At 34.1% G+C, this 57,671-nt stretch carries 57 protein-coding genes, 2 riboswitches and 1 other annotated feature (1 of these 60 only partly in view); of the genes, 35 read left to right on the top strand and 22 right to left on the bottom strand.

Going from position 1 to position 57,671, the window contains the following annotated elements; genetic code table 11:
• The first annotated feature begins 10 nt into the window (after positions 1 to 10).
• Positions 11 to 1,399 (top strand): argininosuccinate lyase, encoded by a 1,389-nt coding sequence (gene argH / locus J5Y03_RS02345; RefSeq protein WP_209402034.1) that lies wholly within the window; start codon positions 11 to 13, stop codon positions 1,397 to 1,399.
• Positions 1,400 to 1,455: 56 nt separating this feature from the next.
• Here the strand turns inward: argH and J5Y03_RS02340 are convergent, their stop codons facing one another.
• The 6 genes from J5Y03_RS02340 to J5Y03_RS02315 form a co-directional block, all read right to left on the bottom strand.
• Complete coding sequence (locus J5Y03_RS02340; protein ID WP_209402032.1) at positions 1,456 to 2,277, bottom strand: MBL fold metallo-hydrolase; 822 nt, start codon at positions 2,275 to 2,277, stop codon at positions 1,456 to 1,458.
• 528 nt (positions 2,278 to 2,805) lie between these two features.
• Positions 2,806 to 4,473, bottom strand: coding sequence for a glycerol-3-phosphate dehydrogenase/oxidase (locus J5Y03_RS02335; protein WP_209402030.1), 1,668 nt, complete (start codon positions 4,471 to 4,473; stop codon positions 2,806 to 2,808).
• A 132-nt stretch (positions 4,474 to 4,605) separates the two neighbouring features.
• Positions 4,606 to 6,096, bottom strand: a complete 1,491-nt coding sequence (gene glpK, locus J5Y03_RS02330) for a glycerol kinase GlpK (RefSeq protein WP_209402028.1) — start codon at positions 6,094 to 6,096, stop codon at positions 4,606 to 4,608.
• Positions 6,097 to 6,108: 12 nt separating this feature from the next.
• The gene (locus J5Y03_RS02325) at positions 6,109 to 6,930 is read right to left on the bottom strand and encodes an MIP/aquaporin family protein (RefSeq protein WP_209402026.1); all 822 of its coding nucleotides are present in this window, start codon (positions 6,928 to 6,930) and stop codon (positions 6,109 to 6,111) included.
• A 227-nt stretch (positions 6,931 to 7,157) separates the two neighbouring features.
• Positions 7,158 to 7,718 (bottom strand): glycerol-3-phosphate responsive antiterminator, encoded by a 561-nt coding sequence (locus J5Y03_RS02320; protein ID WP_209402024.1) that lies wholly within the window; start codon positions 7,716 to 7,718, stop codon positions 7,158 to 7,160.
• 24 nt (positions 7,719 to 7,742) lie between these two features.
• Positions 7,743 to 8,813 (bottom strand): nitric oxide synthase oxygenase, encoded by a 1,071-nt coding sequence (locus tag J5Y03_RS02315; RefSeq protein ID WP_209402023.1) that lies wholly within the window; start codon positions 8,811 to 8,813, stop codon positions 7,743 to 7,745.
• Between the two features lie 328 nt (positions 8,814 to 9,141).
• Here J5Y03_RS02315 and J5Y03_RS02310 point away from each other — a divergent pair, with 328 nt between their 5' ends.
• Positions 9,142 to 10,227 (top strand): M42 family metallopeptidase, encoded by a 1,086-nt coding sequence (locus tag J5Y03_RS02310; protein ID WP_209402021.1) that lies wholly within the window; start codon positions 9,142 to 9,144, stop codon positions 10,225 to 10,227.
• A gap of 365 nt (positions 10,228 to 10,592) precedes the next feature.
• Here the strand turns inward: J5Y03_RS02310 and J5Y03_RS02305 are convergent, their stop codons facing one another.
• From J5Y03_RS02305 to sspI, 3 genes are all read right to left on the bottom strand, one after another.
• Positions 10,593 to 11,105, bottom strand: coding sequence for a hypothetical protein (locus J5Y03_RS02305; protein WP_209402019.1), 513 nt, complete (start codon positions 11,103 to 11,105; stop codon positions 10,593 to 10,595).
• Between the two features lie 34 nt (positions 11,106 to 11,139).
• Entirely contained in the window at positions 11,140 to 11,463 is a 324-nt protein-coding gene (locus tag J5Y03_RS02300; protein ID WP_209402017.1) for a hypothetical protein, read from the bottom strand.
• Positions 11,464 to 11,948: 485 nt separating this feature from the next.
• On the bottom strand, positions 11,949 to 12,158 hold the full coding sequence (sspI, locus tag J5Y03_RS02295; RefSeq protein WP_209402015.1) for a small acid-soluble spore protein SspI: 210 nt from the start codon (positions 12,156 to 12,158) through the stop codon (positions 11,949 to 11,951).
• A gap of 115 nt (positions 12,159 to 12,273) precedes the next feature.
• On the opposite strand from sspI, the gene J5Y03_RS02290 reads away from it, so the two are divergent.
• From J5Y03_RS02290 to J5Y03_RS02275, 4 genes are all read left to right on the top strand, one after another.
• Entirely contained in the window at positions 12,274 to 13,026 is a 753-nt protein-coding gene (locus J5Y03_RS02290; RefSeq protein WP_209402013.1) for a TrmH family RNA methyltransferase, read from the top strand.
• 111 nt (positions 13,027 to 13,137) lie between these two features.
• Positions 13,138 to 13,400: a binding site (T-box leader), on the top strand.
• A gap of 75 nt (positions 13,401 to 13,475) precedes the next feature.
• Complete coding sequence (gene pheS / locus J5Y03_RS02285; protein WP_209402011.1) at positions 13,476 to 14,510, top strand: phenylalanine--tRNA ligase subunit alpha; 1,035 nt, start codon at positions 13,476 to 13,478, stop codon at positions 14,508 to 14,510.
• A gap of 19 nt (positions 14,511 to 14,529) precedes the next feature.
• Positions 14,530 to 16,944, top strand: coding sequence for a phenylalanine--tRNA ligase subunit beta (pheT, locus tag J5Y03_RS02280; RefSeq protein WP_209402009.1), 2,415 nt, complete (start codon positions 14,530 to 14,532; stop codon positions 16,942 to 16,944).
• 79 nt (positions 16,945 to 17,023) lie between these two features.
• On the top strand, positions 17,024 to 17,758 hold the full coding sequence (locus tag J5Y03_RS02275; protein WP_209402007.1) for an SDR family oxidoreductase: 735 nt from the start codon (positions 17,024 to 17,026) through the stop codon (positions 17,756 to 17,758).
• A 269-nt stretch (positions 17,759 to 18,027) separates the two neighbouring features.
• On the opposite strand, the gene J5Y03_RS02270 is transcribed toward J5Y03_RS02275, so the two are convergent.
• Positions 18,028 to 18,486 carry a hypothetical protein gene (locus J5Y03_RS02270; RefSeq protein WP_209402005.1) on the bottom strand — a complete coding sequence of 153 codons (459 nt, stop codon included), beginning with the start codon at positions 18,484 to 18,486 and terminating at the stop codon, positions 18,028 to 18,030.
• 365 nt (positions 18,487 to 18,851) lie between these two features.
• Here J5Y03_RS02270 and J5Y03_RS02265 point away from each other — a divergent pair, with 365 nt between their 5' ends.
• Positions 18,852 to 19,328 (top strand): DinB family protein, encoded by a 477-nt coding sequence (locus tag J5Y03_RS02265; RefSeq protein ID WP_209402003.1) that lies wholly within the window; start codon positions 18,852 to 18,854, stop codon positions 19,326 to 19,328.
• Between the two features lie 120 nt (positions 19,329 to 19,448).
• Here J5Y03_RS02265 and J5Y03_RS02260 read toward each other — a convergent pair whose 3' ends face one another.
• Positions 19,449 to 21,005 carry an ABC-F family ATP-binding cassette domain-containing protein gene (locus J5Y03_RS02260; protein ID WP_209402001.1) on the bottom strand — a complete coding sequence of 519 codons (1,557 nt, stop codon included), beginning with the start codon at positions 21,003 to 21,005 and terminating at the stop codon, positions 19,449 to 19,451.
• Between the two features lie 519 nt (positions 21,006 to 21,524).
• Between J5Y03_RS02260 and J5Y03_RS02255 the strand changes: the two genes are divergently transcribed.
• A complete protein-coding gene (locus J5Y03_RS02255) occupies positions 21,525 to 22,139 on the top strand; it encodes a PH domain-containing protein (RefSeq protein WP_209401999.1) in 615 nt (204 codons plus the stop codon).
• A gap of 30 nt (positions 22,140 to 22,169) precedes the next feature.
• On the opposite strand, the gene J5Y03_RS02250 is transcribed toward J5Y03_RS02255, so the two are convergent.
• The gene (locus J5Y03_RS02250; protein ID WP_209401997.1) at positions 22,170 to 22,610 is read right to left on the bottom strand and encodes a PH domain-containing protein; all 441 of its coding nucleotides are present in this window, start codon (positions 22,608 to 22,610) and stop codon (positions 22,170 to 22,172) included.
• A gap of 376 nt (positions 22,611 to 22,986) precedes the next feature.
• On the opposite strand from J5Y03_RS02250, the gene J5Y03_RS02245 reads away from it, so the two are divergent.
• Positions 22,987 to 23,259 (top strand): hypothetical protein, encoded by a 273-nt coding sequence (locus J5Y03_RS02245; RefSeq protein ID WP_209401995.1) that lies wholly within the window; start codon positions 22,987 to 22,989, stop codon positions 23,257 to 23,259.
• A gap of 53 nt (positions 23,260 to 23,312) precedes the next feature.
• A complete protein-coding gene (locus tag J5Y03_RS02240; RefSeq protein ID WP_245208689.1) occupies positions 23,313 to 23,531 on the top strand; it encodes a DUF5316 family protein in 219 nt (72 codons plus the stop codon).
• On the opposite strand, the gene rnhC is transcribed toward J5Y03_RS02240, so the two are convergent.
• A complete protein-coding gene (gene rnhC / locus J5Y03_RS02235) occupies positions 23,528 to 24,466 on the bottom strand; it encodes a ribonuclease HIII (protein WP_209401991.1) in 939 nt (312 codons plus the stop codon). The two genes, J5Y03_RS02240 and rnhC, sit on opposite strands and share 4 nt — an antisense overlap.
• A 192-nt stretch (positions 24,467 to 24,658) precedes the next feature.
• On the opposite strand from rnhC, the gene zapA reads away from it, so the two are divergent.
• From zapA to J5Y03_RS02205, 6 genes are all read left to right on the top strand, one after another.
• On the top strand, positions 24,659 to 24,940 hold the full coding sequence (gene zapA, locus J5Y03_RS02230; RefSeq protein WP_209401989.1) for a cell division protein ZapA: 282 nt from the start codon (positions 24,659 to 24,661) through the stop codon (positions 24,938 to 24,940).
• Positions 24,933 to 25,460 carry a CvpA family protein gene (locus J5Y03_RS02225; protein ID WP_209401987.1) on the top strand — a complete coding sequence of 176 codons (528 nt, stop codon included), beginning with the start codon at positions 24,933 to 24,935 and terminating at the stop codon, positions 25,458 to 25,460. The genes zapA and J5Y03_RS02225 overlap by 8 nt, the downstream gene beginning before the upstream one ends.
• An 82-nt stretch (positions 25,461 to 25,542) precedes the next feature.
• Positions 25,543 to 27,273 (top strand): DNA polymerase/3'-5' exonuclease PolX, encoded by a 1,731-nt coding sequence (gene polX, locus J5Y03_RS02220; protein ID WP_209402212.1) that lies wholly within the window; start codon positions 25,543 to 25,545, stop codon positions 27,271 to 27,273.
• Positions 27,274 to 27,285: 12 nt separating this feature from the next.
• Positions 27,286 to 29,643 carry an endonuclease MutS2 gene (locus J5Y03_RS02215; RefSeq protein ID WP_209401985.1) on the top strand — a complete coding sequence of 786 codons (2,358 nt, stop codon included), beginning with the start codon at positions 27,286 to 27,288 and terminating at the stop codon, positions 29,641 to 29,643.
• 170 nt (positions 29,644 to 29,813) lie between these two features.
• Positions 29,814 to 30,272 (top strand): GNAT family N-acetyltransferase, encoded by a 459-nt coding sequence (locus tag J5Y03_RS02210; RefSeq protein WP_209401983.1) that lies wholly within the window; start codon positions 29,814 to 29,816, stop codon positions 30,270 to 30,272.
• A gap of 66 nt (positions 30,273 to 30,338) precedes the next feature.
• Positions 30,339 to 30,998, top strand: a complete 660-nt coding sequence (locus J5Y03_RS02205; RefSeq protein WP_209401981.1) for an HAD family hydrolase — start codon at positions 30,339 to 30,341, stop codon at positions 30,996 to 30,998.
• A gap of 200 nt (positions 30,999 to 31,198) precedes the next feature.
• Here the strand turns inward: J5Y03_RS02205 and J5Y03_RS02200 are convergent, their stop codons facing one another.
• Positions 31,199 to 31,687, bottom strand: coding sequence for a GyrI-like domain-containing protein (locus J5Y03_RS02200; RefSeq protein WP_209401979.1), 489 nt, complete (start codon positions 31,685 to 31,687; stop codon positions 31,199 to 31,201).
• 252 nt (positions 31,688 to 31,939) lie between these two features.
• Positions 31,940 to 32,428: a QueT transporter family protein gene (locus J5Y03_RS02195; RefSeq protein ID WP_209401977.1), complete on the bottom strand. Its 489-nt coding sequence runs from the start codon at positions 32,426 to 32,428 to the stop codon at positions 31,940 to 31,942.
• Between the two features lie 7 nt (positions 32,429 to 32,435).
• A riboswitch (PreQ1 riboswitch) is annotated at positions 32,436 to 32,480 on the bottom strand.
• Between the two features lie 174 nt (positions 32,481 to 32,654).
• Between J5Y03_RS02195 and J5Y03_RS02190 the strand changes: the two genes are divergently transcribed.
• The 5 genes from J5Y03_RS02190 to J5Y03_RS02170 all read left to right on the top strand — a co-directional run bounded on the left by J5Y03_RS02190 (position 32,655) and on the right by J5Y03_RS02170 (position 38,204).
• The gene (locus J5Y03_RS02190) at positions 32,655 to 33,089 is read left to right on the top strand and encodes a MarR family winged helix-turn-helix transcriptional regulator (RefSeq protein ID WP_209401974.1); all 435 of its coding nucleotides are present in this window, start codon (positions 32,655 to 32,657) and stop codon (positions 33,087 to 33,089) included.
• Positions 33,086 to 34,279 (top strand): MFS transporter, encoded by a 1,194-nt coding sequence (locus J5Y03_RS02185; protein WP_209401972.1) that lies wholly within the window; start codon positions 33,086 to 33,088, stop codon positions 34,277 to 34,279. The genes J5Y03_RS02190 and J5Y03_RS02185 overlap by 4 nt, the downstream gene beginning before the upstream one ends.
• A 371-nt stretch (positions 34,280 to 34,650) precedes the next feature.
• Positions 34,651 to 36,942 carry a helicase C-terminal domain-containing protein gene (locus J5Y03_RS02180; RefSeq protein ID WP_209401970.1) on the top strand — a complete coding sequence of 764 codons (2,292 nt, stop codon included), beginning with the start codon at positions 34,651 to 34,653 and terminating at the stop codon, positions 36,940 to 36,942.
• 44 nt (positions 36,943 to 36,986) lie between these two features.
• Complete coding sequence (locus J5Y03_RS02175; RefSeq protein WP_209401968.1) at positions 36,987 to 37,595, top strand: DJ-1/PfpI family protein; 609 nt, start codon at positions 36,987 to 36,989, stop codon at positions 37,593 to 37,595.
• A 159-nt stretch (positions 37,596 to 37,754) separates the two neighbouring features.
• On the top strand, positions 37,755 to 38,204 hold the full coding sequence (locus J5Y03_RS02170; protein WP_209401966.1) for an SRPBCC family protein: 450 nt from the start codon (positions 37,755 to 37,757) through the stop codon (positions 38,202 to 38,204).
• A 105-nt stretch (positions 38,205 to 38,309) separates the two neighbouring features.
• Here J5Y03_RS02170 and J5Y03_RS02165 read toward each other — a convergent pair whose 3' ends face one another.
• Complete coding sequence (locus tag J5Y03_RS02165) at positions 38,310 to 38,549, bottom strand: YkuS family protein (protein ID WP_209401963.1); 240 nt, start codon at positions 38,547 to 38,549, stop codon at positions 38,310 to 38,312.
• 465 nt (positions 38,550 to 39,014) lie between these two features.
• Here J5Y03_RS02165 and J5Y03_RS02160 point away from each other — a divergent pair, with 465 nt between their 5' ends.
• Complete coding sequence (locus J5Y03_RS02160; RefSeq protein ID WP_209401961.1) at positions 39,015 to 39,896, top strand: ABC transporter ATP-binding protein; 882 nt, start codon at positions 39,015 to 39,017, stop codon at positions 39,894 to 39,896.
• Position 39,897: 1 nt separating this feature from the next.
• A complete protein-coding gene (locus J5Y03_RS02155; RefSeq protein WP_209401959.1) occupies positions 39,898 to 41,133 on the top strand; it encodes an ABC transporter permease in 1,236 nt (411 codons plus the stop codon).
• A gap of 46 nt (positions 41,134 to 41,179) precedes the next feature.
• Here the strand turns inward: J5Y03_RS02155 and dat are convergent, their stop codons facing one another.
• Positions 41,180 to 42,076, bottom strand: a complete 897-nt coding sequence (dat, locus tag J5Y03_RS02150; protein ID WP_209401957.1) for a D-amino-acid transaminase — start codon at positions 42,074 to 42,076, stop codon at positions 41,180 to 41,182.
• 109 nt (positions 42,077 to 42,185) lie between these two features.
• Between dat and J5Y03_RS02145 the strand changes: the two genes are divergently transcribed.
• Complete coding sequence (locus tag J5Y03_RS02145) at positions 42,186 to 43,004, top strand: sugar nucleotide-binding protein (protein ID WP_209401955.1); 819 nt, start codon at positions 42,186 to 42,188, stop codon at positions 43,002 to 43,004.
• Positions 43,005 to 43,340: 336 nt separating this feature from the next.
• The gene (locus tag J5Y03_RS02140; protein ID WP_245208688.1) at positions 43,341 to 45,047 is read left to right on the top strand and encodes an AMP-binding protein; all 1,707 of its coding nucleotides are present in this window, start codon (positions 43,341 to 43,343) and stop codon (positions 45,045 to 45,047) included.
• A 180-nt stretch (positions 45,048 to 45,227) separates the two neighbouring features.
• Here J5Y03_RS02140 and J5Y03_RS02135 read toward each other — a convergent pair whose 3' ends face one another.
• The 3 genes from J5Y03_RS02135 to J5Y03_RS02125 all read right to left on the bottom strand — a co-directional run bounded on the left by J5Y03_RS02135 (position 45,228) and on the right by J5Y03_RS02125 (position 47,565).
• Positions 45,228 to 45,419, bottom strand: coding sequence for a DUF6573 family protein (locus tag J5Y03_RS02135; protein WP_322099538.1), 192 nt, complete (start codon positions 45,417 to 45,419; stop codon positions 45,228 to 45,230).
• 98 nt (positions 45,420 to 45,517) lie between these two features.
• Entirely contained in the window at positions 45,518 to 46,816 is a 1,299-nt protein-coding gene (locus J5Y03_RS02130) for an O-acetylhomoserine aminocarboxypropyltransferase/cysteine synthase family protein (protein ID WP_209401949.1), read from the bottom strand.
• Between the two features lie 119 nt (positions 46,817 to 46,935).
• Positions 46,936 to 47,048: riboswitch (SAM riboswitch) on the bottom strand.
• 253 nt (positions 47,049 to 47,301) lie between these two features.
• Entirely contained in the window at positions 47,302 to 47,565 is a 264-nt protein-coding gene (locus J5Y03_RS02125) for a hypothetical protein (protein ID WP_209401947.1), read from the bottom strand.
• Between the two features lie 309 nt (positions 47,566 to 47,874).
• Between J5Y03_RS02125 and J5Y03_RS02120 the strand changes: the two genes are divergently transcribed.
• The 6 genes from J5Y03_RS02120 to J5Y03_RS02095 all read left to right on the top strand — a co-directional run bounded on the left by J5Y03_RS02120 (position 47,875) and on the right by J5Y03_RS02095 (position 52,714).
• Positions 47,875 to 48,486 (top strand): TetR/AcrR family transcriptional regulator, encoded by a 612-nt coding sequence (locus J5Y03_RS02120; protein ID WP_456071397.1) that lies wholly within the window; start codon positions 47,875 to 47,877, stop codon positions 48,484 to 48,486.
• A gap of 14 nt (positions 48,487 to 48,500) precedes the next feature.
• Positions 48,501 to 49,271 carry an enoyl-CoA hydratase gene (locus tag J5Y03_RS02115; protein WP_209401943.1) on the top strand — a complete coding sequence of 257 codons (771 nt, stop codon included), beginning with the start codon at positions 48,501 to 48,503 and terminating at the stop codon, positions 49,269 to 49,271.
• A gap of 75 nt (positions 49,272 to 49,346) precedes the next feature.
• A complete protein-coding gene (locus J5Y03_RS02110; RefSeq protein WP_209401941.1) occupies positions 49,347 to 50,120 on the top strand; it encodes an electron transfer flavoprotein subunit beta/FixA family protein in 774 nt (257 codons plus the stop codon).
• Positions 50,121 to 50,175: 55 nt separating this feature from the next.
• Positions 50,176 to 51,153, top strand: a complete 978-nt coding sequence (locus J5Y03_RS02105) for an electron transfer flavoprotein subunit alpha/FixB family protein (RefSeq protein ID WP_209401939.1) — start codon at positions 50,176 to 50,178, stop codon at positions 51,151 to 51,153.
• Positions 51,154 to 51,321: 168 nt separating this feature from the next.
• Entirely contained in the window at positions 51,322 to 51,693 is a 372-nt protein-coding gene (locus tag J5Y03_RS02100) for a MaoC/PaaZ C-terminal domain-containing protein (RefSeq protein ID WP_209401937.1), read from the top strand.
• A gap of 292 nt (positions 51,694 to 51,985) precedes the next feature.
• Positions 51,986 to 52,714, top strand: a complete 729-nt coding sequence (locus J5Y03_RS02095; protein WP_209401935.1) for an AarF/UbiB family protein — start codon at positions 51,986 to 51,988, stop codon at positions 52,712 to 52,714.
• Positions 52,715 to 52,844: 130 nt separating this feature from the next.
• Here the strand turns inward: J5Y03_RS02095 and J5Y03_RS02090 are convergent, their stop codons facing one another.
• A complete protein-coding gene (locus J5Y03_RS02090) occupies positions 52,845 to 54,197 on the bottom strand; it encodes an aminotransferase-like domain-containing protein (RefSeq protein ID WP_209401933.1) in 1,353 nt (450 codons plus the stop codon).
• A gap of 118 nt (positions 54,198 to 54,315) precedes the next feature.
• Here J5Y03_RS02090 and J5Y03_RS02085 point away from each other — a divergent pair, with 118 nt between their 5' ends.
• Positions 54,316 to 55,254 carry a DMT family transporter gene (locus J5Y03_RS02085; protein ID WP_209401931.1) on the top strand — a complete coding sequence of 313 codons (939 nt, stop codon included), beginning with the start codon at positions 54,316 to 54,318 and terminating at the stop codon, positions 55,252 to 55,254.
• A gap of 245 nt (positions 55,255 to 55,499) precedes the next feature.
• Here J5Y03_RS02085 and J5Y03_RS02080 read toward each other — a convergent pair whose 3' ends face one another.
• Positions 55,500 to 55,961, bottom strand: coding sequence for a GNAT family N-acetyltransferase (locus J5Y03_RS02080; protein WP_209401929.1), 462 nt, complete (start codon positions 55,959 to 55,961; stop codon positions 55,500 to 55,502).
• A gap of 168 nt (positions 55,962 to 56,129) precedes the next feature.
• Between J5Y03_RS02080 and trxA the strand changes: the two genes are divergently transcribed.
• From trxA to J5Y03_RS02065, 3 genes are all read left to right on the top strand, one after another.
• Positions 56,130 to 56,447 carry a thioredoxin gene (gene trxA, locus J5Y03_RS02075; protein WP_209401927.1) on the top strand — a complete coding sequence of 106 codons (318 nt, stop codon included), beginning with the start codon at positions 56,130 to 56,132 and terminating at the stop codon, positions 56,445 to 56,447.
• A 267-nt stretch (positions 56,448 to 56,714) separates the two neighbouring features.
• Complete coding sequence (locus J5Y03_RS02070; RefSeq protein WP_209401925.1) at positions 56,715 to 57,155, top strand: MarR family winged helix-turn-helix transcriptional regulator; 441 nt, start codon at positions 56,715 to 56,717, stop codon at positions 57,153 to 57,155.
• Between the two features lie 104 nt (positions 57,156 to 57,259).
• Positions 57,260 to 57,671, top strand: partial view of an MDR family MFS transporter gene (locus tag J5Y03_RS02065; protein WP_209401923.1) — the 5' portion only. 1,217 nt of this gene lie beyond the right edge of the window; only the first 412 of its 1,629 coding nucleotides appear in the window; its start codon is at positions 57,260 to 57,262; its stop codon lies off the right edge, out of view.

Raw genomic sequence — 57,671 nt, 5'->3', positions numbered from 1 at the left:
GGTTTCATCAATGACAAAATTATGGGGTGGCCGCTTCACAAAGGAAACGAATAAGCTTGTTGAAGAATTTACATCATCCATTTCCTTCGATCAAAAATTAGCCATCGAAGATATTGAAGGAAGTCTAGCACACGTGCAAATGCTAGGAGAGTGTAACATCATTCCAGAGCAGGACGCTGAAAAAATTAAAGAGGGTCTACTTTCAATTAAAGAAATGGTTGAAAAAGGCGAAGTAGAGTTCCAAATTGAACATGAAGATATTCATATGAACATAGAAAAGATGTTAATTGAAAAAATTGGACCAGTCGGCGGAAAGTTGCATACTGCGCGTAGTAGAAACGATCAGGTAGCAACCGATATGCATCTTTATTTACGAAATAAAACAAATGAAATGATCGGGCTCATTGAAAATGTTCAAAAATCCATACTTCTTCAAGCTAAAGAAAATATCGATACACTAATTCCAGGGTATACGCATCTACAACGTGCGCAGCCAGTGTTGTTTGCTCATCATTTAATGGCGTATTTTTGGATGTTCGAGCGTGATAAAGAAAGACTACAAGATAGTCTAAAACGTGTGAATTGGCTTCCACTAGGTGCTGGAGCACTTGCAGGAACAACATTTTCGATTAATAGAGAAAGAGTAGCTCAGCAACTAGGATTTAAAACGGTTTATCCAAATAGTATGGATGCTGTAAGTGATAGAGATTTTATCCTTGAGTTTCTTTCAATTGGTGCGATTATTATGACTCATATTTCTAGGCTGTCTGAAGAGATGGTCATATGGTCAAGCCAAGAGTTTCAATTCATTGAATTAGATGATTCTTTTTGTACTGGTTCAAGTATTATGCCACAAAAAAAGAATCCTGATGTACCAGAACTCCTACGAGCAAAAACAGGCCGTACTTATGGAAATTTAATCGGACTTCTAACAGTGTTAAAAGGCTTACCACTTGCTTATAACAAGGATATGCAAGAAGATAAGGAAGGTATGTTCGATACAGTGGAAACGTTAGAAGGATCTCTTATGCTTTTAGCGCCAATCATTGAAACAATGACGGTTAATAAAGATATTATGCGTAAAGCACTTGATCAAGACTTCTCGAACGCAACTGATATTGCAGATTACTTAGCCACAAAAGGTCTACCATTCCGTGATGCTCATGAGGTTATAGGGAAAATTGTACTTTATGCCATTCAACAGAATAAATATTTACTAGATTTGAGCTTAGAAGAATACCAACAGTTTAGTAGTCTATTCGAGAAAGATATTTTCGTTATTTTATCTCCTGAACAAGTTGTATCGGCAAGAAATAGCTATGGAGGAACATCTCCAATTCAAGTAAAAGAGCAAATAAAATTAGCAGAAGATACACTAGTTACATCAACACTTAATTGAATGTAAAAAAGCAGAAAACTTTAGTTTTCTGCTTTTTTACATTGTAAATTTTATCATTAAACATGAGTAAACTCTTGTTTAATTAATTGTATATTTGTTTGATGACAATCTCTTGTGAAATCAGAAGGAAATAATATTTCTTTTTCTAATTTGTTGATCTCATCATCATCATTTTGTAATACAGCTTCTTTTAGACGTAGAAGAAAACTTTTCGCAACATTAATTCGTTGTTCGATTTCTTTAGGATCCGTTGAAACTTTTCCATGACCAGGAACTAATAAGGAAATCTGGTAAGAATTTAGTATATTCGTTGCTTTATTCAATGTTGAAAAATAGTCTTTCACACTATAATAAGCAAATGGCAATTCAAAGTTCGATAAATAGTCTCCTGCAATCCAAATCCCTAACTCCTCCACAACTGCAAATAATCCATCCTTTGTATGACCTAGAGATGTATAAAATGTTAAAGTTGTATTTCCTTCTTTTATTTGTTGTCCATCCTCATAAATAACAATATCAAGCTCAGGGAAAGTGAAAGGAATATCACGTTCGATAAAGAAATCACGATCAAATTGATTAGCTGTCTCGATTTTTTTATCCTTTTGAGGATGATTCTTTAAATCAATACTTCCGATGCATATAGCATCTGGAAAAGCACTGTAACCAACGATATGATCAAAATCTCCGTGTGTAATGAAGAGATAGACTTTTTTATTTTGTTTTCTTTTCTCTACATATTCTTGAATTTCTTGAATCTCATGTGGTAAGTATGTTGGATCTACAACTAACAGACAATCATCTGTTTCGATAACTGTAGAGTTCGTTTGATAAAGTGGGCTTTGAAAGACTGTTACATGTTTGTTTTGAAATATGATCATATTACTCCTCCTTAAAAAAATTTGAAACTAGTAATTTATTATTATGTTATTTTCGTATACATTGTTGTTATTTTAGAAAGCGTTAGTTGATTACAACTCCAGGTTGCTCCCTTTCCGTGGGGCGTGAGCTGAGCCTCCTCGGCAAGCCTGCGGGGTCTCAGCCTTCCCGCTATTCCCACAGGAGTCTCGCACCTTCCGTTGTAATCAACTTCTATTTTTAAAATAAAAAATCTCAAAAGCAACAATCTTTTAGAAAAAGAGCCATTATTAAAATGGTTAGTAATTATGAGTTGCTGCAAGGACAGTGGAGGAATGAACCATAATTAGAATTCAATAACTATTTTATCATATTTACCCCTCATTATTTGAATTATCAAAAACATTACATATTTGTATGTGAGTTAGCAATAAAATTTTTTTAAGAGAACAATCAGATTTTAGGCTCAATCATTTTAAAGAGAGCATAAAAACTAAAAGGGAAGGGAGCTTCAACTCCTTTCCCTCAAATAGTTATTATATTAATTTTGCTCATTTATCTTGTTGATCAACAGGAACCACAGCGTCAGTTAACGCATTTTCTAATTCAATTGTATATTTACCTTGTTCCTCTTCGCTCCAATTTAATTTCACAGCCATGTAATTGATTACTGCTTCTTTCCATTTATATACCCATTCAATGTTGAAGAAAACAGCTCCCATTCGGCGAACGAAGAAATCAACTGGTTTTGCTACCATTTCGAACTCAATTGCGTAGACAAGGGGAAGAAGTACATCAAGTGGCAAGTTATAGTTTTCTGATTCATCCTTATATTCATTTGCAAGTTCAAAAAGTACATCAACGTTTGAACCATAGAACTTCGCGAAGTGTTCTGCCTGCTCTGCAGTTAAACCGAATTTTGTGGCATCCTGTACTTTTTTTGCAATGAATGCTGGAAATTGTTTAGAACCGCCAACATGGCCCCCAGAAATTGGCATATGCTTTGTTTTGGTAGTAGGGTATGAACCGTGACCTTCTTTTTGAAGTACAGCTGTCACATGGTCTAGCACCATCTCAGCCATTTTACGATATCCTGTCAATTTTCCGCCAGCAATTGTGATTAAACCAGATTCAGATGTCCAAATCTCATCTTTACGAGAAATTTCAGATGCGCTTTTTCCTTCTTCATAAATTAATGGACGAACGCCAGCCCAGCTTGATTCAATATCCGCTTCTGTTATTTTTACAGTAGGGAACATATAATTAATCGCATTAATAATATATGTGCGATCTTCTGAAGTCATTTTTGGTACAGCTGCATCTTTATCATAGAATGTATCTGTTGTACCTACATAAGTTTTTCCACCACGTGGAATAGCAAATACCATTCGGCCATCTGGTGTATCAAAATAAATGGCTTGCCCAAGTGGGAAACGTTTTTGGTCAATTACAAGGTGAACACCTTTTGATAGTTGTAATACTTTTCCTTTTTTTGAATTATCTTTTTCACGTAGTGTATCAACCCATGGACCAGCAGCGTTAACAATTTTTTTACCGTACACCTCATATTCTTTTCCGTCTAGTAAATCCACTACACGTACACCGCATACTTTTCCGTCTTTATATATGAAATTGTCTACTTTCGCATAGTTGACTGCTTTTGCACCGTGTTTAATTGCTTCCTTCATCACTTCAATTGTTAAACGGGCATCATCTGTACGATATTCAACGTAATAACCGCCGCCTTTTAGGCCATCTTGTTTTACAAGTGGTTCTTTCTTCATCGTTTCTTCACGGCTAAACATTTTTCTGCGTTCACTTTTCTTAACACCTGCTAAGAAGTCATAAACGCGAAGACCAATTGATGTAGTAAATGCACCGAAGGTTCCGCCCGTATGGAAGGGTAATAACATCCATTCTGGAGTTGTTACATGAGGGCCGTTTTCGTATACAATTGCACGTTCTTTCCCAACCTCTGCTACCATTTTCACTTCAAATTGTTTTAAATAGCGTAAACCACCATGTACAAGCTTCGTTGAACGACTTGAAGTACCTGCTGCAAAGTCTTGCATTTCAAATACCACTGTTGATAGTCCGCGTGTTGTTCCATCCAATGCAATTCCTGCGCCTGTAATACCGCCGCCAATTACGATTACATCTAACTCCTGTTTAGTTACTTTGTTTAATACTTCTTTACGATGTTTGCCTGAAAATTTCATGGTAATTTCCTCCTCTAAATACGAAAAAAGAGACCACAATCAGCACTATAGAAATCAATTCTACAGTGTGTTATGGTCTCTCCAAATCTCCTACCGAATATTAACTTGTTTTTATTTTAACACTAAATCAAATTATTTAAAAGCTTTTGTTGCTTCAATTGCTTTTTTCCAACCAGAATATAGTGCTTCACTTTCATTTGTTTCCATTGCAGGTGTGAATTTTTTATCCATATTCCACTGGGTTGCAATTTCTTCTTGATCTTTCCAGTAACCAACTGCAAGACCCGCTAAATAGGCTGCACCTAATGCTGTTGTTTCGTTCACTTCTGGTCGTTCTACAGATACGCCTAAAATATCTCCTTGGAACTGCATTAGGAAGTTATTTTTAACAGCACCACCATCTACACGTAATGTTTTTAACTCAATGCCTGAATCAGCTTCCATTGCGCATAATACATCTTTTGTTTGATATGCTAACGATTCAAGAGTTGCACGTACAAAATGCTCTTTTGACGTACCACGAGTTAAACCAAATATAGCACCGCGTACTTCGCTATCCCAATATGGTGTACCAAGTCCAACAAATGCAGGTACAACATACACTCCCTCAGTTGATTCGACGCGAGTTGCATATGCTTCGCTTTCGCTAGCATCATTAAACATACGTAAACCATCACGAAGCCATTGGATTGCAGAACCAGCTACGAAAATACTACCTTCTAATGCATACTGTACTTTTCCGTTTAAGCCCCACGCAATTGTTGTTAATAATCCATTTTCAGATGCTACAGCTTTTTCACCAGTGTTCATTAACATGAAGCAGCCTGTACCATACGTATTTTTTGCCATACCTTCACTAAAGCAAGCTTGGCCAAATAAAGCAGCTTGTTGGTCACCAGCAATACCTGCAATCGGTACACTTTGACCAAAGAAATGATAGTCAACTGTATGACCGTATACTTCAGAAGATGGACGTACTTCTGGAAGCATGCTTACTGGTACTGTTAGCATGTTAAGAAGTTCTTCATCCCACTTTAATTCATGAATATTGTACATTAATGTACGAGATGCATTAGAGTAGTCTGTTACGTGAACCTGACCACCTGATAACTTCCATACAAGCCATGTATCAATTGTTCCGAATAGTAATTCTCCACGTTCTGCTTTTTCTCTTGCGCCTTCTACGTTATCTAAAATCCATTTTACTTTTGTTCCAGAGAAGTATGCGTCAATTAAAAGACCAGTTTTTTCACGAACCATGTCGTTTAGGCCTTTTTCTTTTAACTCATCACAAATTTCTGCTGTTTGACGAGATTGCCATACGATTGCATTGTATACAGGTTTTCCTGTTTCTTTTTCCCATACAACTGTTGTTTCACGTTGGTTTGTAATCCCGATACTCGCAATTTGGTCTGGTTTTACATTTGCTTCACTTAAACAGCTTGCGATAACCGCTAGAATTGAGCCCCAAATTTCATTTGCATTATGTTCTACCCAACCTGGCTTTGGAAAGTGTTGTGTAAATTCTTTTTGCGCCACATGAACAATTTTACCGTCTTTATTAAAAAGAATTGCACGTGAACTAGTTGTTCCTTGATCTAATGAAAGAATGAATTTTTCCATTTTAGTTTCCCCTTAAGCTACTTTTCTACTATTTGTATTTTTTGAGCCTTGTTTGCTAGTGAAATAAGAGATTGCTAGAATAATAATTGCTGAAATGACGATATAAATAATTGCTGAATTTTGTTTTTTTTCAAAAACAATTTGATAGAAAACCCCTGCTAATGATCCACCTAAAATTGGACCTACAACTGGAATCCATGCATATTTCCAGTTCGAACCGCCTTTTCCAGGAATCGGTAAAAGGAAGTGTGCAATACGAGGTCCTAAGTCACGTGCTGGGTTAATTGCGTAACCAGTTGTACCTCCTAATGATAATCCAATACTTATAATTAAGAATCCTACAACGAAAGGATTTAAACCGTTTGCAAATTTATTTGAACCAATTGCTAGAATCCCGAATACTAAAACAAAAGTTCCAATCATTTCACTTAAAAGGTTTGCAAAAGTGTTTGGAATTGCTGGACCTGTTGCAAACACACCTAACTTTGTACCAGGATCTTCTGTTTCTTTCCAGTGAGGTAAGTAGTGTAAATAGACGATAACAGCACCAATAATAGCACCAATCATTTGGGCAGCAATATATTCAGGTACTTTGCTCCATGGGAATGAACCTTTAAAAGCTAGTCCAATTGTAACCGCTGGATTTAAATGTGCTCCGCTAATAGATCCTACAGCGTATGCAGCCATAGCAACTGCTAATCCCCATCCAAATGTAATGACAATCCAACCTGAATCCTTTGCAAATGATTTTTTTAAACTTACTCCTGCACAAACACCGCCACCAAGAACAATCAAGAAAGCAGTCCCGATTAATTCTCCTAAAAATGCTGACATAAAATCCCTCCACAATCAATTTAAGTCTTTCAATGTGATAGAGATAAAATGAATGGCCATTCGTTTTTACAAAAGAAAAAGACCCACACCCAATACGCTTCTATAAAAACATAGAAACAATGAAATGTGGATCTCTACTTTCTCCGTCACGTTTATTAACTTGCTCTTATGATAAACTGGGTATGAAAACGTTGTCAACGATTTTTTTACATTTTTTCATACTTTTGTCACAAATTTAGAAAATATTTCCATAATTCTTTTTTTGATGTTGTAATCGCAGTAACACCAGCTTCTAATGCCTTTTCTACATCTTGAATGGTTCGAATAAAACCACCAGCTAAAATTGGTATACCCGTCCGTTCCTTTACTTCAGTAATAATATCTGTTAAAGCACCAGGAAGCACTTCAATATAATCTGGTTTCGTTTTTTCAATGAGTGTTAAACTTTTTTCCATTGCACTAGAATCAATTAAAAAGATACGTTGAATTGCAACAACACCTTTTTGTTTCGCCTTTAATATCACGTTTGCTTTTGTTGATAATAACCCGTATGGTTTAAACTCTTGGCATAAATATTCCGTTGCATATGCATCAGTTTGCAATCCATGAATCAGATCAACATGTAGAAATACTTTTTTACCATGTTGGTTTGCAAGGTTAACGACACTTTTCAATTGACCAATATGAATATCTAAAATCACAATATACTCATAAGAACTATGTAATAACTTTTCTAAATCCTTTATTTGCCTAACAGCTGGCAAAATCTTTTGCTCATGAAATTCCATTCAAAAAATACCTTTCTATTTATATTATTTACGGAAAAAATTTGGTACCATTATTTGATTATTATAAGGACGATGGTAAATATGGGTTGCTGCAGGTGACATTGGAGGAATAAGCCATACCCAATTTCCAGTAATCATTCTTCCACATTTTACTTCTTGTTGTTCAAATTGGCGAAATTGTTCTGCAGCTGTATGATGATCAACAATACTCACTCCAAGTTTTTTATAAGAATGTAATACGGCAATATTAAGCTCTACAAGTGCTCGATCTTTCCAAAGAGAGCTATTTTTTGATGAATCAATCTCAATTATTTTTGCAATATTTGGCAATAAATTATAGCGCTCTGTATCAGCTAAATTTCGGGCACCAATTTCTGTACCCATATACCAACCATTAAAAGGTGCAGCTGTATAGGAGATTCCACCAATTTCTAAACGCATATCCGAAATCATAGGAACAGCATACCATTTTGCCTCGAGTGATGAAAAATCATATTCTGGATGTTCGATTGGTACTTCCATTACTAAATCCGATGGAATGTCAAACCATTTCGGCTCATTTCCATTTAACGAAAAAACTAACGGTAATACATCATAATCAGTGCGTTTTCCTCTCCAACCAAGACTTTCACAATAAGAAGTAAAAAGAAGTGAATGTGAATCACCAATTGTTCCATTATCCGTTTCGTATCCAGCATAGCGAATTAACTGATGATTATGTATTCGTAATTGATTCTTATCATTTTTATATTGTTTAAAAATAGTAATGGTTGGTTTAATTTTACCTTGGTTTGTAGCAAACTCAATATGAGTTAAAAGAGCATTCAAGACTTCTTCATCAGTATCTGCTTCTCTAGCATCAAGAATTTGTAAACTATTCCAAAATAATCTCCCAATGCATTTATTGCTGTTTCGCCATGCCATTCGAGCTCCATGAACTAATTCTTCAAAAGTATGCTCGTACGTACCAGTTGAAAGAATTTCTGCTTCGATTTGTTGTAATCTACTATTTATTTCAGTTGGTTTCTCTAGTTCTTCATAGCATTGTTCGATAAAAGCTTTAGCTTCTTCAAAAAGACTTTTTGTTTTAATCATAAAAATTACTCCTTAAACTGTCTGGAAATGTAAAAATAGTATAGCATGCATACATTAAAGATAGATAAACTATAAACAGTAGAGTTAACCTCTACGAAATTTCAATTGATGAATGAAAGTTGGGTAAAAGAAAAGTGCCTAATTTTATGTTCCTTTATTATAATAACATTAATTTTGTTAATCATTTTTATTAGTAATTATTTAATTTCTTTTAAAGTAGAAATATTGTGTAAATAATTTTATAATTAATGAAATGATACATAATTGGAATTTGATTTTTTGAATCAATAGATGTTGTGAAAATAAATCAAAAGGGAGAGTATGGATAATGTCAAATTTAGATCCAAAACTACAAATGCTAAAAGAATTAACTGATGCAAAAGGTGTTGCAGGTTTTGAAGATGAACCAAGAGAGATAATGAAAAAATATATTGAACCATATGCAGAAGAGATAACAAGTGACCATCTTGGGAGTCTTATTGCTAAAAAAACTGGAGATGCAAATGGACCTAAAATTATGATAGCAGGTCATTTAGATGAGGTCGGTTTTATGGTAACGCAGATTGACGAAAAAGGTTACCTACGCTTTCAGCCAATAGGTGGTTGGTGGTCACAAGTTATGCTTGCACAACGGGTTACAATTTGTACGAAAGATGGGGATGTAGTAGGAGTTATTGGCTCAAAACCTCCTCATATTTTAAGTGCTGAAGCTAGAAGAAAAGTTGTTGATATTAAAGATATGTTTATTGATATTGGGGCTACTAGCAAAGATGAAGCATTAGAATTTGGCGTACGTCCAGGAGATCAAATCGTCCCTTATTTTGAATTCCAAGTAATGAAGAATGAAAAATTTTTATTAGCAAAAGCGTGGGACAATCGTATTGGTTGCGCGATTGCAATTGATGTTTTAGAAAAATTTCAGACAGAGAACCATCCAAATGTTGTCTATGGAGTTGGAAATGTACAAGAAGAAGTAGGACTTCGTGGTGCAAAAACGTCAACTAATACAATTCAACCAGATATAGGTTTTGCAGTAGATGTTGGTTTAGCTGGTGATATGCCTGGAGTATCTGAGCGTGATGCACAAGGTAAGCTTGGCAAAGGACCTCAAATTGTCCTTTATGATGCATCAATGGTGTCACATAAGGATTTACGTGATTTAGTCATTAAAACGGCGGAAGAGTGCGGAATTCCATATCAATTTGAAGTTATTCCAGGTGGTGGAACAGACGCAGGTTCAATGCATGTTTCATTGGAAGGTGTACCGTCATTAGCTATTTCAATTCCTGCTAGATACATTCATTCTCATTCTAGTATCATCCATCGTGATGATTATGAGAATACAGTGAAATTATTAGTAGAAATTATAAAACGATTAGATCGTAATACAGTTGATCAATTAACATATTCATAATAATGAATCCCTCAAAGTTACTTTGGGGGATTTTTTGATTTGGCATTACTAATAGATTAACGGGCAGTAAGACCCCCACCTCAAGATTCAAAGAGAAACGAGGTAGATAGGTGGGGGAAACTGCCCGTAAAAAAAGCCCGATTGGGCTAACCAAAAGTGGGGAATAAAAAACCCCACATATGGAAGTTTCACTTTATTTGTAAGGCCTAATTTTATCAAACTATGTAGAACTTTTCCATGAAATGAATAGTATATCTTGTAGAAAGGGTAGACGAACTGGGTTAAGTAACTATATGAATTAGAGAAGTTTGATAAGCCTAATTATAAAAACTAAATGTTTAGGATGAGCATCTCTTTTGATATTTTTATTCAAACCAAGGTTCTGATTGCTCGCATTCACAATCTATAATCTTAACTTTTACATTTCTTTCATGTAAATCGAACATTTCAAGCTTTTGTCTTAGCATTAGTTCAACTAAATTCAGTTTATCGAGTATTGAATCCTTTAAAGATTTTTTAATTATTTTTGAACATAAAAAATTCCATTTTATAGCTTGTTTTAGCTCAAGATAAACATCCCAGCTTTCTTTTAAACAGCATTTTATTTCACTTTTACATTGAAAAAAAATGGGATGATCTGTTAATGTCATAAAATTTGATAACGATACAACTTGTAAACTAATTAATAATCGGATGTTTTTTGAAAAGTGTTCGATAAACGAATCGATTTTAGAATGATCCAAGTTATGGATCATCTTTATATTGTTTAATAAATTTGTTTGGAAAAACTCCTCTTGTGCAAGAAAAAGTGGTGTAAGATTTGTACAAATACGGTGGTTTTGACAAAAAAGTTCATCAATAGTTAATTTCAAATCCAAATCTTTCCCACCTTTCATGTTAGTCTAGATTAATCTATTCTTCCTCTTCCTCTTCTTCCCTTTCCCTATGCTCTTTACAACAATTGCATTTTTCATCGAGGTCAATAATTTCTTCTAACGTAAGGAGAATGATTATTTCTTTTTTTATAACAGTTTTTATAAGTGAGTTGACTGAATCATTTACTTCAAATAAATCTTTTAATCTTCGAGATAGGCATATTCCTTTTTCTAGCTTATTTGCTTCTTCTTGTATAACTTTTGCAAGAGCAAGTTCTTCCGCAGCAATTGAAGTTAATAGCAAATTTATTGCATCACAACGATCAATTTTAGGCACTGATAAACTTGGTAAATTCATCATCTTTCCAACCCCTCAATATTCATGGCTTCTATAAATTATGTGTATATGCTTGGGTTAGTGATTAGTAAAAATTGAACTTATACTGATAAAAATAGAAAGTAGAATGTATATTACAAGTTAAAGAAGACAATAAGTAAAAAATTTTTGTTGTTTTCGCATACATTGTTGCTATTTTAGAATGTGTTAGTTGATTACAACTCCAGGATGCTCCCTTTCCGTGGGGCGAGAGCTGAGCCTCCTCGTCGCATACGCTCCTGCGGGGTCTCAGCCTTCCCGCTATTCCCACAGGAGTCTCGCACCTTCCTTTGTAATCAACTTCTGTCTTTAAAGTTTCAAATCTCAAAAGCAACAATCTTTTAGAAAAGAGCCAAATTTTTTAAATAAATTCCATTAGAAAATGCGTGCTAATTAGCACGCATTTTTAATAAAGTATTTTTTACATGATATATCCCATATTAACAGGTTGTAATACCTTTCAATGATGGTTATTTTTTAACTCCATTTTCTAACACATCTAGAAGTTCGTGTTTTTGTTGTTCGGATGCGTTGTTCCAAAAAACTTCTAATAACACACCTAAACCTGGAAGAATTTTTTCTTCACCGCTTTGGATTGCATCGACAATAGTTGCTTCAAGCTGGTTAGTACTATTTCCTGTAATATTATGTATTACTGCTCCTCGAATATTAAAATTCATACTATACCCCTTTCAAATGAATTATTTTTTAGTAGTATTTGTTTTGGGTACTGAAATTATGTATGATAGTTCTATTGAAAAATATTTAAAGTAGAAATGTGCGAGGAAAAATAGTATGAAGAGAATTGATTCGATCCAAAATCCTTCAATTAAAGCATGGAAAAAGCTCCTAACTAAAAAAGGGAGAGAAAATGCAAAAAAATATATCATTGAAGGCCTGCATTTAGTTGAAGAAGCAATTAAAAATGATGCACCAATTTTACATTTATTAATTTGTGAGGAAATTGATATACCGGCTACTTTTACAACTGGCTCATATGAAGTGACGTATATTTCAAAAGAAGTCAGTAAGGCATTAAGTGAAACTGAAACAACACAAGGTGTTTTTGCAATTGTAGAGTTTGACTTTATGAGAGTTGACATAAAATCGATTAAAAAAGTGATTCTCCTTGATGAAATTCAAGATCCTGGTAATGCTGGAACAATTATAAGAACAGCAGATGCGGCTGGGTTTGATGCGGTTATTCTAGGAAAAGGTTGCTGTGATTTGTATAATGGAAAAACAATTCGTTCTACTCAAGGATCACTTTTCCATATCCCGATCATTAGGGGAGATTTGCATGAATGGATTACTAACTTAAAACAAGAAAATATTAAAGTATTTGGAACAGCTTTAGAAGGAGCAAAGCCTTATAAGGAAAGCTCGAAAGTTGAACGCTTTGCTATTTTACTTGGAAATGAAGGCAATGGTGTTAATAAAGAACTATTAGCCATTACAGACGAAAATGTGTATATTCCTATTGTTGGAAAAGCAGAGTCACTTAACGTAGGTGTTGCGGCTGGAGTATTAATGTACGGATTAAGCTAATTGGCCATACTTGGTCTTACATCAAAATTCTTCATATAAAATATGTGAAAATTTTGATGAGGAGTTGCATATCATAACTAAAATCACTATAATAAGTGAGTAAATAAATAGTCAAATGCTATGAAAGAGAAGAGTAGATTACATCACGCTATTAAGGAAGAAAGTGCCATAGACTGCGAGCACTTTTATAGACAGTGTAGTTGAATTCACCTCTGGAGCAAGCGCCGGGACCACACAATTGTGTGTAAAGGCGACTCGGTAGAAGCCGTTATTTGAATGAAGTGAACAGTACATAGTTCATTTAATTATCTTTTCTATAATTAAGTGAAACTGTTAATTAGGGTGGTACCGCGAATGATAACCTCGTCCCTTTATTGGGAACGAGGTTTTTTGTATTTCAAAATTTATAAAAAAGTGCAAAACACTGACTGAAAATAGGAGGAAAGCAAATGCAAGAGCGTTTAGTAGCTTTACAAGCGGAAGCAATCAAACAAATTGAAGAAGCAAATGATTTAAAAGCATTAAATGAAGTACGTATTGCGTATTTAGGTAAAAAAGGACCAATTACAGAAGCAATGAAGGCGATGAAGGATTTATCTCCTGAAGAACGTCCAAAAATGGGTGCCGTTGCAAATGAAGTACGCGCTGCGATTCAAGAAAAGCTAGAAGCAAAGATAGTGTTACTTGAACAAAAGGAAATTGACGACAAACTTGCTAAGGAAAGTATTGACGTAACATTACCTGGACGTCCAGTTCATGCTGGTGGTGCACATCCTTTAAAAGCTGTAATTGAAGAAATTGAAGATTTATTCATTGGAATGGGATACGAAGTAGTAGAAGGTCCAGAGGTTGAAAAAGACTATTACAACTTTGAAGCATTAAACCTTCCAAAAGGGCATCCTGCACGTGATATGCAAGATTCATTCTATATTTCAGAAGAAACTTTAATGCGTACACATACATCAACAGTTCAAGCAAGAACAATGGAAGCGAATATGGAAAAAGGACCGATCAAAATCATTTGTCCAGGTAAGGTTTACAGGCGTGATGATGATGATGCAACTCACTCACACCAATTCATGCAAATCGAAGGATTAGTGGTTGGTAAAAACATTTCTATGAGTGACTTAAAAGGAACACTTCAATTGTTTGCAAAAAGAATGTTCGGTGAAGATCGTGAAATTCGCTTGCGCCCTAGCTTCTTCCCATTCACAGAACCATCTGTTGAAATGGACATTTCTTGTATGAAATGTGGGGGAAAAGGATGTAACATGTGTAAACATACTGGTTGGATTGAAATTTTAGGTGCTGGTATGGTTCATCCTAACGTACTTGAAATGGCTGGTTATAACGCAAAAGAATACCAAGGATTTGCATTCGGAATTGGTTCAGAACGCATTGCATTATTAAAATATGGCATTGATGACATTCGTCATTTCTATACAAATGATATTCGTTTCTTAAAGCAATTCCAACAAATGTAAGGTAGGAGGGGACAACAATATGTTCGTATCAACGAAATGGTTACAAGATTATGTAGATTTATCAGGCGTAACACCTGAAGAACTAGCAAATTTAATTACAAAAGCAGGTATTGAAGTAGAAGGCGTTAATAATTTATCAGAAGGCATTAAAAATGTCGTTGTAGGATATGTGATGGAACGTGAACAACATCCGCAGGCTGATAAACTAAACAAATGTACTGTAGATGTAGGCGAAGAACAACCACTTCAAATTATTTGTGGCGCACCAAATGTAGATAAAGGACAAAAGGTTATTGTTGCAAAAATTGGAGCGGTACTTCCAGGTAATTTTAAAATTAAAAAAGCAAAGCTTCGTGGTGAAGTATCAGAAGGTATGATTTGTTCACTTCAAGAGATAGGAATCGAAGGAAAAGTTGTTGCTAAAGAATTCTCAAATGGAATCTTTGTCCTTCCGAATGACGCAGAAGTTGGAACTGATGCACTTGAATATCTTCATTTAAATGATTCAGTTCTTGAATTAGGCTTAACGCCAAACCGTGCAGATTGCTTAAACATGATCGGTGTTGCTTATGAAGTTGCAGCAGTCTTAGACCGTGAAGTGAAACTTCCAAAAGTTGGAGCTGAAGTAACAAACAATGCAGATTTTGTTAATGTAACGGTAGAAGCAAAAGAAGATGCACCATTTTACGCTGCGAAACTTGTAAAAGGTGTAAAAATCGGCCCATCTCCAATTTGGATGCAATCACGTTTAATGAGTGCAGGTATTCGTCCAATTAATAATGTTGTTGATATCACAAATTACATTTTAATTGAATATGGTCAACCGTTACATGCGTTTGATTATAACAAATTAAATAGTCAATCAATTATTGTTAGAAACGCAAAAGCTGATGAGAAAATTACAACGCTTGATGGGGAAGAACGTACTTTACAACCTCATAATTTAGTGATTGCAACTGATAAAGAAGCTGTTGCGATTGCTGGAGTAATGGGCGGACAAAACTCTGAAGTTGATGAGAATACAACTGACGTTTTAATTGAATCAGCAGTATTCCGTCCTTTAAGTGTCCGTCAAACATCAAAAGAATTAGGTTTACGTAGTGAATCAAGTGCACGTTTTGAAAAAGGAATTGATTCTTCTCGTACATTAGCAGCAGGTGAGAGAGCAGCGGAATTAGTGGTTGAGCTAGCTGGTGGTACGCTTGCACCAGGTACTACTGTAGAAAATAATTTACAAGTAGAAGAACAAAACGTTACAGTAACTGTTCAAAAAATTAATAGTGTATTAGGAACAGATATTGATGCTGAAACAGTTAAAGATATTTTCCGTCGTTTACGCTTAGAAGCAGCTCAAGAAGGAGAGTCATTTACAGTAACTGTTCCTTTACGCCGTGGTGATATTACGATTGAAGAAGATTTAGTAGAAGAAGTTGGCCGTTTATATGGCTATGATCATATTCCTGCAACATTACCGACAGGCGTTGCAAGTCGTGGTCAATTAACTTCATACCAAGCAAAACGTAGAAGAATTCGTCGTTATTTATCACATGCTGGATTATTTGAAGCAGTAACGTATTCATTAACTAGCGGAAGCAAGGTGAAACGTTTTGCTTTAGAAGCTGGGGAAGCGAGCCCAGTTCGTTTAGCATTACCGATGAGTGAAGAACGTAGCGAATTACGCTTTAGCTTAGTACCACATCTACTTGATGCAGTTTCTTATAACGTTGCACGTAAAGAAGAAAGCGTACATTTATTTGAAGCAGGATCTGTTTTCTTAACATCAGAAAACAATGAACTTCCACATGAAGAAGAATATCTTGCAGGTGCATTAACAGGATTATGGTTACAACATGCATGGCAAGGTGAAAAGAAAGCAGTAGATTTCTATGTTGTAAAAGGTATTTTAGATGGTCTATTTAATGAATTAGCCTTATCTAATAAAGTATCTTATGTTGCTGCGAAAAAAGAAGATCTTCATCCAGGTCGTACAGCAAGTATTTTAATCGATGGCAATGAAATTGGCTTCATTGGTCAAGTTCATCCATCTACACAAAAAGAATGGAATATTAAAGAAACATACGTATTCCAATTATCACTTGCGAAGTTATTAAATACTGAAGTTGAAGAGATTTTATACGAAGCGATTCCACGTTTCCCAAGCATGAACAGAGATATGGCGTTAGTTGTTGATTCAACTGTTGTAGCTGGTGAAATGGTAGAAACAATTCGCTCAGCTGGAGGTAAGTTATTAAAAGATGTAACAATCTTTGACTTATATGAAGGTGACAAAATGGAAGCAGGTAAGAAATCAATTGCATTCTCATTAACTTACTTTGATCCAGAAAGAACACTGACAGATGAAGAAGTAACGAAAGTTCATGAAAAAGTTTTAAAATCTGTAGAAGAGACACATAACGCTCAACTACGTGGATAAGATAGTGGAGGACTAGGATTTATCTAGTCCTTTTCTAATGAATAGAACTATATTAGTAGTGAATAAAGGGTGGATTAAGATGGAAAATAATGTTGTGATTATAACTGGGGCAAGTAGTGGGATTGGACAAGCTACTGCAAAGGCATTAGCGATAAAAGGATTTAAACTAATGTTAGCTGCAAGAAGAGAAGAGCGTTTACAACAATTAAAAACTGAAATAGAAGAATTAGGTGCAGAAGTTAGCTATAAAGTTACAGATGTCACTTCTAGAAGTGATATGGAAGCTTTAGCAAAAGCTACTATCGATACATATGGGAAAATTGATATTTTAATCAATAATGCGGGCGTTATGCCATTATCTTTTATGAATAAGTTAAAAGTTGAAGAGTGGGACCTAATGATTGATGTAAACATCAAAGGGGTTCTCTATGGAATTAATGCCGTATATAAACATATGGAAGAGCGTAATGAGGGACATATCATTAATATCTCATCAGTGGCTGGCCATGAAATCATGCCTTCAAGTGCAGTGTATAGCGCTACAAAATATGCAGTACGAGTTATTACAGAAGGATTACGAAAAGAAATGCGTCCAGATCAAAATATTCGTACAACAATTATTTCACCAGGAGCAGTTGCAACAGAACTAACAAATACAATTTCTGATCAAGATGTTTTAACGATGTTTAGCCAACAAAATGGATTAGAATTGATGAGTGGAGACGATATCGCCAGAGCGATTTTATATGCAATTGAACAACCAACTTCTGTATCAATTAATGAGATTATTGTACGACCTACTTCTCAAATGTAACAATCACGTTTCAGAAACAAGATAGATTAAAAAAGGGATGGAAAATCCATCCCTAAGGCTGTCGAAAAAGTCGACAGCCTTTTTTCATCTTTAATAGATAAGTTCAACGTAGATTTTTGATATAATTAAATTATAAAAAGTATGAGGTGCTTTTAAGTTAACGAACACAAGAGAATCCTAAAATGAAGTAGAATTTGTTTAGAAGATTTAGTTCCTAAGATTTTCTTCTTCTTAAAATAGATTCCCTTGGCAAAATTCTACTCAAATCATCACTTAATAACGACATTTCCCACATATTTAACATCACCTTGGTGAGAGTGAAAGTTCACCTCTAACACATAAGTGCCTTTCTCTTCCGGAAAATTAAACGTGTTATCTTTGCATTCCAATCGTTCTTGTGTATCTCCTTGCCATACGAAAACGTTGACTGATACATCGTTATATTGCCCACCGTTCTCCTTGTTCTCTTCAAATTCTAGATTAACAGACTGCAGAGGGCTAACACTTACTTGCTTTTGCCTGGCTGCCAATTGTGGAATGTTTTGTGTTACTTTATTAATACTAATACTGCCAGTGCTCCACAGAATGTTCGCTTCTTTTAATCTTATTTTAGAAAAGTCCACATCCATATAAGCTGTTGGAGGGCCAACATCATAATCCTCACCTATACACCCAGTTAATGAAAAAATGCATAAGAATCCAATAATTAACTTCAAACACACTTTCATTTACATTCATCTCCTATCCAAAGTTTATTATTTCATCATTTCACGTCGGGCTATTTGTTAAATGTAGAAGTAGTTTAACTTTGTATAATGGATTTAGAGTATTGGGGTTTCTATGTAAATTTTTAGTACTAAGTGCCCCATCTTTCCATTTTACTATAAAAACTAAGAAAACATTAGAAATAATTAGAAATTTTAAATAAATCCGAAAAATAAAAAAGGGATGGGAATTCCTAGTCCTTTTTTATTTGAGTACAATGGATAGGGGAATTAATGTAGGTGTACTTTGCCTAAAAGATAAAAGGATATTCACTTAAAAACAAGAATATAGTTTGATGAATAGCTACTTGAAAATAGGAGGTATTGAATTGAAAGAATTAATTCATGAGTACGCCTTAGGATACGAAATGCTTCGGAAAGCCATCGAAGGATTGAACGAAGATGAGTTTCATTACAAACCCGCACCAGACAAATGGAGCATTCATCAAATCCTCATACATGTGACGGATGCCGAGATTTCGGCCACACCTCGTCTAAAAAAAGTCTTGGCGGAGGAAGAGCCAATTCTGATTTCATTTGACCAAAACGCATGGGCAAATAACTTGGAGTATGATTTGTTGGATCGTGAACAGTATCTGCTTCTGTTTAAATTCCTACGTTCTAGTATGCAGACTATACTGGAAAACCTAACTAGTGAACAAAGCGAGCGAGTAGGAGTGTATATTGATCAGGAGCGATTCACATTTAAACAGTTGCTGGAATTCCGCGTCGAACATGTTCGTAACCATCTTGCTCAAATTGAACGGGTAAAGAAGGCGTATCAGGAGAACCAAGTAAGTAACTAATGGGGGATATCTGAGAAACAGATAATAGAATGAGGTCATTTGTAATGCAAACAAGGATAGAACAAGCAGATAATATTTCTGCTTGTTCTATCCTTGTTCACTTTATACTGTGTGGAATTATTAGAATACTTTTGTCGTCCAGTTTTCACCGTTCCATACATCTGTTACTACATCTCTATAAAATTCAGGTTCGTGACAGATAATCAGAACGCTACCTTTATATTCTTTTAATGCACGTTTTAACTCATCTTTTGCATCAACATCTAAATGGTTTGTAGGCTCATCTAGTACAAGTAAATTTGTTTCATTGTTAATTAATTTACATAAACGTACTTTAGCTTTTTCTCCACCACTTAATACTGTAACTTTACTTTCAATATGTTTCGTTGTTAATCCGCATTTTGCAAGAGCGGCACGAATTTCATATTGAGTGAATGAAGGGAACTCATCCCATACTTCATCAATACAAGTTTTGTTGTTACCTGATTTTACTTCCTGCTCAAAATAGCCAATGTGTAAGAATTCGCCACGTTCTACATCTCCAGAAATTGGTTTTAATTCTCCTAATAAACTACGCATTAAAGTAGTTTTCCCAATACCGTTTGCACCAACTAATGCAATTTTTTGTCCACGTTCCATGCGTAGGTTTAACGGTTGAGATAGTGGTTCATCATATCCAATGACTAAGTCTTTTGCTTCAAAAATTAATTTACCTGAAGTTCTAGCTGGCTTAAATTGGAACTCAGGTTTTGGCTTTTCTTGACCAAGCTCAATGATATCCATCTTATCAAGTTTTTTCTGACGTGACATAGCCATATTACGAGTAGAAACACGTGCTTTATTTCGTGCAACGAAATCCTTTAACTCAGAAATTTCTTGTTGTTGACGTTTGTATGCAGATTCTAGTTGAGACTTTTTCATTTCATAAATGCCCATGAAGTTGTCATAGTCACCAACATAGCGATTTAATTCTTGATTTTCCATGTGGTATATTAAGTTAATAACACTATTTAAGAACGGAATATCATGCGAAATTAAGATAAATGCATTTTCATACTCATTTAAATAACGCTTTAACCATTCAATATGTTGTTCATCAAGGTAGTTTGTAGGCTCATCTAACAATAAAATATCAGGTTTTTCTAGTAAAAGTTTTGCTAGTAATACTTTCGTACGTTGACCACCTGATAATTCATTCACATCACGATCAAGGCCGATATCTTCAAGACCAAGACCTCGAGCGATCTCTTCAACCTTCGCATCAATGATGTAAAAATCATTATTTGTTAATGTATCTTGAAGAACACCAACATCTTCAAGCATTTTTTCCATTTCTTCAGGTGTTGCATCAGCCATTTTTACATAAAGCTCATTAATTTCATTTTCCATGTCAAACATGTATTGAAATGCACTTTTTAATACGTCGCGAATTGTCATTCCTGGCTGCAGGACGGCATGTTGATCTAAATAACCAACACGAACTTTTTTTGACCACTCAACTTTTCCCTCATCTGGTTGAAGTTTACCAGTAACAATGTTCATGAATGTTGACTTACCTTCACCATTCGCTCCGATTAAACCAATGTGTTCGCCTTTTAATAAACGGAAGGAAACATCATTAAAAATTGCACGATCACCAAAACCATGACTTAGATTCTTTACTGTTAAAATACTCATTTATCTACACCTTTTCTTTTTATTTTCGATTACATATAATAACGTTCTGAAAAACAGAACCTTTTTTAAACAGTCACTTAATAATTATAGTCTGCAACTATGTATGTGTTCAATAGATTTAAGGTGTAAATAAAAATTTTATAGGTATGAATGGTTAGTAAAAGAATTAGTATAGTTTGAATGGTTCTTGTTTAAAAGAATGTTGTTTTTAAAAGGCTCTTTTCTAAAGGATTGTTGCTTTTGAGATTTTTAATTTTAAAGACAGAAGTTGATAACAATGGAAGGTGCGAGACTCCTGTGGGAATAGCGGGAAGGCTGAGACCCCGCAGGCTTGCCGAAGAGGCTAGCTCACGCCACGCGGAAAGGGAGCAACCTGGAGTTGTAATCAACTATCGCATTCTAAAATAGCAACAAAGCTTACGAAAACAGCCTTTTGTTTTCATTAATAGGTATAGATTGTCCTGTGTTAAAATAAGAATGTATAGGTAACTTAAATAGATTTATATAGGAGGATAAGAAATGTTTGGAAAAGTAGCAGCTGATTTACTTGGTTTAAGTGATATTGGTACTGTAATTAAACAGAAAGATTACGATAAAGTAGATTCAGATGATTATGTACTTCATGAAGACGATGAAAAAATCTATTTTTTAATCAAATCAAAAACAGATGAATATTGTTTTACAAACAATGGTTTAATTCACTTAGATGGAACGAGCGCTGTTAGTAAAAAACGTACACTACATCGTTATAACTACCACACTCATAAAATCTCACATGTACTATTAGAAACTGCTGGAACAGTAGACTTAGATGTAGAAATCAAATTTCATATAGGTAGTAAGGAATTTTCAATTGATGTGCATAAAAAATTTCTTGAGGAAGTAAAAGATTTATATAAAGCACTTCTGAAAATCTCAGAAATCACGCATGAAAATACGATTAAATTGGAATTTGCGGAAAAGAGCGTCCAGCTTGCTTCAGCTACATTAAACCGTGTATCAAGTAATGAAAATAATATTGTACAAAACTTCAAAGAATTAAATGACACAGCATTTAATTGGCTAGTTAACACAAGAGAAAAGTACAATGTAAAAGATTACAGTGAAATTTTTGAACGTTATATAAATAATTAATGAGAAAGAGACTAACCTCAAATTATGAGTTTAGTCTCTTTTTTTGTCGATATCAATAAAAGCGTTTGGACATCTTTCTTTTAATAAAGTAAAGAATTGTTCTTCATTTTTAGGAATAGACAACAAATCAAATCCATATCGACCATATGAAACTTGCATTCTTTTAAATGTCCACGCAGGAGCTGAGATCGGATTCCAAGTGTAATTTACTTTAGTAATGTCAGCTAGTGGAATTTTGATTTTCATCCAACCAAACACAGCATAAAAATCAGTTTCTGTGATTTCATGATACGATTTCTTGATTGGGTATCCTAAAAATATAAAAAGCATAAAAGTAATAATAAAGCCTATTATGCCTGCAACGATATCATCTTTTATGAGTAAACCAGTGACTAAGATAAAAATTGAAAGTGGTAACATAGCCACAGTAATAAAGATTAAAATAGGATTTTTTTTAACTGGAAATTTCATAAAATACACTCCATAAAAATTTGACCTTCTACCATGATATTCAAGACAAATCACTTTTTTCCTTCAAAAAATAATAGTTATTTAAAGGGTCTTTACTAAAAGATTGTAGCTTTTGAGATTATTAATTTAAAAGAAAAAAGTTGATACGGGCGGAAGGTGCGAGACTCCTGTGGGAATAGCGGGAAGGCTGAGACCCCGCAGGCTATGCCGAGGAGGCTCAGCTCACGCCCCACGGAAAGCGAGTATCCTGGAGTTGTAATCAACTAACGCATTCTAAAACAGCCAATTTAAAATCAATTGTCAACAGTTTGTACAAATGAAACGTCATTTTTTTGAATAGACTAGTAGAAAAGATGATTTGTCAGGGAGGGGTAATATGTTATTTTTATTAATCTATATTGGATTATTAGCAGGATTACTGTTCATGTATCAAGAAGAAGTAAAAAAGGAACCAATTGAGTTTGGATTAAAATTAATAGGGTATTATGTTTTAGCATCATTACCATTTAAATTATTTTGGATCTCGATGCCGATCGGATTTTTGATTACTTTTTATCTATTAACTCAGACTAGAGTAAAATATAAAAAACAAAAACAGTTAGCTAGCTTGATAGGATTGATTGTGTTTTTCCTTAATTTGGTCATATGAAAATAGGACGCAATAAGTTTTGCGTCCAAATCTTCTTAAAGGGAGTGATTCTTTTGCTAAAATTATCATTAATCTTCATAGGCGTCGGAATCATATGTGTCATTCTATCTGGAATCAGTTTAAATGCATTTGTTAATGGAAACGAGCAACGAGCTAATTTTCATAGTGAAACGAAAGAGTTTCGAAAAGAGCGTAATTCATTTGGGATTAAAGCTGGAATTATTGGTTTAATTTGTTTAGTCATCGGATTTGGAATTCGTTACATATTCTAAATACCGGCAATATTTTTCGCTTTGTCAGTATTTGCAAAGTGTAACTTAGCAAAACCTTTTAATGTTTCAATTCCTTTTGTTTTCATAAATTTTGCAGCCACTTGATCTACTTTTGCACCAGCACCTTTTGGTAATGTCATTCCAGCTTTTTCACTTAATTGATCCATTTGTTGTAAAAAAGCATATCTAGCAAGTATTGAGGATACTGCTACAGATAAATGGAGTCCTTCAGCTTTAGTAGCAAACTCTACTTTTTCTCTAATAACCACTTTTGTTCCTTTTAAATAACCATAATAAGAGGATGGAGGTGTAAACTGATCAATTAAAATAGCATCGTAATGCTTACCGTTCAGTTTTTGGATTAAATTAGCAATGGCTTTATTATGTAGAACAGCTTTTAATTTGTTTAGGTTATAACCTTTTGCTTGCATCTCATTATATTTTTCGTTATGTAAAATGAGTAGGCTATACGGAACGACATGGAGGATGTTTTTAGCAATTTCACAAATTTGATCGTCATTCAAAGCCTTTGAATCTTTCACACCAAGTTCTTTTAATAATTCAAATTGACTTGGTTCAACGAATGAAGCGACAACAGTCATCGGTCCGAAATAATCACCTGTTCCTACTTCATCGCTTCCAATGACAGCAAGGGATGAAATAGTAGAAGAAGGAGCTTTATTAGAAGAATGAACTTGTTTTCCTTTAGGTGTTTGCTTTGGAATGTTACTACTTTTTACCCACTTTGCTGCCTCAACTTCTCCGTTTGCCCCTTGAAACATGACCTTTCCAGATTTGTAAGCCGTTACTGTACATCCATTGACTTTTGCAAGAAAAACTCCACCTTGAGGTGTCTTTGGTTGGAGTGAAGCTGAGTAGTAATTTTTCATTTCATTTAAAACTGAATTTGCTACGCTGATTACTGTATTTGCCATCTTTTTCTCCTTTATTTCTAATATGGTAATCACTTTTATTTATTCATCTATTCGTGTTATAGTTAACAGTGTTACACTATTAACTACGACTATTGGCATGGTCGTTACATCGTATGGAAGTAACTAGACAAATTTCATAAGAAATTACAAGGTTCTAGCACGTATGTATTATGAAAGAATGGAGGAACCGAGTTGTCCAGTTCACAAAAACAAAGAATTGTCGTTTCAATCTTTGGACTACAATATCCAATTATTGGAGACGAATCACCAGCTCATATTCGTGCGGTTGCGAATATTGTTGATGAGAAAATGAATGAAATTAATAAGAAAAATCCATTATTGGATACAAATAAATTAGCAGTAATGACTGCAATAAATTTAGTCAGTGACTATGTGAAAATGAAAGAAAAGCTTGAATTACTTGAGCAAAAAATCGAAACAATTAATAAAGGTGAGTCAGAACAACATGATTGATTTAATTATTCTTTTATTTATTATAATTGGTATATTTTCAGGATGGAAAAGAGGCTTTGTAAATAGCCTAATTCGTATTGTAGGATTCTTTTTATCCTTTTATTTAGCGTATCATTATTATCAACAAACTGCTAGTGTGTTAAAAAAGATCATTCCTATAAAAATAAATGATCCAACCCATGGTAATGCAGAACAATTTGTTTATCAAATCATTGCATTTGCTATTTTATTTATCGGTACTAGAATTGTGATTAGTGTACTTGGATCAATGATCAATGGTATTTTCCAGTTACCAGTGTTAAAGCAAATCAATGCATTCGCGGGCGGTGTTCTTGGATTCGTTGAAATCTATTTAGTATTATTACTAGCTTTATTTATTGCTATAATCGTGCCGGTAGAACAGGTAAATCATTATGTACATCAATCAAAGATAGCTTATTTCATGGTACAAAATACACCTCTCGTATCAACAAAGTTACTAGAACTTTGGAATGGTGTCATTACAAATAATATCCTTTAAACTTCTCCGTGGAGAGAAGTTTTTTTCAAATATGGCTCTACCTAAAGTTTAACAGAGCTTCAAATATACATAAAAGAAGGTGATTTTTTTGCATAAAAAAGATGTCATAAAATTACTAGAACAAATTGCAATTTACATGGAATTAAAGGGTGAAAATGTATTTAAAATTTCAGCTTTTCGTAAAGCAGCAAATGCATTAGAGACGGATGAAAGAAGTTTAGAACAAATAGATGACTTAACAGTTATTAAAGGAATCGGAAAAGGCACATCAGAAGTAATTTTAGAGTTTATTCAAACTGGAAAAAGTACGGTGTTAGAAGAATTACAAGCTTCATTACCAAGTACATTACTTCCTATGTTAAAGTTGCCGGGATTAGGTGGTAAAAAAGTAGCTAAGCTATACCAAGAATTGAATATTGAAAACATCGAACAATTAAAAATTGCCTGTGAAAATGGAATGCTTCAAGGATTAGCAGGTTTTGGAAAAAAAACAGAGAAGAATATTTTAGATGCAATTGAGGAGTTTGGAAAACAACCAGAACGATTACCAATAGCAGATGTTCTTCCGATAGCTGAACAAATCGAGAGCTATTTATCTGGAATGAAGGATGTTGTGAATTTTTCTAGAGCAGGAAGTTTACGTCGTGCTAGAGAAACTGTAAAAGATTTAGATTTTATTATTTCCACTGATCATCCTCAAAGTATAAAAGAGCAGCTTTTAGCATTTCCTTCGATTGTTCGTACGATTGCACAAGGAGATACAAAAGTTTCTGTTGTGGTAAAGGGAAGAGAATATGAAATTTCCGTTGATTTTCGTATAATTCAGCCGAAAGAATTTGCAACAACACTACATCATTTTACCGGCTCAAAAGACCATAATGTAGCAATGCGTCAGTTAGCAAAAGAAAGAGACGAAAAAATCTCAGAATATGGTGTGGAAAATGTTCTGACAGGTGAAGTGAAAACTTTTCAAACAGAGGAAGAGTTTTATGCTCACTTTGATTTACCATGCTTTCCTCCAGAAGTTAGGGAAGACGGGAAAGAGGTTAGTGGATTTACAAAGGATTATCCAATCATTCAGTTATCTCATATTAAATCGGATTTACATATGCATTCAACTTGGAGTGATGGTGGCCATTCTATCGAGGAAATGGTAGAGGCTTGCATAGAACAGGGTTATACATACATGGTAATTACTGATCATTCTCAATATTTAAAAGTAGCGAATGGACTAACACCAGAACGTCTTTGGAAGCAAAAAGAAGAAATTCAGCGTTTGAACGAAAAATATAATGACATTACAATTTTACATGGTGTTGAAATGGATATTTTACCTGATGGTTCACTTGATTATGAAGATGACGTGTTACGCTCATTGGACTTTGTCATTGGATCAATCCATTCTAGCTTTAGCCAAGACGAAGAAACAATTATGACCCGTCTGAAAAATGCGATGATAAATCCTTATGTTAGTATGATTGCTCATCCAACAGGTCGATTAATTGGTAGAAGAAGTGGATACAAGGTAAATGCTGAAGAGTTAATTGCTGTTGCAAAAGAAACAGGAACGATCCTTGAGTTAAATGCGAATCCAAATCGACTCGATTTAAATACAGAAATGCTGAAAATGGCTCAAGATGCTGGTGTGTTTGTTGCAATCAACACAGATGCCCACAACAAAGATATGCTGGCACATATGTCTGTTGGCGTTAGTGCAGCAAAAAAAGCATGGATGAAAAAAGATAATATTGTGAATACATGGGAGTTACCAAAACTTCTTAACTATATCGAGCAAAGACGTAATAGAAAGTGAGGTAGTTGCAGCATGACTCGAACATTACGAGTACTTGAATACGATAAAATTAAAGATCAACTTCTAAAACATGCATCCTCTTCGCTTGGAAAAGAAAAAGTAAAAGCATTAGAACCAAGTACAGATTTTGATGAAGTTGTAGAATTACAAGAAGCAACTGATGAAGCGGTTAATGTCATCAGATTAAGAGGGAACGTTCCACTTGGAGGGCTTTCAGATATTCGCATGCAAGTTAAGCGTGCAGAAATAGGTGGTACGCTGTCTCCTTCAGAATTAATTGCAATTTCTGGAGTTACATATGCTGGTCGTCAAATGATTCGTTTTGTTGAGGGGCTACTTGAAAATGAAGTAGAAATTCCTTATATCGAATCAATTTCAGAGCAAATTATTCCATTATTAGAATTAGATAAAAGTATTAAATCAGCAATCGGAGATAACGGAGAAGTTCTAGATGATGCAAGTGTGAATTTAAGATTGCTTCGTCATCAAGTACGAACTGCAGAAGCTCGTATTCGTGAAAAACTAGAAAGCTTAACACGAGGCAATAATGCACAGAAAATGCTCTCAGATGCTATCGTGACAATTCGAAATGATCGATATGTTATTCCTGTAAAACAAGAATATCGTCACGTTTATGGTGGAATTGTGCATGATCAATCTTCTTCAGGTCAAACATTATTCATTGAACCACAAGCAGTTGTAGCTTTAAATAATAGTTTACAAGAAGCCCGTGTAAAAGAAGAACAAGAGATTGAACGAATTTTAATGAAGCTAACAGCTGAAGTAGCAGAGGTAGCATCGGATTTATTGCAAAATGTTGAATTACTTGCTGAACTTGATTTCCTATTTGCAAAAGGTCAATATGCTCATAGTATTAAAGCAAGTAAACCAACCTTAAATAATGAACGTTATTTCAAATTAAAAAAAGCAAGACATCCATTAATTCCTCGTGATGTTGTTGTAGCGAACGACATCGAACTAGGTAAGGATTTCACAACAATTGTTATTACAGGACCTAATACAGGTGGTAAAACTGTTACGCTTAAAACAATCGGTATTTGTGTATTAATGGCGCAATCCGGTTTACAGATACCAGCATTAGATGGCTCAGAAATTTGTGTGTTTGGAAAAATTTTCGCTGATATTGGTGATGAGCAGTCAATTGAACAAAGTTTAAGTACATTCTCTTCTCATATGGTGAATATTGTTGATATCTTAAAAAATGTCGATCATAGAAGTCTAATTTTATTTGATGAGCTTGGTGCAGGAACGGATCCTCAAGAGGGAGCTGCACTTGCCATTTCAATCTTAGATGAAGTTAGTGAATTCGGAGCACGTGTTGTTGCAACGACACACTACCCTGAACTAAAAGCCTATAGTTATAATCGTGAGCATGTCATGAATGCTAGTGTTGAATTTGACGTTGAAACATTAAGCCCAACATACAAGCTATTAATCGGTGTTCCGGGCCGAAGTAATGCATTTGAAATATCTCGCCGTTTAGGATTATCAAATCGTATTATTGAAAAGGCAAGAAATCATGTGAGCGAAGAAAGTAATGAAGTAGAAAATATGATTGCCTCTCTAGAAACGAGCCGTAAAGGTGCTGAGACTGAGTGGAAAGAAGCTGAGAATTTCCGTAAAGAATCAGAGAAAATCTTTAAAGATTTGCAAAAGCAAATGATGGATTTCTACGAACATCGTGATGATTTATATCGCGAGGCGCAAGAAGAAGCAAAAAAACGAGTAAAAGTGGCACAACAAGAAGCCGATGAAGTTATTAAAGACCTTCGTGAGTTGAAACAATTAGAACTTTCATCAATCAAAGATCATGAATTTATCGAAGCAAAAAGCCGTTTAGAAAATGCAATTCCATATGCACCGAAAAAGACAATCAAACAAGATACAACGCAGAAAAAACAACGTCAACTTCGTGAAGGTGACGAAGTAAAAGTCATTAGCTTTAACTCAAAAGGTACATTGCTTGAAAAAGTGAGTGAAGGTGAATGGCAAGTTCAAGTTGGTATTCTAAAAATGAAAGTCAAAGAATCTGATCTAGAGTATGTTAGCTCACCTAAACCTGTAAAAGAACGTACAGTTACAGCAGTAAAAGGGAAAGATTTCCATGTTAATCTGGAGCTTGATTTACGTGGGGAACGTTATGAAGATGCATTATTGCGTGTTGAAAAATACATTGATGATGCTTTATTAGCAGGATACCCTCGTATTAATATTATTCACGGTAAAGGTACAGGAGCACTACGCCAAGGTGTTCAAGACTATTTAAAAACACACCGAGCAGTTAAATCGTACCGATACGGAGCTGCATCTGAAGGTGGCATAGGGGTTACAGTTGTAGATCTAAAATAATTCTCGAACGAAGATGCAAAAGGGGTAAAGCATGGACAAATTAGCAAAAATCTTATTTGGTATATGTGGTGTTTTTTTAATATGGGGAATTGTTTATTTAACAATCATTAAATGAAAAATAGCTGTCTCAATCAAATTGAGGCAGCTATTTTAGTAGATGGGGAATAAACATGCAAATTAATAAGTTGAATGCAAATGAACTTAAGGATGAACATATTTCTTTACTTCTTCTAGCAGATCCTTCTGAAAAACTAATTAGAGAGTATTGTCAAAGTGGCATAATCTTTGACATGAAAAATGATAATGATTTAATCGGAATAATGGTGTTATTTCCTTTCGGCGAAGATAATATAGAAATAAAAAATATTGCAGTGGATGAATCATATCAAGGAAATGGATACGGAAAACAGCTTTTAAAACGTGGGATAGAATTTGCCAAACAAAATGAGTATAAACGAATTCGAATCGGAACCGGGAATTCTAGTTTAAACCAATTAGGTCTTTACCAGAAATGTGGTTTTAGAATGGTTAGAATCGATAAGGACTTTTTTATTCGGAATTATGAAGAAGAAATAGTTGAAAATGGCATACAATGCCGAGATATGGTTATTTTGGAGATGAAGTTGTAGAATAGTGAAACATATTTTTAAACTATCAGGTAATGACAATAAAAATTTAAGTAGAGGGGAAACAAGATGAGTATAAAAGCGATCATTTTTGATATGGATGGACTAATGTTTGATAGTGAGAGAGTAACTCTCGAGGCGATTAAAAAAATTGGGCAAGCTTATCAATATGTGATTGAAGATGAGCATGTACATGAAATAATTGGGACAAATCAAAAATATGCAAAAAAACGATTTCAAGAAAGATTCGGTGAAGACTTTCCATTTGAAGACATTATGAAACAAAAAAAGGTAGATATTCTCGAATATTATCAAACTGAAGGTGTACCAAAAAAAGAAGGATTAGTAGAACTTCTTGAGTATTTAAAAGAGAAAAAATTACCACTGGCAGTTGCTACCTCGTCCTATCGTGAGTCTGCAACATTTATTTTAAAGAAGGCGGAAGTTTTCCCTTACTTTGATGCAATTATCTGTGGAGATGAAGTCACTCATTCAAAACCAGAACCAGAAATTTTTCTAAAAGCTGCTTCTACCTTAGGAGTTTATCCAGAGGAATGTATTGTGATTGAAGATAGTGAAAATGGATTAATTGCTGCACAAAAAGCAGGAATACGTAGCATTTTTGTGAAAGATTTAGTCACACCAAAGAATGAGGTATTAGCGAAGGTGTTTAAACAAGCTGACACCTTACGTGATGTAATAGAAATTTTAAAAAGTCATCAAATTTAATAAACAGTTAATTAATCAAATGGTCGAAAATGAAAACGAAATGAACATGAAACTAAAATTGACCGATAAAACTTTAAGAATGACTGAAATATTAAAAAAATGACTGATAAAATCGGCAAAACAACTGATAAATTGATAAATGAAGTTAGAATACAAGGTTCAAGGAGTTGCTATGCTCTTTGAACCTTTAAATCAATTGCCTAATTAACTGAAATATAAATATCCACTTGGCTGTTTTGTGGATCCAATGCTCGTTCATCATATAGTTCAAAATCAGCTGTAAAAGCTCTTTTGTTATTTTTTGACCACTCCCATATTTCTTGCCACGCCTCAACCACAACCTCTTGAACAGGTCCTTTTCGGGATGTGAAAATGATATAGCTTGATTCGGGTAGATCAATTTTCACTAAACCTTCTGGAATAACATCGCATTCTATTACTTCTGCCCCTATTCCAAAAGTATACTCACCATTTTCATCCGAATCATAATTTGTATATAAAGCAATTAATGAGGAATTCTTCTTATTAGGAATTGTTTGTAATACTTGTTTTTTATAAAAATTTTCCCATTGAGTAGGGATAACTCCTTCACCTTGCATTTCCGCATTGTTACTTGTTCTAGATGAACTACCTACAAAGTTAAAACCCTCAAGTTTAATAGCCGTACTAATATTAATAACATTTGACATAAAAACTACTCCTTTCTTATTTGAAGAATATTCTCTTTCTGATTCGAGATTCCTGCTTTGTACTTAGAGGAATGACCGTATAGCTGTGAGGAACGGCCGAATAACAGAGAAAACGACCCATAAACGAGAAAATAGCCCATATAGCTGAAGCAAAAATAGGAGCACACCAAATAAAAATAAAATTAAGAGTGAAGATCCATAAAAAAACAAAAAAGAGTTGCCGCTTAAAATAGCACACAACTCTTATCAGTTTTATATTAACTTTTTAAAATTAATTCGTTTGTTCAAATAGTACATAACTGGTGCGCCGACGATCATGACGACAAATTCACCAATTGCAGTTGTTAGCCAGGTTAATAAAAATGGTAAATGGAATACTAGGTTAAGCTCCCATGCAATCAGGAACATTGTAACTGTAAAGACGACTGAATTGAAGATCATTCGTGTCCATATTCCTTGGATAAAGCGTGTGGAGAAAATTGTGATTAATAGTGCTATAATAGATTGTCCTACACCGAAAACTAGATCATATGCGCCGAGCGGTGAAAATAGATTCGTTATAAAAACGCCTAACACTATTCCATAAAAGTATTTTTTATTAAACACAACTAATTGGTTAAACATTTCGGATACACGAAATTGGATATTAGTGAATCCAAGTCCGAACGGTTGGATTAGCATAGATACTGCTATGTATAAAGCCGCTATTACTCCATTTACAGCAATTGTTTTAACTTTCATTTTTACTCTCTCCTTAGTTTTTTAACGTGGGAGGTTTTCGAACCACGTTTTGATTAAACAGACCAAGAGACAATATTATAGAATAACTAGTGTATTGTCAAATAATTGTTATTCAAAATACATTTAGTTTCATGGTTTCTTTCCTAATAAATCCCAAGTTATTCTATCTGTTTAATTACAATTTATTGTGATATAATTACCTAGGTAACTATCAGGGGGACGAAATATGAACGAAAATCATCAGTTATTTCATATCATTCATCAGCTTTCTAGGCACATTAGTAAAAATTTAAATGAGGAATTACAGCCGCTAGGAATCTACAGTTCTCAATGGGCCGTTTTATATACTTTAAAAACAAAAGGTATGCTTACACAATCCGAGTTATGTGAGTATTTATCGATTGAGGCTCCTCCGATGACTAGAAATATTCAGCGGTTAATAAAGCAGGGGTATATAAAAAAAGTTCCTGGGAAAGACAAACGCTCAAATTATATTGTTTTAACAGAGGATGCACTTGCTATGTATCCGAAATGGGAGCAGGCTGCTCTAAATTTAAATCAATCTTTACTTTATCATTTACCAGATTCAGCACAAAAAGAATTGTTTAAACTCCTTTCTAGTTGGACGGTAGATCTTAAAAGAAATGGAGGAAAAATATGAAGGAAAAATTGTGGACAAAGAATTTTATTAGTATTTCTGTCAGTAATCTTTTTTTATTTTTGAGTTTTTATTTATTGCTTACTACGCTACCAATATATGCTTTACAAGATTTACATACTAAAGAAAGCAGTGTTGGTTTAATCGTTAGCGTATTTTTATTTGCGGCAATTATAATCAGACCAATTGCAGGTCAACAAATGGAACGCTTTGGGAAACGATTTTTGTTTCTTGTTTCTTTATCTATTTTTTTAGTTTCGAGTATTTTATATTTCTTAACTGATTCATTAACAAGTATCTTATTACTTCGCTTTTTCCACGGGTTGGGGTTTGGTATTGCTACTACAGCGGCAGGAACAATTGTGGCGGAAACACTTCCTGATTCAAGACGAGGAGAGGGAATGGGCTATTTTGCAATGTCTATGAATCTTGCAATGGCGTTTGGGCCATTCTTAGGTTTAACGGCTTTAAATGAATTTGGTATTCATTCTGTTTTTATGATGGCATTTTGCTTTTCAATTATCTCTTTCATTGCAGGACTGCTTATTCATCTTCCTGCTACAAAAGTAATTAAATCAAAAGAAGTGAAATTCAACTTTAAATTAAATGCTTTAATAGAAAGATCAGCAGTAAAAGTTTCATTATTTGCAGCTCTTTTCGGAATTATCTATTCCTCAATCATATCGTTTGTTTCAGTGTACGCAAAATCTATTGGTTTAACATCAGTAGGTAGTTACTTTTTTATCGTATACGCTATTGTATTATTAATCTCTAGACCATTTACTGGAAAATGGTTTGATTTATATGGAGCGAAATATATTGTGTATGCTTCGATTATACTGTTTGGAGCTGGAATGGTATTATTAAGTCTTTCGAGCTCACCAGTCATATTCTTAATTTCTGCTGCTTTTATTGGTGTTGGGTATGGAACATTATTTTCAAGTTTACAAACAATTGTTATACAAGATGCTCCTTCAGAGAAAAGGGGCCTTGCAACTGCCACATACTTTTCAATTTATGACTTAGGAATGAGCATTGGGTCATTTGTTGTAGGAATTATATTATCTAAAGTAGGTTTCCACGCTTTATATGGAGGAAGTGTTTTCTTAATTGTTTTAGGCATAGGAATCTTCTATTTAATAACAAAACAACAGGGAACAAATGAAGTAACTGAAATCAAAAAAATATCTTAAATGGTAGAAATAATGATCTCTACGAAAATTTAATTTTCTAATTTCGAAAATACAATTTTTGTAGGATCATTTTTTATTTTTGTCTCATTTTTCGTGAATTTGAAGTGAATAGTGAATTTGCAAGGGATTTAGCATTGAACTAATATACATATAAGAGGTGTTAGAGATAGTTTCTACAATAATGGTTAGTCTATAGTCATTATGAACCTCATATTCTTTACTACAAATATAGTTTATTTTTATTTTACCTCAAATTTACTTCAGTAAGGCTTCCCCGCATTACGGCCCCTTTTTTATTCTGTATTTAACTTTTTCTTTTGATATATAATGAACTTAGTATTTAGTTCGTAAATGATATCATAGGAGAAAGTATGGTCAATCAATTTAATATTTCAGTTCGTCATTTAGTTGAATATGTTTTTAAAAGAGGAAGTATCAATCTTGGCTTTCGAACGAGTGGATCACTTTCAGAAGGAACTAGATTGCATCAAAAAATTCAAAAAACATATAAAGAATGTGATCAAAGAGAAGTCTTTCTAAGTAGAACAGTGAGAATGCATGGAATTGATTATCATATTGAAGGTCGCTGTGATGGAGTGATCTTTGAAGAAAATGATGTAATGATTGATGAAATTAAGTCCACTTCTATCCCTTTAGAGCAGGTTGAACAAGATTCATATCCGGTCCATTTTGCTCAAGCAAAAGTTTATGCTTATATGTATTCAGAGCAACATGGGATAAATGAAATTACGGTTCAATTAACTTATATTCATGTTGGAAGTGAAGAAATTAAGCAGTTTAGAGAATCTTATTCCAAGCATGAGTTAGACTCTTTTATTGAAGAACTCATATCTTCTTATAGCCCTTATGCAAAAGTACTGTTAAAAAATGAAATGGAACGAAATGAAAGTATAAAAGAATTACCATTTCCATTTCCTTCTTATAGAGAGGGACAAAGAAAACTAGCAGGAGCAGTATATAAAACGATTGCTGAAGGAAATAGTTTGTTCGCAGTCGCACCTACTGGAATCGGAAAAACAATGTCTACAATATTTCCAACAGTAAAGTCATTTGAAGAAAAGAAGATAAACAAAATTGTTTATCTGACAGCAAGAACGACAACACGTATGGTAGCAGAAGAAGCGTTTTCTCGACTTGAAGAAAACGGTCTGAACTTGAAATGTGTGACACTCACTGCAAAAGAAAAAATTTGTTTTAAAGAAGAGACGATTTGCCAAAAAGATACGTGTGAATTTGCAAATGGCTATTTTGATCGGATTAACACAGCTGTACTTGATATTTTGGAAAATGAAACAATTATGAATCGTTCTGTAATCGAAAAATATGCTCTGAAACATACAGTTTGTCCGTTTGAGTGTTCATTAGATCTTGCTGACGTTTGTGATGCATTAATATGTGATTACAACTATGTATTTGATCCGCACGTTGCAATTCAACGTTTTTTTGAAGAGCAGAAAAAGCAAACTGTTTTGTTAGTTGATGAAGCACATAATTTAGTTGATCGAGCAAGGGAAATGTACTCTGCACAAATAACAAAATCTCCTTTTCTACAATTGAAACGTTTATTTAAAAATGTGAATGCCAATCTATATTCCAGTGCAAAAGAAATCAATGACTATTTCATTCAACTTAAAAAGCAGAGTAGTGAACAATTTATGATTTGGAATTATGTTGATGAACATTTACTCCCAATGTTGGACCAGTTTTCGAATGAAGCAGAGAAAGAGCTACTGCTAGAGCGGTTAGAAATAGACAAAACTGTTTTGTTAGATACATATTTTGAAGTAGATCGATTTAAAAAAATTGCATCATTATATGACGAAAGATTTGTCACATATTTTGAGAAAACCAATCAAGAGAGTACGCTTAAATTATTTTGTTTGGACCCATCGAAATCAATCAAACGTATTTCTAAAAAACATCGTTCCACAATTTTTTTCTCTGCTACGCTTAATCCATTACATTATTTTCGAGATTTATTGGGCGCAGAAGAAGAGGATTACAACATCATGCTTCCCTCACCATTTAGCCAAGAACAATTTGAAGTAAATATACTACCAATATCAACAAAGTTTCGAGATCGAGATAGAACAAAAGATAGGATAGTAAAAAAAATTTCTAATGTAGTAAAAAATCAACCAGGAAATTATCTGTTTTTCTTCCCATCTTATCAGTATTTAAGACTAGTTCATGAGTTAATTGTGGAAGAAGATGTAAGTGCAAATGTTATAGCCCAAGAACCTAATATGAATGAAGAAGATAGAGAACGATTTTTAGAACAATTTCAAGAAAATAATCAGGAAAGTACAATAGGATTTGCAGTCATGGGAGGAGTTTTTTCAGAAGGAATTGATCTTGTTGGTGACCGTTTAACAGGTGTTGTGATTATTGGTGTTGGGTTACCTCAACTTGGTTTAGAGCGAGACATTATTAAAGATTACTTTAATCAAATCGGTAAAAATGGATATCATTATGCCTATGTATTTCCAGGTATGAATAAGGTGCTTCAAGCAGCTGGCAGATTAATTCGCTCTGAAGAAGATTCGGGAACAATTTTATTGATTGATGACCGTTATATGACGCCATTGTATCAAAGTTTATTTCCAACAGAATGGAGTCACTTTAGTGTATCTAGAGAATAAAGTCGTCACATGTAATTGGTTTTTATGACAAAGGAGGATCAAAAGTGAAAATACAGATAGTCCTATTTGATGGGTTCGGAGAATTAGTGGCTTTTGCGCCTTTTGAAGTTTTAAAACGAGCAAATGAATGTGGAGCTGAATTTCAAGTGGAGATGGTTTCAAGTGAACCAAAACGTGAGGTAGTTACTTCCTTCGGGGTTAAAGTAATGGTTGATGATTACTTGCGGATTGATAATAGACCTGATTTGCTAATTGTACCAGGTGGCGGTTGGAATCATAAAGCAAATTTTGGAGCTAAAAGAGAGGCAGAAAAAGGAGATTTACCGAAATTGATTTCTGAGCTGCATGCTAAAGGAACGATTATTGCTGGGGTTTGTACAGGTGGCATGCTAATTGCAGCCTCAGGAATTTTAGAAGGGGAAAAAGCAACCACTCATTTTTTGGCAAAAGATGAGTTAAAGGAGAGCTATGGAGCAGATGTGCTGAGTTACCGAATCGTTGATAATGGTAACATCATCACAGCTAGAGGTGTTACTTCTGGAGTTGATCTTGGATTATGGATAATTGAGCGATTTGCAGGGGCAAATATTGCAGCAGCTGTTGAAAGTAGAATGGAGTATGAAAGAAGAGGAGTCACATGGAGGAATCCTTAAAGGTTGATATTGTATATTAAATGAAATTTTTGTAGAATGATTATTTTTGATTCTTATATACCTTGGTTTGGGTTTACTCTTAGAATGTTTTATAATATAGCTAACTGCCAAGAATCTTACTCATAATCCTTTAATTCAATTATTATGGAGGGAATAAACATGGATCTTAAGTATGAGCTTTATATTGGGGCAAAGCCAGAGGATGTTTGGAATGCATTTATTTCACCGGAAGGAACAAAAGCCATTTTCTTTGGTTGCGTTCTTAATTCGACTTTTGAAGTTGGAGCACCTTATGAATATATAGGACCTGGTGAAGATGGACTTGAGACAGTTCATGTATATGGTAAGATTTTGGAATTTGAGCCGAACAAGTTAATGAGTTACACTGAGCACCCGGGACCATCGTACCGTAGTAATCATGCCGAGCTTGAAACAAGAATTACTTTGACATTAGACTCAATGGGGGATTGTACTAAGTTCACGCTTGTTAATGATGGATGGCCAGAAAATCATCCATCATATGAAAGCACTAAAACGCATTGGCCAATGATTTTAAGTAATTTTAAGACTTATGTTGAAACGGGAAAAACACTTAATTTTGGTTGGTAAAAGAAACAGATAGTAATTTAAAAGCAGAAGGAGCTGAGTGTGAACAGCTCCTTTTAGTGTTTATTAAGCCATAAAGTTTAAATGTGAAAAACCTTTTTGCGTTTGTTAAATTCTACTTTCAACTTCTTGACAAACTTCATCAGCTGTTAATCCAGATGCATCAATAACTGAGCCTTTCATGTCAGTATCTTGCATACCCATCACATTTGAATCTCCACCAGTAACTACACAACATGAACAACCCTGCGTATCAGATGCATTCTTTAATTCAACAACTTCATGTCCTCTTTCACGTAATGCTTCTTGCACGTTTGTTAATGACTGTTCTACTCCAATTTTCGCCATTACTAACACCTCCTCGAATAAGTATTTTTTACCAAAAATGAAATAATATTCTTTTATTGGTTTAGAAAAGTGAAAAACTAGAAACTTATTTTTTGGGTGTTTTCGTATACATTGTTGCTATTTCAGTATGTGTAAGTTGATTTCCACTCCAGGATGCTCGCTTTCCTAGGGGCGTGAGCTGAGCCTCCTCGTCGCTATCGCTCCTGCGGGGTCTCAGCCTTCCCGCATCTCCCACAGAAGCCCTTCATCCTTCCGTTCCAATCAACTTCTGTCTTTTAAATTCTAAAAACTAAAAACTAAAATCTAAAATCAACAATCTTTAACAAAGAGTCTATTTTTCAATTCAAAAGTAATGTTTTTTACGTTTTACTAATTTTTACCGAAAAAAGTATTCTTTTCACAATTTAGAATTAAATGTATACTTTAATTTGCTGGAAAAATTTACAAGCAGAGGGGGATGTATACATGCTTGAAATAAAAGAGTTAACCAAAAAATATGGTGACTTTCTTGCAGTAGATAATTTATCAATATCACTTCAAAAAGGTAGAGTACTGGGACTATTAGGTAGAAATGGTGCTGGAAAAACAACTACTATAAAAATGCTTCTAGGATTACGAACACCAACGAATGGATCAATTTTATGGGACGGCAAGTCGATTCAGCAAGCAGGGGTTTCGGTAGGTTACTTACCAGAAGAACGTGGTTTATTTAGTAAAACAAAAGTAGTTGATCAATTACGTTATTTTGGAAAACTTGAGGGAATGACATCTAGAGAAGTAGATGATGCAATTCATTACTGGTTGAATCGCTTAGAAATTTCGCATTACCGTAATAAAAAAGCAGGGGAACTGTCAAAAGGGAACCAGCAAAAAATTCAAATTATCGTTACACTACTACATAATCCTGAATTAATCATTTTAGATGAGCCGTTTAGTGGATTAGATCCAGTAAATGCTGAATTATTAACACATATCTTGATCGAAGAAATTGAAAAAGGTAAAACGGTCATACTATCCAGTCACCGAATGGAACAAGTAGAAGCCTTTTGTCAGCAAATTTGTATTCTTAAAAATGGGGAAGTTGTTGCTGCGGGAGATTTAAATCAAATTAAAGCAGAATATGGTTACCGTCATTTAATGATTAATGATCATTTGGAAATTAAAAAATGGTTACAAAACCATGATGTTTTATTTGAACAAGCACAGCAATTTTTGAAAATTCGAGTAGAAAATGAGGCAAGAGCAATTCAACTATTGAATGATCTTTCAAAAGATAAAATTTCGATACGTGAGTTTAAGTTACTTGAACCTACATTAAATGAAATCTTTATAGAAAGGGCGAAATGAAATGAAAAAATTTTGGACGGTATTTTTGTTTCATTTGCGGGAAGGCCTACTTGCAAAAACAACAATCATAATGAGTACAATACTATTTATACTGTTTTTTGGCTTTTTTGGAATACAGCATTTCTTACAAACAAAAGACCAAGATCAAAAAAATGTGGATAAAGATAAAATTGTTTATATTAGTAAGACAAATTTATTTCCTCTAGATATCGAAAAAGTAAATGCGATGAGCAAAACGTTTACTTTAAAAGAGGCATCTGCCCAAAAAGAAGATAGTATTAAAAAGGAAATTAAAGATGATAAAGTTGATGGATTAATTGTTATATCTGATGTTAACAATGTTCCTTCAGTACAATACATATATAAAAAGTTTTCAAATGACGAAATTACTTCTATTACAAGTGCGGCATTACAACAAGAATACATAAATTACATTACGAAAAAAGAAGGAATACCGCAAAAGGTTGCGGCACAATTGCAAAGTAAAGTTTCAATTAATGAAAAAGTATTAACTGATCCAATGACTACAATTGGAATTACATATGTTTTTGGAATCTTTCTGTACATGTTCCTATTACTCTATGGAAATATGATTGCAACAGGAATTGTAGCAGAAAAGTCATCTCGAGTTATGGAAGTTATTATTCCAAAAGTTAAACCGATAGCGACTTTATATGCAAGAGTTTTCGCCGTATTTTGTATTGCGCTTTTTCAATTAAGTGTATTAGGTATCGCATTTTTACTTGCACATCAACTTGGATGGATTGATACAAATAAAATTTCTTTCTTGGGGATGTTTATTGATATATCAAGCTTAAATGCTACAACAATCATTACATTCATTACTTATTTCTTACTTGGTTATTTACTTTATGGAATGCTTTATGCAGCTATTGGATCAGTTGTTTCAAGGACAGAAGACTTACAAATGACTATTATGCCAATAATGATGTTAGTTATGGCTGGTTTCTTTATTAGTATCTCTGGAATGGGTAATCCTAATTCGACTTTATTAAGAGTGAGTTCTTATATTCCATTCTTGTCACCGCAAGTTACCTTTACAAGATTTGTAGCAGGGGAAACAAGTGGTATGGAAATTGGATTGACTATTTTAATTTTGGTTCTTTCAATCATGTTAATTGCTATGCTTGCAGGAAGAGTCTATGTGAATGGTGTTATGTTCTATAGTGAAAAAGTAAAATGGAAAGACATTCTAAAGTTAGTTAAAAAGGATTAAGATGAAAGTGGCGATTCTTTGAGAATCGCCACTTTTTATAACCTATTTAACTTCTCGTCACATTTGGATTAAATAAGTCGCTTTCACTGTTTATTTTTTTAGTATAAGCATTTTGAATAATTTCTGTAATTGGACCTCGTTGACCATTTCCAATTTGAAATTCATTATTATTTTCGATGAATTTTACAATTGGACAAATCTCTGACACTGTAGCACTTGTGAATGCTTCAACGGCTAATCGGAATTCATTAATTGTAAAAGCCTCATCAACTACTTCGATATCCAATTCATTTGCTATTGAAATAATTACCTGTCTAGTTATGCCATTAAGTATAAGATTGTTGGCAGGATGAGTTAGTAACTTTCCATCTTTCACAATAAATACATTTGTTGCAGATCCTTCAGTTATATATCCATTGCGGTGCAAAACGGCTTCTTTTGCATCAAGTGAAGCAGCTTGATTTTTTAACATAACACTTCCTAGTAAATTTAAACTTTTAATATCACAGCGAAGCCAACGAATATCTTCGCATAAAAGAACCTTAATCCCGTTGGTCATATTTTCAAATGGTCGCTGTTCCTCTTTGACAGTATAGGCAACAAGCTGGGGCTCCAAATTTTTTTCATGTACATAAAGATGGTTTCTTTGCATTGTACCGCGTGTTATTTGAGTATATAGATATCCTGATGGGAAATTAGCAGACTTCAATAAATTATTAAAGTCTATTTGTAATGTATTAAGGTCGAAATGAAAAGGAATTCCAATTTCCTCACAGCTTTTCTTAAAGCGTTCTAAATGTGATAGAAGCTCGAAAAACTCACCATTGTAAAAACGAATAACCTCATAAACACCATCTCCAAATTGATACCCACGGTCTAAAATCGAAACAGTTGCCTGATTCATTTCAACAATTTTGTCATTTAGTAATACTTTTGTTTGCATGTATATCACTCCTTTTCTAAAAAAATATAAACTATTTTATTGTTTAAAATAATAAGATAATTATAAACTTATAACAATCCTACCATTTTATGAGAAGGGAAGAATACTGATGAATAAAGTTTTAGTACTAGGAATAAGTGGATTAGTAGGAAAAGCTGTTGCTAAAGAGTTTTCTCGTAATAGCCTTGTTTATGGAACCTACCATAAGAATGAAATAAGTTTACCTATACAAGGACAATTTCAATGGAATATATCGGAGCGAAATCAGTTAAGAGAGATTATTGAAGCTGTTTCTCCAAATATCATTATTTCTTCACTAAGAGGTGACTTTGCCGAGCAATTAAAAGTTCATGAGGATCTTGCGAATTGGCTTAAGAACAAAGAAACGAAACTAATTTTTTGTTCAACAGCAAATGTATTTGATGGCGACTTGTTCAAAAATCATGAAGAAGTAGATGAACCTAATGCGGGTTCAGAATATGGTAAATTTAAAATAGCTTGTGAAAAAATATTAATGGAAGAGCTTGGTGATCGAGCGATTATAGTTAGATTACCAATGGTTTGGGGAGCAGACTCACCACGATTAAATGAAATAAAAGAAAAAATCGCTAATAATGAAGAAATTACTGCCTATAAAAATTTATTCTTAAATCATGCTTTAGATACAATGATTGCGAAACAAATTTATTATATTGTAAATCAGAATTTAAAAGGGATTTTTCATTTAGCAACTTCAACAATTGAATCACATTTGTACTTTATTCAGTCCTTTGTTAATAAACTAACAAAAAGTAATGAAAAAATTGTAAAAGAGGATATTGTTCCGGATGTAGAGTGGAGTTACTTTGGTTTACATGTAACACGAAAAGACCTACCTGAAGAACTGAACTATTCAAATCAAGACATTATTATTAGCTTAGTAAAATGATAATCAAACTTTTAACGGTTTACTATCAATCAAATCTCATAAAATAAAGGATGTTTTGTGCTGGGGATTATGTTTTTATCCCGCATTAATGGGCAGTACCCCCACCTCAAAATTGAGAGATAGACGAGGAAGATAGGTGGGGAATAACTGTCCGTAAAATCCCGATTGGCGGCTAACCATCAGTGGCGGATGCAGAAAAACCCCCACTGAAGGAAGTTTAACTTTATAACAAACGGTTAAATTTTCGGAATATTTTGATTGTATCGAAATTAGTAGTGTCATATAATGATAGTATTATGACAAGTTTACTATTTTGATAAAATGGTGGTGAATAAATTGGAAAACGTAAATCAAAAACCATGGATTTCACAATATCCTGATCAAATACCCACGTCGATCACAACCAAAATTGAGCCTCTTCCAAATTATTTGAAACAAACATCTAAAGAGTTTCCACATAAGAAAGCGCTTAATTTTCTAGGGAAAGATGTATCATTTCATGAAATATATGTTCAAGCATTGAGATTTGCAAATTATTTAAAAAATTTGGGTATAAAAAAAGGAGACCGTGTTTCCATTATGTTACCCAACTGTCCACAGGCAGTGGTCGCGTACTATGGAATTCTATATGCAGAAGCGATTGTTGTTCAAACAAATCCATTATATACAGAACGGGAGCTTGAGTATCAAATGGATGATAGTGGCGCAAAGGTGATTATCTGCTTAGATCTTTTAATTAATCGAGTAAACGCTGTAAAAGATGCAACTAATTTAGAACATATCATTGTAACATCTGTTAAAGACTATCTTCCTATCATAAAGAAACTACTGTATCCTTTCTCAAAGCAACCAAAAGCACCTGAAATTCCTTCTAAGAATTATATACACAAATTTAACTATATCATGAAAATATCCGCACCAATTGAAATCAATTTAGATCACGTATCAGTAGATGAAGTTGCAATCTTACAATACACAGGTGGAACAACTGGGTTCCCAAAAGGTGTTATGCTAACTCATAAAAATTTAGTATCTAATACGTTAATGTGTGAATATTGGTTATATAAAAGTAAAAAAGGGAAGGAAGTTATTCTTTCTGTTTTACCATTTTTCCACGTTTACGGTATGACAGCGTGTATGAACTTATCGATTATATGTGCTTACAAAATGATCTTAGTTCCGAGATTTGATGCAGGCTTAATGCTAGAGTCTATTAAAAAATATCGTCCAACTCTTTTTCCGGGAGCTCCGACGATGTACATTGCGCTAATAAATCATCCGGATTTACCAAAATATGATTTATCTTCAATAGAAGCCTGTATTAGTGGTTCATCCGCACTGCCATTAGAAGTTCAGGAGCGTTTTGAAAAAATAACGGGTGGAAAGCTTGTAGAAGGATACGGATTATCTGAAGCATCGCCTGTTACACATGGGAATTTTTTATGGGATAAGCGAATCAATGGAAGTATCGGAGTACCATGGCCAGATACTGATGCAAAAATTATCTCAATGGAAACTGGTGAAGAAGTACCCATTGGTGAAATAGGAGAACTAGTTGTTTCAGGACCTCAAGTTATGAAAGGATATTGGAAGCGTCCTGAAGAAACAGCAGCAACATTAAAAGATGGCTGGTTATACACTGGTGATCTAGGCTATATGAATGAAGATGGCTATTTTTTCATAGTAGATCGCAAAAAGGACATGATTATTGCAAGTGGATATAATGTCTATCCTCGTGAAATAGAAGAAATTTTATATGAGCATGAAGCTATTCAAGAAACTGTTGTAATCGGAGTGCCAGATCCTTATCGCGGTGAAACAGTAAAGGCGTTTATCGTTTTAAAAGAAGGTAAACACGTAACTGAGAGTGAAGTGAATGAGTTTTGCCGAAAATATTTGGCGCCTTACAAAGTTCCACGTCAATTTGAATTTAGAAATGAATTACCGAAAACGGCAATTGGGAAAATTTTAAGACGTCAGCTCGTTGAAGAAGAGAAGCAAAAACAAGTGAAAGATGAAAATCAGGATGAAAAATTATCTTGAATGGTAAGAAGGAATGGGAAAGACATCCATTCCTTTTTACTTTAGCTTTAATTATGAATAGGAATCTTTATTATACAAAATTTTTGTTGTGATAATAAAAAGCTCTTTTCTTAAAGATTGTTTTGTTTTTAAAGTTTTTTTAAAGTGAACCTGACAAAGAAGTTGTGTTGAAACATGTCATTAATCTTCTTCCGGAAGCATAACTGTAATAAACGGTTCGGCTTTATCTCTAGGTCCACATACAGCTTTTAAATCATGTAGTACCTCCTCCCCTTCTATCGTTATTAATACTTTAAAAAGAATTTCAGATCCTTTTGATTGTGCGGCAACAAATCTTAAAACATTAAGCACATTCCATAACCTTCCACTAATGGAATCACCACGTTCAATAGCTTCTTAATCAGCCTTTACTATTCTTGAATATGCTGCAGATGTAAGATCAACCGGAAACTTAAACCCTGCTTCTTTTGCTAACTCCGTACAGCTGTTGCCTTTTCAATAGCTTGCTCTAGATCAGAAATAATATCTTCTGCCGCTTCTAATCCAACAGACAAACGAATTAACTCTTCTGTTACGCCCGTTTTCTTCAAATCTTCCGCACTTAATTGCTGATGAGTAGTGGAGGCAGGGTGGATAATCAGTGATTTCGCATCCCCAACATTCGCAACATGTGACCAAAGTTGAATGTTATCAATCACCTTACGTCCTGCATCTCTTCCACCTTTTATCCCGAAGTTCACGATGGAACCAAATCCATCTCTGAAATACTTTTTCGCCAACTCATGGGAAGTATGGCTTTCCAACCCTGTATAGCTTACCCACTCAACCGCAGGATGACTTTGTAAAAATTGAGCAACCTTAAGGGCATTTTCATTATGCTTCGGTACTCGTAAATGCAAAGTTTCAAGTCCTTGCAAGAATAAGAAGGCACTATCCGGACTTAATGCTGGCCCAAAATCACGAAGCAACTGAACCCGAAGCTTCGTTGCAAATGCAGCATGTGGGACATCCACGCCATAGTGTAGACCATGATAGCTTGCATCAGGCTCTTTAAAGCCAGGGAATTTATCACTGTTCCAATCAAATTTTCCACCATCGACAACCACTCCACCGATGGCTGTTCCATGTCCGCCAATCCATTTTGTTGCGGAGTGAACAACAACATCTGCTCCCCACTCTATAGGGTTGGTTAAGTATGGAGTACCAAAAGTATTATCTACAATCAAAGGAATTCCATTTTCATGAGCTACCTTCGCTACTGCCTCCACATCTAAAACTTGTAAGCTTGGATTTCCGATAATTTCTGCGAACAATGCTTTCGTTTTTGGTGTAATTGCCTTTCGGAAGTTTTCTGGATCCTCTGCATCCACAAACTTCACATTAATTCCGTACTTAGGAAGGGTAACTGCAAAAAGATTATACGTACCACCATAAAGATTTCCGGCAGCAACGATTTCATCTCCAGTACCTGCCAAGTTTAAAATGGAGAACGCTATAGCTGCAGATCCAGATGAAAGGGCAACTGCCGCTGTTCCTCCTTCTAAAAGGGCAACGCGTTTTTCAAATACATCTACTGTTGGATTACCAATTCGGGAATAAATATAGCCTTCTTGTTCCAAAGCAAAAAGGCTTTGGGCATAATCCGTATCTTTGAAAACATATGAAGTAGTTTTATAAACGGGAACAGTACGGGAACCTGTTATAGGATCTGGTTGTTGACCTCCGTGAAGTAATAATGTTTCTAGGCGAAGTTGTTTTTGTTCTGTCATCTTTACATTCCTCCAATTTTTGATTTAATGTCATCGAGAAATTTTAAAGACAGGGTGAGGTTCAAAAGAGGAAATCAAAAACCCTCTTCCTAAGAAGAGGGCTAATATGCAGGTTCCTCCCCTTATCTTTCAGATCACAAAGATCTGTAGGAATTAGCACCTTATCAAACATGGTTGTTTGATGGTTGCCGGGCATCATAGGGCCTATTCCCTCCGCCGCTCTCGATAAGAGTATTATTTAATTTTCATAAAATTCTAAATTGCTCTTAATGTGCATTATAGAAGAGGATGAAACAATAAGTCAATAGTTTTTTGAAAAGTTTTTAAAGAGATAATTTAATTGCTTTTTCAAATTGATTGATAATATCTCGCATCTTCAATCCTAATTGAAATACGAACTACTCCTTTATTAATCCCTATTTTAGCTTGGAGCCCAGGCGGCAAACCCCGATGGGATGTGCCAACTGGATTTGTTACGCATTGTTTCAATCAGCAAACGGTATTTTGGACTTTACTTCTCTAGACGGCCCTACGATTATTTCATACTCATGTTTAAACGGTTTATATTCAAGTAATAAGTTAAGGTTGCTCGATTGAGTTATTTTTTGATTAACTGTATATATTTCACGGCGAGGACTAACGAAGCTCAAGTTCAATTCTTCCATTCGTTTGACAGTCCTTTGAACGGTATGCTTGAAACACCAGTGTGAGTGGCGATGGCTCATTTTTTTCATAGTAATCTTCGTCATTTTTCTGGAGTTCATCCAAAATATAGTTGACAACGATTTGTCCTTTCTCGCCAGGTGCGAGACTCCTGTGGGAGCAGAGGGACAGGTGAGACCCCGCGGGAACAGGAGGCTCACCGCTCGCCCCACGGAAAGCGAGCATCCTGGAGTTGTAATCAACTAACGCATTCTAAAAAAGCAACAAATTTAACGAAAAACAACCTAATAAAAAATTAAATCAAGTACAAACTAAAGACAATTGACAATTTTCTGATTAGTTAGTATTATTAAAATATGAATGATGGTTCATTCACTGTAAAGGGGTTTTTAGAAGTGAAAAAAGATAAACCAAAATATAAACAAATAATAGATGCTGCTGTTGTGGTGATTGCTGAAAACGGTTACCATCAGTCGCAAGTGTCAAAGATTGCAAAGCAAGCAGGCGTTGCAGATGGTACGATCTATTTATATTTTAAAAATAAAGAATCAATCTTAATTTCTCTTTTTGAAGAAAAAATGGGGCATTTTACAGAGAAAATTCGTGAAGAAATTAAAGGAAATAAAACATCTATAGAGAAGTTATTAAAGTTGATAGAAACACATTTTCTCTTATTATCTGAAGATTATAATCTAGCGATCGTTACACAATTAGAGCTTAGACAAACAAACCTGGATCTTCGTTTAAAAATAAATGAAGTATTAAAAGAGTATCTACATATTATTGATTCAATTTTAATAGAAGGTGTTCAGTCAGGTGAGTTTGATCCTATTTTAAATATTCGTATTGCGAGAAAGATGATTTTTGGAACAATTGATGAAGTCCTTACGCATTGGGTTATGAGTGGACATAAGCAAAGCTTAGTTGATAAGGCTAGAGATGTTCATCATTTGTTAATTCGAGGATGTGGATATCGACAAGAAGATTCTAGATTGCTAGAACAATAAAAGGAGGAATAGTTGTGAGCTTACTTCAATTATCAATTTCTGAAGGTATTGCTTTTTTAACGATTCAAAATCCACCTGCTAACGCAATGTCATCTGTTTTGTTTGATGAGATGGCGAAACAATTAGATTCAATAGAGCAAAATGAAGACATTCGTGTAATCGTTTTCCATGGCGAAGGTCGATTCTTCTCTGCCGGAGCAGATATTAAAGAATTTACTTCGGTAAAAAGTGAAGATGAAGCAGCAGCTATGTCTCGAAAAGGTCAATTATTATTTGATCGAGTAGAGAATTTTTCAAAACCTGTCATCGCTGCAATTCATGGAGCAGCATTAGGTGGTGGACTTGAATTTGCAATGAGCTGTCATATTCGAATTGTGGCTGAAAATGCTAAGTTAGGTTTACCAGAGCTAAATTTAGGTTTAATTCCTGGATTTGCTGGAACTCAGCGCTTACCACGTTATGTTGGTAGAGACAAAGCTTTAGAACTGATGTTGACAGCGGAACCAATTACAGGAACAGAGGCAGCTCAATTTGGTTTAGCAACAAAAGTAGTTCCAGAGGAAAAACTTATTGAAGAGGCAACTATTCTAGCAAGAAAAATTGCACATAAAAGTAAAGAATCTATTGAAGCAGTCATTCAGTTACTTAGTTCTACAAGAACACCGTCTTACCACGAAGGTGTTGCTCAAGAGTCATTAACTTTTGGGAAAGTTTTTTACTCAGAAGGAGCAAAAGAAGGAATCTCAGCTTTCCTAGAAAAGCGTAAGCCAGTTTTTAATAAATAGGCGAATCAATTAATTTACTAGTAAGATTATTAATCTTCTATATAGAAAGTACCAATTATTCAGGAGGGTTTAAGCATGAACATTTACGTATTGTTAAAAAGAACGTTCGATACTGAAGAAAAAATTGTGATCTCTAATGGTGCGATTCAAGAAGATGGAGCTGAATTCATTATTAATCCTTATGATGAATATGCAGTTGAAGAAGCAATCCAAATTCGTGATACACATGGTGGCGAATTTACAGTAGTAACAATTGGGAATGAAGATAGTGAAAAAGAATTACGTACTGCACTAGCAATGGGTGCTGATAAAGCTGTATTAATCAATGTTGAAGATGATGTTGAACACCTAGACCAATTTTCAACAGCAACAATTTTAGCGAAATACTTAGAGGATAAAGATCCTTCTATCATTCTTGCAGGAAACGTTGCAATTGATGGAGGAACTGGTCAAGTAGGACCACGAGTTGCGGAACTTTTAAATATTCCTTACGTTACAACAATTACAAAATTAGAAATTACTGGTTCAAATGCTAAAATCGAGCGAGATGTTGAAGGTGATACTGAAATAATTGAAACATCACTTCCACTTCTAATTACTGCTCAACAAGGATTAAACGAACCAAGATATCCATCTTTGCCAGGTATTATGAAAGCAAAGAAAAAACCTTTAGAAGAGCTTGAATTAGATGATTTAGATCTTGAAGAAGATGATGTAGAAGCTAAAACAAAAACAATTGAAATCTATTTACCTGCTAAAAAAGAAGGTGGGAAAGTTCTTTCTGGTGAGTTAAAAGACCAAGTAAAAGAACTAGTTTCATTACTTCGTTCAGAAGCAAAGGTAATCTAATAAGTCGTTAAGAAATACAAAATTATTTTAGTGAATATACTTGGAGGGATTAGACATGTCACGCAAAGTATTAGTACTAGGTGAAGTTCGTGAAGGATCTTTACGTAATGTATCGTTTGAAGCAGTAAGCGCAGCAAAAACAATTGCAGAAGGTGGAGAAGTTGTTGCTGTATTAGTTGGGAAATCTGTTAGTTCTTTAGCGTCAGAGCTTATCCAATATGGTGCAGATCGTGCTGTAGTTGTTGAAGATGAAAAGTTAGCTCATTATACTTCTGATGGATTTTCTCAAGCGGTTTTAGCAGTGATTGATCAAGAAAAACCAGAAGGTATGGTATTTGGTCACACTTCTTTAGGAAAAGATTTATCGCCAAAATTAGCTGCACGTTTACAAAGCGGTCTTATTTCAGATGTTACTTCATTAGAAGTAGTAGGTGGAAATATCGTATTTACTCGTCCAATTTACTCAGGTAAAGCATTCGAGAAAAAAGTAATGGCTGACAGCTTCATTTTTGCTACAATTCGTCCAAATAACATCGAACCACTAGCAAAAGATGAGTCACGTACAGGTGAGGTTAAATCAGTATCAGTTGAAATTAAAGACCTACGCTCTATCGTGAAAGAAGTAGTTCGTAAAGCTAGTGAAGGTGTGGATTTATCTGAAGCAAAAATTATTGTTGCAGGTGGTCGCGGAGTAAAAAGTGAAGAAGGATTTAAACCACTGAAAGAATTAGCTGACGTTTTAGGTGCTGCTGTTGGTGCATCACGTGGGGCATGTGACGCAAACTATTGTGATTATTCATTACAAATCGGCCAAACAGGTAAAGTTGTAACGCCGGACTTATATATTGCTTGTGGAATCTCAGGTGCTATTCAACATTTAGCTGGGATGTCAAACTCAAAAGTAATCGTTGCGATTAATAAAGATCCAGAAGCGAATATTTTCAAAGTAGCTGATTATGGTATTGTTGGCGACTTATTTGAAGTATTACCATTATTAACAGAAGAGTTTAAAACTGTATTAGTAAATTCTTAATTGGCCGTACTACATATTTAATAGTTCGAAAATTTAGGGATTTCAGTTATAAAAAATATACATTTCTGAAGGATAGAGGCTGCATAGTTTCTATCCTTTGTTGTTTAAAAACACATTTAATCGAGAGATATTTTTTTCTATAAGTAAAGAATGGAGGAACAGAAAACGATGAAAATTGGTGATGTTTTGACTTGGGAAAGAACATTTACGGAAGAAGATATTTTACAATTTGCAGAGATTTCAGGTGATAAGGGTAGACACCATTTGGAAAAGAATGAAAATGGTCAATTAATGGTACATGGTTTGTTAACAGCAAGTATTGGTACAAAAATTGGTGGAGATATGAATTACATTGCCCGTACGATGAATAACGAATTTTTAAGACCGGTATATACCGGAGACACCATTAAATGTGAAATTACGATTACTGACATTGTGAAAGAAGTTGGGTTTAGTAGATATTCATTACAACTTGCTTATTTTAATCAAAAGGGCAAGGAAGTTCTGATTGGGACAAGTCAGGGGATTATTAGGGAGTAGGTTATAGGGTGACATAAAGTGTATAAAACTGTAAAAATGATCTCCATTCCAAACAATCATAATTTTGTTTCGTTCGTGATGTTGGCTGTAATTTTATAACTTTGAATAATATTAGTGCTTTATTCAAAAGGCATTAGAGGTTAATAGAAATAAAGTTAACTAACATATAATTTTTATTTGCTATGTAGATATAGTAATATTTTAAAATGAACTTCTTTTAAAGAGTCGTTCTATCAGAAAAAATTGAATTTCAAAATCTAATAGTAGTGCCCTTTGTAGAGGAGATAGTAATATGAATAGTCAAGAATTTAATGAAATTAAAGATTTTGTATTGTTTGGAGAAGGTGTTAGTAATTTTGAATATGTTGCTAGCGGGAAAGATGGAGACGTATATCGTAGAAATGACAAAGCAATAAAAATATTTAAAGCTGACGGATACACTAATAGTGATGGAAAAAAGTTACATATGTTAGATCAATCTATTTATTATCCAAAAGTGTTCGCTTTTGAAGAACAGTTCATGGTATCGGAATTTATTGAAGGAGAAACACTTTATCAGCTTGATGGGAAAGATGGTGCTAAAATCTTAACTCAACATGCTGAAGATTTACAACAAGCCATTTTTGATGCACGCCTGGTTGGTTTATTAGCGAATGATTTACATTTAAATAATATTATGCTGACAGAAAAAGGAGACATTCGAATCGTTGACGTTGGACGTTTTGATTCATTGGATAGCCATCAATGTCGTGGTATATTCGATTTAATTTTTAGTCATTCGCATTCTCATAGTCATGGTCACAGACGTAAACATTCCATCTTTACATCTGGAAGCAGTGACCACCGTCACCGTCATAGACATTCGTATTCGTCAAGCGACCATAGACACCATCATCATGGACATTCTCATTCGTCAAGCGACCATAGACACCGTCATCACGGCCATTCTCATTCATCAAGTCATCATAGACATCGTCGTCATAGCCATTCGTTCTCTTTTGGTTCGTTTTTTTCGAGTTAACCTTAACAATTTAGGTAACAGGTGTTTAGATGAGTTGTTTGAAAACCTTCAAAAAATGAAGGTTTTCTTTTTATATTTAGTTAGATCTGTTCTATCTTTATGTTAAATTTGTACATTCGCGAAGAAAAATTTAAACGTTCCCTAATCGTCTAATTTCCTCAATTACTATTCTTACACCTTCTTCAATTTTATGTTCTTCTACATGAGAGACGTTTAATTTTAAAATTTTCTCCTGTTGAAATGAAGTTAAATAGTTTCTGCTGATAGGCTCAACCATTACGCCTTTCTTATTTAAGTTACGAATTAATTGCTGAAGGTTGATACTTTTATGTAAGACAATATGATTGTGCATACATACAGAAGCAGGCTGAATTACTTTAACTAGTTCCGGGCTGTCATCTGTATATTTAATAACAGATTGATATAGTTGCTTTGCTCGAGATACATAAGAATCCTTAATCTTTTGTCTATGTCGTTCAAACATGCCACTTTTAATATATATTTCTAATGCTGCTTGAGAAATCATAGAGCTCTCAATATCATTAATTTTCTTATAGAGTAAGAACCTTTCTTTTAATTGATTTGGAATAACAGCCACCCCAATTCGTAACCCAGGAAATATAATTTTTGAGTAGCTTTTTAAATAAATTACATAATCATTGAGATCATATGTGAAAATCGGATCTGCTTTTGAATCTTGCTCAAAATCAACTAAATAATCATCTTCTACGATATAAACATCATATTTTTTAGCCATTCTAGCAATTTCTTTTTTTTCTTTCTGTGAATAAGATGTACCTAAAGGATTGTGAAATCTTGGCATCGTATAAAAAAATTTAATATCTTCCTCTCTAAATATTCTTTCTAATTCGAGTAAATCAATACCTTCTGCAGTCCTCTTTATCCCAATCAAGGATTCCTGATATGTTTCCAAATGCTCCATAAATAAATGATAGCTAGGCTGTTCAACTAAAATTTTCGTTTTCTTATTTGGAAATGGAATCTCTCTCAAAATAGATAAAGCCTGTTGCACTCCTGAAGTAATAAAAATATTTTCTGTTTTGGTAAAAACCTGGTATGTTTCAAGGTGTTTTTGTACTACTTTAATTAAAGACATTAACCCTTGTGGCCTTCCATATACAAACAAATCTTTTTGATATGTATCAATTGCTTTATTAATGCAATGTTGAAAGTCTATGTAAGGAAACTTATTCCAATCTGGCGCAGAGGTTTCAAAATCAATTTCTGTCTTTTCATTTTCTGATAGCTCAAATGCTTTTTTAACAACAAAGTATCCGCTTTGTGGTACAGAATAAACTAGATTCTTTTTTTCTAGTTCATGGAATGCTCTAATCACCGTGCTTTTATTTATCTGGCAACTCTCAGCTAAAGAACGAATGGATGGGAGTTTTTCGCCTTCTTTATACTCATTTGTTTGAATCTGTGTTTCTAAATCATTTAGTAAAGACAAATACTTATACATCATTGCCTCCTCTATAAGCTGTACCGGTACAGTTGGCTTTTATTCATATTGTACTGTATTCATGAAAGAATTACGATAAAGTCAACCGGCCGGTAATAAAAATAGGGGGTAGAAGAAAATGCTACAAAATAAAAAAGCATATTTGGCAGCGCTTTTATATACTTGTATAATTGGCTTTTCTTTTTTGTTTGTTAAATTATCACTAACTGTAGCGAGTCCACTTGATACGTTAGCTCATCGTTTTACAATTTCGTTACTGGTTGCCATATTACTGATTCTTTTTAAAAAAATTCGTTTAAATATAACATTTAAGGATATTGTTGTGATCTTACCAATTGCAGTACTTTATCCAGCATTATTTTTTTCATTTCAAGTATTTGGTCTAGTCTACACATCTTCTTCTGAGGCAGGGATTATTCAAGCAACGATACCAATTTTTACATTGGTTCTTGCTACTTTTTTCTTGAAGGAACATACGACGAAATGGCAAAAAATTTCTATTGTTATATCTGTCGCTGGGGTTATTTACATATTTGTGATGAAAGATCTTAATGTAGAAGGAGCAAATATAAAAGGAGTTTTACTGATTCTATTATCAGCGTTATCTTCTGCTGGGTATAATGTCTTGGCAAGAAAATTGACCAAACGCTATCAAATATTTGAATTAACATTTATAATGACGATCATTGGATGTGTCGTTTTTAATAGTATGGCTATCACAAATCATATAACTAATCATACACTTTCTCGTTATTTTTTACCTTTTACAAATGAGAAGTTTTTAGTCGCGATTCTCTATCTAGGGATCTTATCTTCTCTTTGTACATCTTTCTTATCTAATTACGCACTTTCGAAAATAGAAGCGTCTAAAATGAGTGTTTTTAGTAACTTGGCGACCCTTATTACAATGATTGCTGGTGTTATCTTTTTACATGAGAAGTTGCATTATTTCCATGTCGTAGGAGCAATTATAATAGTAATTGGAATTATTGGTACAAATTTTTCAGGAAACATAAAAAACATGAGTCATTCAAAAGTGAAAAATAATGCTGGTTGACATTTAAAGGCTCTTTTTTTAAAGATTGTAGTTTTAGGATTTTTAATTAAAAAGACAGAAGTTGATTGGAACGGAAGGGTGAAGGCTGAGACCCCACAGGAGCGTATGCGACGAGGAGGCTCAGCTCACGCCCCTAGGAAAGCGAGCATCCTGGAGTGGAGGTCAACTTACACATACTGAAATTGCAACAATTTATTCAAAAACAGCCTATTTAAATATAAAAAAATGAGCCTTCATGAAAAGGCTCATAATTGTTTTTCGTAAACTTCTACTTCAATTCCATTAGTGGATAATTTATTTTCTAAGTAATTGAAGCCCGCAGATTTCCAAAATGATTTTGCACTATTATTTTCTACTAAAACACCTAATCTTAGTTGGTTGATTCCTTTTTCTTTTAGTTTCTCTTCAAACGTAAAATATGCATTTGTCCCGAAGCCATATCCTTGATAATCATGATGAATCATTAATAGACCTAGCCAAGGATATCCATCTCTTGGATTGTGTTCTAAATAATCCAATATGCCAATGTAAGTCTCATCAAGTAATATAAAATAGGCTTCACTTTCACCCTCGAGATATTTTTCTGTAATTTCTTCAAGTGAGCGTGTTGACTTAGAATTTTCTATTGTATTGTAATTAGGATTTGAATTAATTATTTCAGCTAGAACTTCTACTAATTCTTTTTCAACTTTTTTAAATGTAATCACAAAATCAGTCCTTTCAAAGAATAGACAAAAAATAGAAGGTAATTATAAGTTTTAGAGCAAATAATTAGAAATTGTAATTTTGCCTGTGATATACTTTCTTTAAAATAATAACAAAATAAAGTTAACAGTGTAAGCTTTATATCACTGTTGATTATGGGAGGATTTATAATGGCACTTGTAAATGCAACGAATGCAACATTCGCAGAAGAAACAAAAGAAGGTGTAGTATTAGTAGATTTTTGGGCAACTTGGTGTGGACCATGTAAAATGATCGCTCCAGTTTTAGAAGAATTAGCTGCTGATTATGGCGATAAAGTAAAAATCGTAAAAGTTGATGTTGATGAAAACCAAGAAACTGCAGCAAAATTTGAAGTTATGAGCATTCCTTCTCTATTCGTAATGAAAGATGGAGAAGTTGTTGAAAAAACATTAGGATTCAAACCAAAAGAAGCATTAGAAGAATTAATCAATCCACATATTGGATAATTAATTTTTGAAAAAGTGCACTTCTTAAATGAGGTGCACTTTTTTTGTTTGAATACCAAATAAAATGTTTCAAGAAGATAAGGAATAATCCAACTCAATAAAGGAATAAATAACTTCTATATGTGTAGGAGTATTTATTAACAATTGTGAAGAAGACAAATTTTTAATTACTTGACATTGATTCAAAATCGGAATATATTTAATTAGTGTTAAATATTTATTTGTATTAAATGTTTTGCTGCAATAATTATTAAAGGTGGTTAAATGATGGATGGGTTAAGTAACTATCTTGAACGAATTCAATCTGCATTCCAAATTACTCTCCAAAAAATGCAGCCAAAAATGGTAGAAAGCATGAATGAAAATGGAGTAACACCTACTCAATTTTATGTTTTGATCTATTTATGGAAACAAGGAAGCTGCAAGATTTCTGAGTTAGCGGAATACATGGGTGTTAAGCCGAGTGCAGTTACGTTTATGATTGATCGACTCGAACAAAATAATTTTGTTGTTCGTGAACATGATAAGAAAGACAGAAGAGTAGTTAATATCAGCCTTAGCACTGAAGGACAAGAAAAATTAAATACAGTTATTCATGCGAGAAAGGTGATTGCTGAAAAATTTCTATCATATCTCTCAGAAGATGAACTTGCTCAATTCGCGTTAATTGCTGAAAAACTTGCTGAAGCTACTACCAAAGAAAATTAGAAAAATTAAAATGGAGTAACGTTAAAATCTATTTGGCATAATACAAAATAGACGAATAGAAAAGTGCGTACTTATTTTAAACAACATAAGAGAGGAGAAATAAAATGAATACAAATAATAGTATAAATTCTAATACTGAGCATAATCGAACGTTGTTGTTAATTGGATTAATCATCGCAATGTTCTTTTCTGCATTAGATGGTACGATTGTAGGTACTGCGATGCCAAGGATCGTCGGAGATCTTGGTGGTTTCGATAAAATGACATGGTTAACGACTGCTTATTTATTAACTTCAACTGCAGTAGTACCGATTGCAGGGAAATTAGCTGACTTAATTGGCCGTAGAGGGGTATATGTAACAGGTTTAATTGTTTTTATGGCCTCTTCTGCACTATGTGGTTTAGCGAATAACATGACTGAATTAATTATCTACCGTGGGATCCAAGGTATTGGTGGCGGTATTATGATGCCAATGGCTATGATTGTAATTGGGGATTTATTTACAGGAAAAGAAC

The sequence above is a fragment of the Gottfriedia endophytica genome (assembly GCF_017814275.1).
Lineage (GTDB): Bacteria > Bacillota > Bacilli > Bacillales > Bacillaceae_G > Gottfriedia > Gottfriedia endophytica.
Note: the sequence above shows the minus strand (reverse complement) of the source record. Positions and strands in the feature narration are given on the sequence as shown.

Bases quoted from the DNA above. Each gene is read 5' to 3' on its own strand.
- argH (WP_209402034.1), top strand. From the start codon at position 11: ATGACAAAATTATGGGGTGGCCGCTTCACAAAGGAAACGAATAAGCTT.
- J5Y03_RS02340 (WP_209402032.1), bottom strand. From the start codon at position 2,277: ATGATCATATTTCAAAACAAACATGTAACAGTCTTTCAAAGCCCACTT.
- J5Y03_RS02335 (WP_209402030.1), bottom strand. From the start codon at position 4,473: ATGAAATTTTCAGGCAAACATCGTAAAGAAGTATTAAACAAAGTAACT.
- glpK (WP_209402028.1), bottom strand. From the start codon at position 6,096: ATGGAAAAATTCATTCTTTCATTAGATCAAGGAACAACTAGTTCACGT.
- J5Y03_RS02325 (WP_209402026.1), bottom strand. From the start codon at position 6,930: ATGTCAGCATTTTTAGGAGAATTAATCGGGACTGCTTTCTTGATTGTT.
- J5Y03_RS02320 (WP_209402024.1), bottom strand. From the start codon at position 7,718: ATGGAATTTCATGAGCAAAAGATTTTGCCAGCTGTTAGGCAAATAAAG.
- J5Y03_RS02315 (WP_209402023.1), bottom strand. From the start codon at position 8,813: ATGATTAAAACAAAAAGTCTTTTTGAAGAAGCTAAAGCTTTTATCGAA.
- J5Y03_RS02310 (WP_209402021.1), top strand. From the start codon at position 9,142: ATGTCAAATTTAGATCCAAAACTACAAATGCTAAAAGAATTAACTGAT.
- J5Y03_RS02300 (WP_209402017.1), bottom strand. From the start codon at position 11,463: ATGATGAATTTACCAAGTTTATCAGTGCCTAAAATTGATCGTTGTGAT.
- sspI (WP_209402015.1), bottom strand. From the start codon at position 12,158: ATGAATTTTAATATTCGAGGAGCAGTAATACATAATATTACAGGAAAT.
- J5Y03_RS02290 (WP_209402013.1), top strand. From the start codon at position 12,274: ATGAAGAGAATTGATTCGATCCAAAATCCTTCAATTAAAGCATGGAAA.
- pheS (WP_209402011.1), top strand. From the start codon at position 13,476: ATGCAAGAGCGTTTAGTAGCTTTACAAGCGGAAGCAATCAAACAAATT.
- pheT (WP_209402009.1), top strand. From the start codon at position 14,530: ATGTTCGTATCAACGAAATGGTTACAAGATTATGTAGATTTATCAGGC.
- J5Y03_RS02275 (WP_209402007.1), top strand. From the start codon at position 17,024: ATGGAAAATAATGTTGTGATTATAACTGGGGCAAGTAGTGGGATTGGA.
- J5Y03_RS02270 (WP_209402005.1), bottom strand. From the start codon at position 18,486: ATGAAAGTGTGTTTGAAGTTAATTATTGGATTCTTATGCATTTTTTCA.
- J5Y03_RS02260 (WP_209402001.1), bottom strand. From the start codon at position 21,005: ATGAGTATTTTAACAGTAAAGAATCTAAGTCATGGTTTTGGTGATCGT.
- J5Y03_RS02255 (WP_209401999.1), top strand. From the start codon at position 21,525: ATGTTTGGAAAAGTAGCAGCTGATTTACTTGGTTTAAGTGATATTGGT.
- J5Y03_RS02250 (WP_209401997.1), bottom strand. From the start codon at position 22,610: ATGAAATTTCCAGTTAAAAAAAATCCTATTTTAATCTTTATTACTGTG.
- J5Y03_RS02245 (WP_209401995.1), top strand. From the start codon at position 22,987: ATGTTATTTTTATTAATCTATATTGGATTATTAGCAGGATTACTGTTC.
- rnhC (WP_209401991.1), bottom strand. From the start codon at position 24,466: ATGGCAAATACAGTAATCAGCGTAGCAAATTCAGTTTTAAATGAAATG.
- J5Y03_RS02225 (WP_209401987.1), top strand. From the start codon at position 24,933: ATGATTGATTTAATTATTCTTTTATTTATTATAATTGGTATATTTTCA.
- J5Y03_RS02215 (WP_209401985.1), top strand. From the start codon at position 27,286: ATGACTCGAACATTACGAGTACTTGAATACGATAAAATTAAAGATCAA.
- J5Y03_RS02210 (WP_209401983.1), top strand. From the start codon at position 29,814: ATGCAAATTAATAAGTTGAATGCAAATGAACTTAAGGATGAACATATT.
- J5Y03_RS02205 (WP_209401981.1), top strand. From the start codon at position 30,339: ATGAGTATAAAAGCGATCATTTTTGATATGGATGGACTAATGTTTGAT.
- J5Y03_RS02200 (WP_209401979.1), bottom strand. From the start codon at position 31,687: ATGTCAAATGTTATTAATATTAGTACGGCTATTAAACTTGAGGGTTTT.
- J5Y03_RS02195 (WP_209401977.1), bottom strand. From the start codon at position 32,428: ATGAAAGTTAAAACAATTGCTGTAAATGGAGTAATAGCGGCTTTATAC.
- J5Y03_RS02190 (WP_209401974.1), top strand. From the start codon at position 32,655: ATGAACGAAAATCATCAGTTATTTCATATCATTCATCAGCTTTCTAGG.
- J5Y03_RS02185 (WP_209401972.1), top strand. From the start codon at position 33,086: ATGAAGGAAAAATTGTGGACAAAGAATTTTATTAGTATTTCTGTCAGT.
- J5Y03_RS02180 (WP_209401970.1), top strand. From the start codon at position 34,651: ATGGTCAATCAATTTAATATTTCAGTTCGTCATTTAGTTGAATATGTT.
- J5Y03_RS02170 (WP_209401966.1), top strand. From the start codon at position 37,755: ATGGATCTTAAGTATGAGCTTTATATTGGGGCAAAGCCAGAGGATGTT.
- J5Y03_RS02165 (WP_209401963.1), bottom strand. From the start codon at position 38,549: ATGGCGAAAATTGGAGTAGAACAGTCATTAACAAACGTGCAAGAAGCA.
- J5Y03_RS02160 (WP_209401961.1), top strand. From the start codon at position 39,015: ATGCTTGAAATAAAAGAGTTAACCAAAAAATATGGTGACTTTCTTGCA.
- J5Y03_RS02155 (WP_209401959.1), top strand. From the start codon at position 39,898: ATGAAAAAATTTTGGACGGTATTTTTGTTTCATTTGCGGGAAGGCCTA.
- dat (WP_209401957.1), bottom strand. From the start codon at position 42,076: ATGCAAACAAAAGTATTACTAAATGACAAAATTGTTGAAATGAATCAG.
- J5Y03_RS02145 (WP_209401955.1), top strand. From the start codon at position 42,186: ATGAATAAAGTTTTAGTACTAGGAATAAGTGGATTAGTAGGAAAAGCT.
- J5Y03_RS02130 (WP_209401949.1), bottom strand. From the start codon at position 46,816: ATGACAGAACAAAAACAACTTCGCCTAGAAACATTATTACTTCACGGA.
- J5Y03_RS02125 (WP_209401947.1), bottom strand. From the start codon at position 47,565: ATGACGAAGATTACTATGAAAAAAATGAGCCATCGCCACTCACACTGG.
- J5Y03_RS02110 (WP_209401941.1), top strand. From the start codon at position 49,347: ATGAACATTTACGTATTGTTAAAAAGAACGTTCGATACTGAAGAAAAA.
- J5Y03_RS02105 (WP_209401939.1), top strand. From the start codon at position 50,176: ATGTCACGCAAAGTATTAGTACTAGGTGAAGTTCGTGAAGGATCTTTA.
- J5Y03_RS02100 (WP_209401937.1), top strand. From the start codon at position 51,322: ATGAAAATTGGTGATGTTTTGACTTGGGAAAGAACATTTACGGAAGAA.
- J5Y03_RS02095 (WP_209401935.1), top strand. From the start codon at position 51,986: ATGAATAGTCAAGAATTTAATGAAATTAAAGATTTTGTATTGTTTGGA.
- J5Y03_RS02090 (WP_209401933.1), bottom strand. From the start codon at position 54,197: ATGTATAAGTATTTGTCTTTACTAAATGATTTAGAAACACAGATTCAA.
- J5Y03_RS02085 (WP_209401931.1), top strand. From the start codon at position 54,316: ATGCTACAAAATAAAAAAGCATATTTGGCAGCGCTTTTATATACTTGT.
- trxA (WP_209401927.1), top strand. From the start codon at position 56,130: ATGGCACTTGTAAATGCAACGAATGCAACATTCGCAGAAGAAACAAAA.
- J5Y03_RS02070 (WP_209401925.1), top strand. From the start codon at position 56,715: ATGGATGGGTTAAGTAACTATCTTGAACGAATTCAATCTGCATTCCAA.